The organism is Pantoea sp. S61, assembly GCF_016625145.1.
Taxonomy (GTDB): domain Bacteria; phylum Pseudomonadota; class Gammaproteobacteria; order Enterobacterales; family Enterobacteriaceae; genus Pantoea; species Pantoea rwandensis_B.
Map to the genome: position 1 here is coordinate 964,755 of NZ_JACVUO010000001.1, position 55,910 is coordinate 1,020,664.

Below are 55,910 nucleotides of genomic sequence, written 5' to 3' on the forward strand. Positions count from 1 at the left end.
TCAGACCATTGCGGAAACCGGCAAAGAAGGCATGGTGATGCCCTCTGAAATCGGTGCCAATCTGTCACTTGGCGGCTCATCGCTGGCGGTAGCCTTTAAAACTAAAAACCCGGAACTGCGTCAGACCGCTTTTGCTGCCGCTGCCTCGGCGATTGTGGCCGGAATTTCGGAACCTGCTCTGTATGGTGTTGCGGTGCGGCTTAAACGACCGCTGATTGCCAGCCTGATCAGCGGATTTATCTGTGGCGCGGTAGCCGGTATCGGCGGGCTGGCCAGTCACTCCATGGCCTCACCCGGCTTGTTTACCAGCGTACAGTTTTTTGATCCGGCCAACCCGATGAGCATTGTGTGGGTGGGTGGCGTCATGGTGTTGTCGGTGGTGCTTTCATTTGTTCTGACGCTGATTCTTGGCTTTGAAGATATTCCGGTGAGTGAAACAGCGCAGCCTAAACCGGTTGCGGATCCTGCTAAAGCCGTCAATGTGAATTGATTAACTGAGGTTTTTTATGTCTGAAGTGACATTTCCTGAGGGATTTTTATGGGGCGGCGCGTTAGCCGCCAATCAGTCAGAGGGGAGCTATCTGGCGGGCGGTAAAGGGTTAACCACGGTGGACATGATTCCTCATGGCGAACACCGCATGCCAGTCAAACTGGGGCTGGAACCGCGTTTTACCCTGCGTGACGATGAATACTATCCCAGCCACGATGCCATCGATTTTTATCGTCGCTACAAAGAAGATATCGCCTTAATGGCGGAGATGGGCTTTACCGTGTTTCGTACGTCGATTGCCTGGAGCCGCATCTACCCGAAAGGCGATGAATTAACGCCAAATCCTGAGGGTATCGCTTTTTACCGTAGCCTGTTCGAAGAGTGCCAGAAGTACGGTATCACCCCGCTGGTGACGTTATGCCACTTTGACGTGCCGATGCATTTGGTCACCGAGTACGGTTCATGGCGCAATCGTAAGATGATTGAATTCTTCGCCCGCTATGCGCGTACCTGCTTTGACGCTTTCAACGGACTGGTGAAATACTGGCTGACGTTTAACGAGATCAACATTCTGCTGCATAGCCCGTTCTCTGGCGCGGGTTTGGTATTCGGACCAGAGGATAATCCAGAGCAGGTGAAATATCAGGCGGCGCATCATGAGCTGGTCGCCAGTGCGCTGGTCACGAAAATTGCCCACGAGATTAACCCTGAAAACCAGGTGGGCTGCATGCTGGCAGGCGGCAATTTCTATCCATGGTCATGCAATCCTGAAGATGTCTGGGCGGCGCTGGAGAAAGATCGCGAGAATCTGTTCTTTATCGATGTGCAGGCGCGCGGTGCTTATCCCTCTTATGCCGCTCGCGTATTTCGTGAGAAAGGCATTGAGATCCAGTGGCAGGATGGTGATGCAGAACTCCTGCGACATACGGTAGATTTTGTTTCCTTCAGCTATTACGCCTCACGCTGTGCCTCGGCCGATATGAACGAGAAAAACAGCAGTGCGGCCAATGTGGTGAAATCGCTAACTAACCCGCATATCTCCCGGAGTGCCTGGGGCTGGGGTATCGATCCCTTAGGCCTGCGCATCACCATGAACATGATGTACGACCGCTACCAAAAGCCGCTATTTTTGGTGGAAAACGGCCTGGGTGCGCGCGACGAAATCGATGCCAACGGCGAGATTCATGACGATTACCGCATTAGCTATCTGAAGCAGCATATCCAGGCAATGGGCGAAGCGATTGCTGATGGCATTCCGGTCATGGGCTACACCACCTGGGGATGCATTGATCTGGTCGCGGCCTCAACGGGCGAGATGAGTAAACGCTACGGCTTTGTTTACGTTGATCGTGATGATCAGGGTAAAGGCTCACTGGCGCGCACCCGCAAAAAGTCCTTCTGGTGGTATAAAAAAGTGATTGCCAGCAATGGCCGCGATTTAAGCGAATAATCTTTGCGATTCACTGCCGGGCGATGTCACTTCGCCCGGCATGTTTATTAAAATACCGCACTGAATTTTCTATTAATTATTGGATCTGATTATCCTGCCAGCGTTAAAAGTCCGCGTTTTCCGCCATTGAACACCTGTACTCTTTTATAAATGCCGATGGTACTATTTGCGCGTTGAACCCAGCGGAATGCCGGCATGTTACGTATTGAACCTCGTCTTCACCCTCGTGAACTCTTATTTCTGCTTTTGGCTCAGCTTAAAGCCGCACTGACCTGCATTATCACAATGGCACTGTTGATATTGCCGCTCTCATTTCCCGCAGCGGCGGCACAAAACCCCGCGACCAAAGATGACAAAGCCAATCGTATTGTCAGCGGCATTATCAGCTTCACCCGCTGGCCCGCGCTGCACGATGCTCCACAGTTATGTGTGTTCAGTTCAGCGCGCCACGTCAATTTCCCTGCCAGCACCACGGCGACGTCGCTGCCATTCAGTGTGGTTTATCTCAACAGTGACAGTGAGTTAGCCAGCAATCGCTGTGATGCCCTCTATTTCGGTGAGCAGTCACCGCAGCAGCAGACCGAATTGCTCAGCCTGGAGAAAAGCCACGCTGTTCTCTCTTTGGCTGAAAATAATACCGATTGCGCCATCGGAGCCGCTTTCTGTCTTATTTTTAATACCGATCATCCGATGTTTGCCGTAAACCTGGATTCACTGGCGCGCAGTGGCGTGCGCGTGAGCCCGGATGTGTTATTGCTGTCGCGCAAAGGAAGCCAATAAGATGAAATTTGAAAAAATTAAAAATGAAAAATCATCTATCCGCATCAGGCTGCGCAAGATTAGCATCATTAACTCTGCGGTGATTTTGTTACTGTGCTGGCTACTGCTGACATCCACTTCGTTACTCTTCATCAAACGTTATGAAAAACGAAATCTTGAACTGATTGCCGCGACGTTGAGTAATAGCCTGACCGCCGCCACGGTATTTGAAGACAGCTATGACGCGCATAAAAAAATTGCCATGTTAGGCAATGAAGGCATGTTTGCCTCGGCGAAACTGGTGACGGACGATCAAACCGTGTTGGTTAACTGGCAAGACCAACAGCAGCAGGATGGCTGGTATGAGAACGTCCTGCGCCAATGGATCTATGCCCGACCGCTGAGTGTGAATATCAATCACGCGGAGAATGTCGTCGGGACGTTGACGCTGGCGGGTACGGTCAAAGGAGCGACAGATTTTATTCGCTACTCAGTGATGATCTTATCCAGCGGCATGCTCTGCGTACTGATTGTTGCCTTTATGCTGAGCGCTTTTCTGCATCGGGGGATTTTGCAGACGCTGCGCAATATCACCAGCTCGATTCATTACGTCATCAGCTCGGGTGACTTTTCGCTGCGCATTCCTGAAAGCCCGACCAAAGAGTTTCAGTTGTTTTCGGAAGATCTCAACTCATTGCTCGCAGAGATGCAGTCATTACAGGCTTCACTGCTGCGGGATAACCGTTCGTTAGCGGCGAAAGCGTTGGAAGATCCACTGACCGGGCTGGCTAACCGCGCCGCCTTTGTGACCCAGCTCACCCGATTACTCGACGGCCAATTTGCGCAAGAGCGCTTTGTTCTGCTGTTTCTGGATGGCGATCGCTTTAAGAGCATCAACGATAACTGGGGACATGCGGCAGGCGATGAGGTGCTGAAAGCCATCGGATCACGCCTTGTGGCGCTGGCCTACAAGCAGGATATGGTTGCGCGACTCGGCGGTGATGAGTTTGCGATGTTAATCACCAGCCGCGCGACTGAGAAACAGCTGCTGCAGCTGACAGAGGAGATCAGGGAAGCCATTGCACAGAAGATTATGATCGCGGAAGGCACGCCGATTACCACCTCGGTCACCATTGGCTATGCCTGGTCACAGCATGGCGATACGGTGCAATCGATTCTGGAACGTGCGGATATGCACATGTACAAAAACAAAGGGATAAGTAAGGTACGCATATGAGAATTAAACTTTTTCTGCTGATGTGTATTTTGGTTTGCGCGGGATGTCAATCAAAAGGTCGTTTCACCGCCGCGCAGATTGCCGCCATGCAAAGTGCGGGATTTACCGAAAACATGGAAGGCTGGGGATTGGGTTTATCGGACAAAATCCTGTTTGGCGTGAACGAGTCCGAGCTGACTGCTGCCAGTAAAACCAACATCGCCACTATGGCGAAGAATCTCTCAGTCACCGGGATTCAACATGTCCGCATTGACGGTCATACGGATAATTACGGCAAAGCGGATTATAACCAGCAGTTGTCACTGAAACGTGCTGATGCTGTGGCAACACAATGGGCGTTGGGTGCTGAAGTACCGCGAACCAACATCACTACCCGAGGTCTGGGCATGAGCGCCCCCATTGCCAGCAATAACAGTGCACAAGGCCGCGCCCAGAATCGCCGCGTGGCGATTGTGATTACCTCGCCTTAATCGCCCCCTGGTCGAGCGCATAACGGTACAAGCGCTCGACCGCCAGATTTTTCATTTTGACTTCACACATAATGTCGAAATCCTTAAATGACAGCGCCCAGTCATTTAAATCCTGATTAAAGTAGTAGTCAGAGTGGGCACGCAGTTTGGTTTTCGCCACCGTTAAATCGCGTTGATCCGGAAAGCCCTGTTCTGCGATTAATCCCTCCTGCGCAATCGAATAATGTAATACCGGCCGCACACCGCGCCAGGATTCGATAATCAGCGGAATACGCGCATCATCCGCCTTAATAAATTGATTCTCTTTCACCCAATGATGGTGAATATCTAATACAACCGGACAAAGATCGCGCGCTTGTAATACATCATCCAGCGAACAGGAAATTTCATCATTTTCAACCGTCAGCATATTGCGCGCTTCGGGTGAAAGACGCTGAAAAGCAGCACGGAATCCTTCGATGCCTTTTTTGCCGTTCATATGGATATTGATTTTGAAATCCTGAAACTGGCGCCCATAGCCCATGAATAGCGCACACAGCGCATGATACTCCACATCCTCAATCGCCCGATTCACTACCCCTTCATTATCCGAAGCGAGTACGGAATATTGTCCGGGATGGAATGAGAGACGAATGTTGTGCGCACGCGCCATCTCACCACACTTCACGAACAGCGTTTGTAAGTCGGGCATTAATTCAGTGTAGATAGCCGTGGCTTCAGGCACGGTGTACAACGGCAACAAATCACTGCCAATTCGCATCATGCGCATCGCATCCGGCAGTTTTGCCAACTGCTGCAACGTAAGGATTTGGTTTTCAAGGTTGTTGGTTGCCAATTGCGCCAGTAAACGCGCTTGTTCGGCACGATCAAGACTCAGGAAACGCGTACGCGTGGTGATTTTAAACGGAAACGGCTGCTTAGCCTGTGCATCAAAGTATTTACACGCAAAACCCAATTTCATCTCATTCCCCTTTTAGAGCAGCCTGAAAGTGTAGCCTGCCATGAGGAAAGTGCACGGACAGCGGCACGGCTGCCGCTGTCCGTGGGTTTACACGCTCGGGAAAGTGATGTTGCTGCCGGGTGCTTCACGATGCAGATGGATAAAGTTCAGGTGGCGTTCGTACTGATCGAGAATATCGATAATCACCTGCTCTTTGTTGTAATCCATCAGATCGTTGCCCTGGCTACCTTCCAGCAGGAATGTCTCCAGACGGTAATAGGTCGATTTACCGCTGCGCGCCCGATAGGTAAAGCCTGGAACCGAATACTGCTGCGGCCAGATCTGATACACGAAGTCCTGCTCTTCACCCAGTAGCACGCGCAAATCCAGATAACCTAACGGATGGCCCTCTTCCGGCTCGACGCGGTCCAGTGAAACCCGACCGCCGCGCAACTCCAGTTCTTTCGCCACATCCTGCATTGCCGGGAACAAGACGTTCTCCATCATTTGCTGGGTGTAGCGTGTGCCCGGATAGTTCATCAGACGCGACAGACGTTTCTTCCAGCTCAGGCGATCGTTGCTGGCTGGAATGTACGGTGCCGTTTCACGACTGGCGCTGGCGCGGCGATGGTCTTCCACTTTGAGCGACTTATACAAACCGGCCATCACAAAGAAGATCACAAAGCTGAACGGCAGTCCCATGATTACCGTAGCGTTCTGCAGCGCAGAGATGCCGTTGGTCATCAGCATACCCATGGTCAGAACACCAATCGCCACGGACCAGAAGATACGCAGCCAGTTGGGTGCATCACTGTTGATGTCTTTCAGCTTCGAGGTAAAGTTACCCAGCACCAGTGAACCGGAATCCGCTGAGGTGACGTAGAACAGCATGCCAGTGATGGTGGCAACCGAGGCGCTGAATTTAAAGGCCGGATACTGCGCCAGCAGGCTGTAGAAGCCACGTTCCGCATGCGCCATCACTTCCTGCGCAAAGCCAGCATCACCGTGGATGATTTCATACAGCGCTGCGTTACCAAATACCGACAGCCATAACAGTGTGAAGGTGAAGGGGATAATCAACGTACCGAGCACGAACTCACGGATGGTGCGACCGCGTGAAATACGCGCCAGGAACAAGCCGACAAACGGTGACCAGGCGACCCACCATGCCCAAAAGAAGAGCGTCCAGCTGTTCATCCACTCTCTTGGCTGATCAAACGCAAAGGTGTTCAGCGTCATGCCCATAAAGCGGTTGATGTAATCACCGACATTAAGCACCAGCGCATTCAGCAGGAAGTCGGTTTTGCCCATAAACAGCACAAACAGAATCAGCCCCAATGCCAGCGCAACGTTGAGTTCCGACAGAATACGGATGCCTTTATCCACGCCGGAGGTCACGGAAATGGTGGCGATAATCACCGACAGCACAATCAACGCCGCCTGCGCGGTAAAGCCTTCCGGGATATCGAACAGCACGTTCAGGCCATAATTGAGCTGCACCACGCCAATCCCTAAGGTGGTGGCAATGCCGAAGATGGTTCCTACCACCGCCGCAATATCCACGGTATGGCCGATCGGCCCATTAATACGTTTGCCAAAGATTGGATACAGCGCAGAACGGATGGTGAGCGGCAAATTGTAGCGGTAGCTAAAGTAACCCAGCGCGATCCCCATCAGCGCATACATTGACCAGCCAGTTACGCCGTAGTGGAACAACGTCCACACCATGGCTTGCCGGGCGGCTTCCATGGTTTGTCCGGCACCCTCAGGCGGTTGCATGTACTGCGTGACCGGTTCAGCCACCGAGAAGAACATCAGATCGATACCGATACCGGCGGCAAACAGCATCGCTGACCAGCTTAATAAGCTGAACTCCGGTTTGGATTGTTCCGGCCCGAGCTTGATGGCGCCGTAACGCGAGCAGGCCATGTAGATAACGAACACGATATACAGTGTCGCGGCCAGCATGTAGTACCAGCCAAACGTAGCGGTAACCCAGTTAACTGCTGTCTGAATCAAACTCGCAGCCAGCTCGCTGTAAAAAATGGTGACAAGTGAAAATGTCAGAATCAGTCCGGCTGAGGTGTAAAACACCACAGGATTGATTCTGTCTTTTTCACTGGCAGGTGGATTAATCATCGATGACCTCTGGTTAATTTCCTGTAATGACTCAATGGATTAGCGTGACCTGTCTGCCAGGCCTTGTTGTTATCAGTACCCCTGTTATCCCTCCATGCAGTGCTTTCTTCTGACGATGAGCCGCATAGCCCGGTTCACCGCTGCGCTTTTGTAACAATCGAAGCACAGTATCCTAACAAAATTCTTTTTTATATTGAACGTGCAATCAAAAAAAGTTTAAATAGTCCTCTGACATTGTGGTGGAGCTGGAGTCATGCCAAAGGTGGGAATGCAGCCGATTCGTCGTCGGCAACTGATTGATGCAACCCTCGATACGATTAACGAGGTAGGAATTAACGACGCAACCATTGCGCAGATTGCGCGCCGTGCGGGGGTTTCGACCGGCATCATCAGCCACTACTTCAAAGACAAGAACGGTTTGCTGGAAGCCACCATGCGCGATATCACACGTCAGTTACGTGATGCCGTGGCTGCCCGCCTGAAACCGTTGGCGGGCGCAAAGACCGAAGCACGCTTGCTGGCGATTGTCGAAGGTAACTTCGATGACACGCAGGTGCACAGCGCGGCGATGAAAGCCTGGCTGGATTTCTGGGCCAGCAGCATGCATCAGCCACAGTTAGGTCGTCTGGAACGGGTCAGCAGCCGTCGCCTGTTTTCGACCCTCGCCGCCGAGTTTCACCGTGAATTGCCGCGTGAACAGGCGCGACTGGCGGCTCACGGATTGGCATCGCTGATCGATGGCCTTTGGCTACGAGCTGCGTTAAGCGGCCTGCCCTTCAATATCGATGTCGCGAAAACGCTCACCACCCAATTTATCCGTCAGCAACTTGCTGGCGCACTGAATCACTGAGGAAGGAGAAACCATGTCCCGATTCACCGAACAGCAGCTGTATATCGATGGTCAGTTCGTTGCAGCGAGCGCAGGTCATACATTCCAGACCATCAACCCGGCCAATGGCGAAGTACTGGCCGAGGTACATGAGGCGGAGCAGGCCGATGTTGATCGTGCTGTTGCTGCCGCGCAAAAAGGTCAGAAAGTTTGGGCTGCGATGACCGCCATGGAGCGCTCACGCATTCTGCGTCGTGCCGTCGATATTCTGCGTGAGCGTAACGACGAGTTAGCCGCGCTGGAAACCCTCGATACCGGTAAACCGCTGAGCGAAACCCAATATGTTGACATCGTGACCGGTGCCGACGTGCTGGAGTATTACGCCGGTCTGATCCCGACGCTCGAAGGCCAACAGATCCCGCTGCGCGACACGGCGTTTGTTTATACCCGTCGCGAACCGCTCGGCGTGGTCGCTGGTATTGGTGCGTGGAACTACCCGATTCAGATCGCTTTGTGGAAATCGGCCCCTGCGCTGGCAGCGGGTAACGCGATGATCTTTAAACCGAGTGAAGTGACTCCACTGACTGCACTGAAGCTGGCAGAAATTTACACCGAAGCGGGCGTGCCGGCCGGCGTATTCAATGTGCTAAACGGCCGTGGCGCGGTCACTGGCCAACTGCTGACTGACCATCCGGGCATCGATAAAGTCTCCTTTACCGGCGGCGTGGCCAGCGGCAAAAAAGTGATGGCGAATGCCGCGGGCTCCACCCTGAAAGAAGTCACCATGGAATTGGGCGGCAAGTCACCGCTGATCATTTTTGATGATGCCGATCTCGATCTGGCCGCTGACATCGCCATGATGGCCAACTTCTACAGTTCAGGTCAGGTATGCACCAACGGCACGCGCGTGTTTATCCCGGCTAAACTCCAGACCGCCTTTGAAGCGAAGATTGCTGAACGTGTGGCGCGTATCAAGGCAGGCGATCTGAACGATCCTGCTACCAACTTTGGCCCGCTGGTGAGCTTCCCCCACCGCGATAACGTGATGCGTTTTATCGAAACCGGTATCAAAGAAGGGGCGCGTCTGCTGTGTGGCGGCAAACGCCTGAGAGGCGCCGATTTCGACAATGGAGCCTGGGTTGAACCCACGGTGTTCACCGATTGCCGCGATGAGATGACCATCGTGCGTGAAGAGATCTTCGGGCCGGTAATGTCGATTCTCACCTACGAGAGCGAAGACGAAGTGGTGCGCCGCGCCAATGCCACCGATTTCGGTCTGGCTGCGGGCGTGGTCACGCAAGACCTGAACCGTGCGCACCGTGTGATTCATCAGATCGAAGCGGGTATCTGCTGGATCAACACCTGGGGTGAATCTGCCGCCGAAATGCCGGTGGGCGGCTACAAGCACTCCGGTATTGGCCGTGAGAATGGCCTGATGACCTTGCAAAATTACACCCAGGTGAAGTCGGTGCAGGTCGAGTTATCCCGTTTTCAGTCCGTATTTTAATTCAGCTTTAACCTGAGGAGCGACTAATGGAATTTGATTACATCATTATCGGAGCCGGATCCGCAGGGAACGTTTTGGCAACAAGACTGACCGAAGACAGCAGTGTGAATGTGCTGCTTTTAGAAGCCGGTGGCCCTGACTACCGCTTCGATTTCCGTACACAGATGCCAGCCGCGCTGGCTTATCCGTTGCAGGGCAAACGCTATAACTGGGCGTATGAAACCGAGCCAGAACCGCATATGAATAATCGCCGCATGGAGTGCGGACGCGGTAAAGGACTGGGCGGATCATCACTGATTAATGGTATGTGCTATATCCGTGGTAACGCCATGGACCTCGATAACTGGGCGCAGCAGCCTGGCCTGGAAAGCTGGAGCTATCTGAACTGTCTGCCCTACTATCGCAAATCAGAAACCCGCGATATCGGTGCCAACGATTATCACGGCGGCGAAGGTCCGGTGAGCATCACCACCTGTAAGCCCGGTAATAATCCGCTGTTTGCCGCGATGATTGAAGCCGGTGTTGAAGCAGGCTATCCGCGCACGGAAGATTTGAACGGCTATCAGCAGGAAGGCTTTGGTCCGATGGATCGCTTCGTTACGCCAAAAGGTCGTCGATCCAGCACCGCGCGTGGCTATCTCGATACCGCCAAAGTGCGTCCGAACCTGAAGATCATCACCCATGGCACTACCGATCGCATCTTGTTTGAAGGCAAGCGCGCGGTGGGCGTGCAATACTTGCAAGGCTCAAGCAATACTTCACATCAGGTGCATGCGCGCCGTGAAGTGTTACTGTGCGCCGGTGCCATTGCCTCGCCGCAGATTCTGCAGCGTTCCGGTGTAGGCGCTGCGGCGCTGCTGAATAAATTCGATATTCCAGTGGTGCATGATTTACCCGGCGTCGGCGAAAACCTGCAGGATCACCTCGAAATGTATCTGCAGTATGAGTGTAAAGAACCCGTTTCACTTTACCCCGCACTGAAATGGTGGAACCAGCCGAAAATCGGTGCAGAGTGGCTGTTCAACGGCACTGGCGTCGGTGCCAGCAACCATTTTGAAGGTGGTGGTTTTATCCGCAGCCGCGAGGAGTTTACCTGGCCGAACATTCAGTATCACTTCCTGCCGGTGGCGATTAATTACAACGGCTCCAACGCCGTTGAAGCACACGGTTTCCAGTGTCACGTGGGGTCAATGCGTTCACCGAGCCGTGGGCATGTACAGATTAAATCGCGCGACCCGCGTCGTGATCCGGCTATTTTGTTCAACTACATGGCACATGAGCAGGACTGGCAGGAATTTCGTGATGCGATTCGTATTACGCGCCAGATCATCAATCAGCCCGCGCTGGATAAGTATCGCGGCGCGGAAATCAGTCCGGGCCTCGATTGCCAGACCGATGAACAGCTGGATGAGTTTGTGCGCAACCATGCCGAGACCGCCTATCACCCGTGTGGCACCTGCAAAATGGGCAGTGATGACATGGCGGTGGTTGATGGCGAAGGCCGTGTGCATGGATTGCAGGCGTTACGCGTGGTGGATGCGTCGATTATGCCGCTGATCATCACCGGCAATCTGAATGCCACCACCATTATGATCGGTGAAAAGATCGCGGATAACATTCGTGGTCGCCAGCCGTTGCCGCGTAGCGAAGCAGATTACTTCGTCGCCGGAGATTTGCCGGTGCGTGGTGAACCGAAACGGGCCTAAGCGCCTCTCTCAGGGTGACGATCGCGTCACCCTGCTCTTTTCTCGCTAGTTTTGCAGATAGGCCATGATCAGCCGCTGTAATTCGACCTTGATGTCATCTGCGCCCAGTTGATCACGTCTGGCGGCATCATGCACCACCCCCTCAACCGCAGAAGCCAAAACAATAGCGACCACCGATACGCGATCTGAATCCGTATTCATTGTTTTGACGACGAACTGTCGATAAAACTCCGCGTACTGCTGCTCAAACTCTTCGTGAGCGCTGCGTTCAGAGAGCGGCACTTCATCCAGCAGCACACGATGTAAGCTGGGATTGATTAAGTGCGCCAAAAATATCAGGCTAGAGGGGCGTTGCTCCAATTATGTCGGTATCAAGTCCAGCATTTGGCTGCTAGTTCATCCAGACGATCCCTTTTCATTCCTGTTTAACCGATGACGCTAGAGAGCCAGAATTTAGCGTATGAATGTAAATATAAAAGTATGTTGTAACTAGTAACGTGCTCGTTTTACGCCTTGTGGTAAAACTCATTCCCACTCAATCGCCTGCATAAATCGTTCAAGAATGGCATTCTGGCTGCGCCCTTTGCGCGTCACCACAGCGATCTTACTGGTGAAGTGGAAACGTTCCGGTGCGATGGCGCGCATGATCTTTTTCTCCACCCACTGTGCAGCATAGTGGTCGGGCAGAAAACCGATAAAGCGCCCGGTAAGAATCAAAAAGGCTATGCCTTCGCGGTCGGTTGCTGTGGCATTGCAATTGAGTTTCTGATGCATGGCAATGGCTTCTGCCGTCATGCGAAAAGCAGGCGCAATCGCATCGCACCCTTTTAGTTGCGCATCGTCAGGTTCGTGGGAAAACAACGCATGGGTGTCGCTACAGTAAAGCTGCGATCGCTCATCATACAACGGCATGTAATCCAGGCCGGAAATCGGCGAAGTCACCGGCAGTGCACCGACGTGCAATCGGCCATCCATCAACCCTCTTTCAATTTCTGCAGCCGTCATCATGCTGATATTCAGTCTAATGTCGGGACCTATCTCATGCAGTTTTTCCAGCGCATGGGTGATTTTCATGCGCGGCTGAGTCACCAGATTGTTAATAATCCCGATATTCAAATCCCCGCGCAGCTGCTTGTGCATCTGGTTGACTTGTAAGCGAAACTGCTCGATAGCCGCCATCATGCTGTCGCTATGACGCAGGATCTCACGCCCTTCTTCGGTCAAGGCAAAACCCGCGCGCCCGCGCTGACACAATCTCATGCCAAGCCGCTTTTCCAGGTCGCCCATGTGCAAGCTAATGGCCGATCGCGTCATGCCCAACAAACTTTCTGCTGCAGAGAAGCTGCCGCTCTCATTCACGGTTTTGAACAGGCGCAATAATTTGAGATCAAAGTCGGTAACCTGCGCGAGCGATTTGCTTTTCATTAGGTGAGTAAATCAATAACTGAAGATGAATTAATAGGGATTTAACTTAACTAACCGTTAAATGCAAACTCTTCATACACCTGTCTGGAGAAACATCATGTCTGATGCTGTCAACACTACCGATCTCAATCTGCAAGCGCACTGGATGCCGTTTACTGCCAACCGTAATTTCCAGCGCGATCCTCGTATCATTGTCGGCGCACAGGGCCGCTGGCTGACTGATGATAAAGGACGGCAGATTTTTGATAGCCTTTCCGGTTTATGGACCTGTGGCGCGGGCCACTGCCGCAGTGAAATCCAGCAGGCGGTGGCGAAACAACTGGGCACACTCGATTATTCACCCGGCTTCCAGTACGGTCATCCGCTGTCATTTCAGCTGGCAGACCAGATTGCCCAACATATGCCGGGAGACCTGAACCATGTGTTCTTTACCGGATCGGGGTCGGAATCAGCAGACACGGCGGTGAAGATGGCACGCGCCTACTGGCGCATCAAAGGCCAGCCGGCGAAAACCAAATTTATCGGACGCGCGCGAGGTTACCACGGCGTGAATATCGCCGGAACCAGCCTGGGCGGCATTGGTGGCAACCGCAAGATGTTCGGTCAGTTCATGGATGTTGACCATATTCCGCACACGCTGCAAACCGATCTGCCCTTCACTGCTGGTCAGACCGAAACCGGCGGCGTGGCATTGGCCAATGAGATGTTGAAACTGATTGAGCTGCATGATGCGTCCAACATCGCCGCCTTGATTGTTGAACCTCTTTCTGGCTCTGCGGGCGCCATTATTCCGCCGCTAGGCTATCTGCAACGCCTGCGCGAAATCTGCACGCAGCACGATATCTTGCTGATTTTTGACGAGGTGATCACGGGTTTTGGCCGTATGGGCCGCTGGAGCGGTGCTGAATACTTTGGCGTCACGCCTGATATCCTCAATTTCGCCAAACAAATCACTAATGGTGCGGTTCCGCTGGGTGGTGTGGTCGCCAGCAGCGAAATTTACAGCACCTTTATGGCGCAAAAGTTGCCAGAACACGCGGTGGAATTCGCCCACGGCTACACCTATTCTGCCCATCCGGTGGCTTGCGCAGCGGGCCTGGCGACGCTGGCGTTACTGGAAAATGACGCGCTAATTACGCAATCCGCCGAGCTGGCACCACACTTTGCTCACGCCCTACATGCGCTGCGTGATTGCCCAAACGTCATCGATATCCGCAACTGCGGTCTGGTGGGTGCCATCCAGCTTGCGCCACGCGACGGCGATGCCACACTTCGGCCGTTTGAAGCGGGTATGGCGCTGTGGAAAGCCGGTTTTTATGTGCGCTTCGGTGCCGATACGCTGCAGTTTGGCCCGATGTTCAATACACAGCCTGCCGAGTTAGATCGTTTGTTTGACGCTGTGGGTGAGACGTTGCAGCAGATCGCATAAGGAAAATGAGGTGATTAGTCATACTTAACAACATCTTCTTCATACTCTCTGCCGATTCTTCTGATTCAATACCTTTTTTGTATTCAGTCTGGATCGGCCATGCTTCGTCGCCACTTTCTTACCGGTTTACTGCTCTCCCCGTTTGCTGCGCACAGCGGCTTTAGCCTGGCCGCTTCTGCGCCAAAACCCGCGCAGGTCTTGCCCTTGTGGCCAAAACAACCGCCGGGTGGCGGTGGACCTTTAGGGGCGATGACGTTTAGTGCCAAAGGCGCACAGCGCAATATTGCCATGCCGACGCTCACCGTCTTCAAGCCGGTTCAGCCAAAGGGACGCGCCGTACTGATTGCGGCTGGCGGCGGCTATACGCGTATCGAAATGGGCAAAGAAGCCTGGCCCGCTGCAGCGTGGCTGGCGGATCAAGGCTACACAGCGTATGTGCTGAGTCATCGCCTGCCGCAGGAAGGCTGGAAAGATGGCGCGTTAGTGTCACTTCAGGATGCACAGCGCGCACTGCGTATCGTGCGTCACCGTGAGAATAATGTCAGCGTATTAGGCTTTTCGGCTGGCGGTCACCTGCTGGGAATGGCGGCGAACCGCGCGGGTTTTCACGCTTATCAGGCCAGTGATGCATTGGACAATCTCCCTGCAACGGCCGATCGTGCCGCGCTGATCTATCCCATCATTACGCTTGAGCCACCTTATGCACACACCTCCACGCATAAAGTGTTGGTCGGGAAAGATGCATCACTCAGCGCGGATACCGCCTGGTCGGTGCAATCCTACGTTAATCCGCAATCACCGCCGTTTTTCCTGGTTCAGGCCGAAGACGATCCTGTTTCCGATCCGCACAATACTTTGATCATGGCTGCCGCGTGTAAGCAACAGCACGTGCCGGTTGAGATGCATCGCTATCCCAGCGGGGGTCATGGTTTTGGATTGGGTAAGCCCGGCACACAAACGACTGAGTGGCCGGGACATTATCTGCAATGGTTAAACGCTTAACGCGACGGAAGATTGTGCCAGGCCCGTCAGCAAGGTCTCCGAACTGGCCACCGCGCCAAAAATGCCGCCCTGCATATGAATCATACTTAGTGCCGCTTCGTGATGTTTAAGCTCAGTCGCGGCGCAGCAATCGGACAGCACCAGGCATTCGAAGCCACGATCATTGGCTTCGCGCAGCGTGGTATGCACACAAACATCAGTAGTGATGCCCGAGATAAGCAGATTGCGTATGCCCCGACTACGTAGGATCAATTCAAGGTCGGTGGCATAAAAAGAGCCTTTGCCGGGCTTATCAATGATGGTTTCACCCGCCAGTGGCGCCAGCTCCGGGATAATTTCCCAACCCGGCTCACCGCGCACCAGAATACGGCCACAGGGACCGGGGGCACCGATTTCCGCCTGCATCCGCTTTGAACGCCAGCGTTTATTGGCCGGCAAATCACTCAAGTCGGGACGATGGCCTTCACGCGTATGGATGATCGGGAAGCCCAACTCCCGCATGCGTGCCAGTACGCGCTGCAAAGGCGCTATCGGAGCGCGGGTCAGTGCGATGTCATACCCCATGCTATCGACATAACCGCCCTTGCCACAGAAATCGGTCTGCATATCGATGACGATCAGTGCGGTATCCGCAGGCGTACACCGCCCATCAAAAGGCCAAGGATAAGGTGTTGAATCAATAGTGAACTCAGGCATTTTTCTGCTCCATCAGGCTGGCGGTGTTTTCGCGCTTCAGTTTGACTATCAGGGTGTAACTGGCTGCTGCCGTCACCAGACCAATCACCGCTTCACCAAACTTCGGGAAGGCAATGTGGGCAAGCACCGCACACAAGCTACCAATCGCCCAGGCCGCGAAAGCGCTGCCGCGCAGGCGACGCGTTTTGCGCTGCTCACTGATTTTGGCCATGAAGATTAAATCGACGATCATTACCGCGCCGAAGGGTGGCACCACAATGCCCAGCAAACTCAGCCATTCGAGGAAGTAGGACCACACGCCCGCCAGCGCCAACGCTCCGCCGATGGCGCCGAGGATCAACGTCCAGACTCGCATCTTGCTGCTGAACAGATGGCTAAAGCCAACGGCACCGTTGTACAAACAATGGGTGCAAACAGAGCCGAGATTAATGAAAACAAACAAGAAAGCGATGATGGAGAGTAACGTGCCGTGGTTCATCAGCATTGGCAGGAAATTACCGCCATTATTGACCGGATCAACCGCCGCGCCCACCGCCACAATCACTACACCGAACAGATAAGAGATCACATTAGCCATAGGAAAAGCGGAAAACGCCGCGATAACCGCTGATTTGCCGTCCTTCGACCAGCGGGTGAAATCCGCGGTCATGGTGCCCGAATCGGCGAATCCCGCCACCACCATCGTCACCGCCGTTCCCATACTCATGGCGCCGACTGCGCCAGTACTGCCTTTGAACTGAGTAATGGTGCTGAAATCGTGATCCTGCCCAATCAACCACAGTGCGACCAAACCGAGCACCACAAACAGCGGTGCGGCAATCATTCCCAGAATAGACAACGCACGTACGCCGAGGAAGGTGACGCCGGTATACAGCATCATGGCGATAGCGGTCACCGCGAGTGCGTTCCAGCCAAAGGTTTGGTTAATGACTGTACCGGTTAATCCCGTTTGAAACGCATACCAGCCAATCACGACGGTCGAGAGAAAACCGGACACGAGGATATAGCCTTTGGTGCCGAAGGTACGCTTTGCCTGCAGGGCGAAATTCATCCCGGTGTTACCTGCAAACCAGCTCAGTGCGCCAACATAAGCGAACAGCACCAGATTGCCGAGCAGGATGGCAATCAGTGCGGGCCAGAAACCCAAATGCCAGGTAATAATGCCACCAAACAACGCGTTGGTGAGGATCATCGGGAAACCGAACCAGACAGCTGATACCGATCGCGTCGAGTGACGGTGACTTAAAGGAACCGGCTCGTGTTCAAATTCCTGCTCCAGCGCAGGGGAGGATTTGTTACTCATGGGCAACTCCGATTAAGTCAGGATAAAGGTGATTCCACGGTTGGATGCGCTCGAAAGCGGCACTTGCCGCCAGCACCAGGCCATCGTCCAGATGACGACCCACGATTTGCAGACCAATCGGCAAGCCACTGGCGGTGAAGCCCGCAGGGATTGAGGCCGCCGGTTGGCCTGTGAAATTGAAGGGATAACAGAACGACAACCAGTGATCGCTGCGCACCATGCGCCCATCGATGATTTCTGGTCCCTGCATGTTGAGCGGGAACGGCGGTACTGCCAGCGTTGGCGTCAATAGCAAGTCGTAACGCTGCATAAATCGCCACAGCTGATTGCAGATCTTCTTACGTGCGGTATTGGCGTCGGTAAAGTGTTCAGCGCGCCACTCGCGTTGCAACATGGCGCTCAGATGAGGCGACATGCGTGAACCCAAATCGTTTTGCATCTTTCGCATGCCGGTAAGATCGCTTTCAAAGGCCACCAGCGCAGCAAAAGTGGCACCCTCATCGGCAATGCCGGGATCCACCTCTTCTAGTTCCGCCCCCAGTTCACTCGCAAAATGGCGCGCCGCCTTAGTGACAACGTCACGAACTTCCTTATCGACGGCGATATAGCCAAAATCGGCACTGAAGGCAATGCGCAGTCCGTTTAAGGGTTTATTCAGGGTGAGCATCCAGTCAACGTCACTACAGGGAATGGAGTGACGATCGCGCATATCCGGCCCTGCCATCACTGACATCATGAGTGCGCTGTCACGCACAGTGCGCGTCATCGGTCCAATATGCTCCAGTGATTCCCAACTCGAGACGCCGGGAAAGCGTTCATCCCGGCAACCGGGCCATAACGGCACCCGCCCCATCGAGGCCTTGAATCCATAAACGCCGCAGTGCGCCGCTGGAATACGCACCGATCCGCCGCCGTCACTGCCCAATGCAATCGGGCAAAGGCGAGCGGCGAGCGCCGCGCCGGATCCGGCACTGGAACCGCCGGGCGTTTTGCTCAAATCCCAGGGATTGCGCGGTGAAGGAAACAGCGGATTGTGCCCAACGCCGCTATAACCAAACTCGGGCGCAGTGGTTTTCCCCAGCAGCACCGCATCAGCAGCCAATAGGCGCTCGACGGTGATATCGTCATCTTCAGGAATGAAATCAGCATAGGCTGCTGAACCGGAGGTTGTTTTCACACCCGCCGTGCAAATGAGATCCTTAACCGCCAATGGGACACCCGCAAAAGCACCCAGTGCTTCACCGCGTGCACGCTTCGCATCCACCGCTGATGCCTGCTGTAACGCCAACTCGGGTGACGCCGTACAAAAAGCCTGAATCAATGGCTCGCGTTTTTCCATGCGATCCAACGCGGCTTGCGTCAATTCACGGGCAGACACCTCGCCATTGCGGATCAGCGCTGCCAGGGCAGTAGCATCCTCATCCAGTAAAGCCTCAAACATGATTCATCTCCCGATTTGGTCACTTAACGGGATTAATGCAGTTTGCGTGCCAGAAGATGCCAACAATTGGCGATGAGAAGATAACGCCTGATGGGATACGGACTTGGATACAAGATCGAATACTTATGTTTCGTTGTCATGCATTCGGTTTGACAGGAAGCACAAAAATAGCGCAGCGATGCGCCATTTTGGTAAGCACCGATGCTGGCTATTTTCAGCGTCGTTTAACGTGCCCGGCTGGGTAAAACATCATCGAAAAATGCAGCGCCACGTCATACAGTTGTCACCTGCGTATTATTCGATTTTTAATTCAGTAAACATTTCATAAACGACATCACGAATAGGATAATACTTATCACGACTAAAATGAGAAATGTGTCAGGGTGTGCGAGGTTAAGTCACGACTCAATTTCCACTATTTTATCTGAGGGCGAACGGGTGAATTATTTCGATGTATCCATTCTGGCCGTAATTCAGGGGCTGGCAGAATTACTGCCGGTTTCCAGCTCTGCACACGTCATTATGACGGAGAAACTCCTGGGACTGGACCCTGCGGCCCCCGATATGACACTGCTGCTGGTAATGCTGCATACCGGCACGATGTTCGCGGTGATTGTTTACTTCTGGAATAACTGGCGGGAGACCTATTTCAGTTCAGGCCGTGCATTTAAGAAGAATGTATTTTTAATTATTCTCGCCACCGCAGTGACCGGCGTAGTGGGTTTGGCGCTAATGAAGCTGATTAAATATTTCTTCGCCGCGAATGCCGATACTTTTGAAATTGAATCGTTGTTCAGTAACAGCAAAATAATCGCCAGTGGTCTCGCTGCCGCAGGCTTATTAATTATCCTCTCTTCACGCCTGAAAGAAAAAGATCGCGGCGAACTTTCACCTTTAAGCGCCGCAGGTATTGGTTTCGTTCAGGGGTTGTGTCTGCCCTTTCGTGGTTTTTCTCGTTCTGGCGCCACCATTTCTACCGGTCTTTCCCTGGGCGTGGCCCGGCAACGTGCGGAAGAATTTAGCTTTGCGTTAGCCGTGGTGCTGACACCGGCGGTGATCGTCAAAGAGGGTCTGCGTGCTTTCAGTTCAGGTTCTGCTGGCACGGCCGCCGTGAGCAGTGGCGTGCTTTTGCCCAGCCTGGTGGGCATGCTACTCAGTTTTGTCGCCGGACTTCTGGCGCTACGCTGGCTTTCCCGCTGGCTGGAGCATGATCGCTGGCATCTGTTTGGCGGTTATTGTCTGTGCGCTGCGGCACTGATTGGTTGGTTAGGCTGACTCGCGGATTGAGCTTCTGTGAACTTTAGCAGTGAAATCATTGGCATGCTGCCTGCAAGTTATCTATACAGGCACACAATCTCGAATGACAGACAGAGATAAAGATGAAGCTCAATCCAGAACAACTGCGCGCAAAAGCCAAACGCATATTGCTCAGTTTTGCTTTCGACTGTATTGATGGTGGCGCAGAGGGGAAATTGACCGCACACTGGCCTGGTGACTGCAATACCCTTTCCGACCTGCAGCCAGAGGTGTTGCAGGCTAAATAGACGCCAGATATCCCCCATCGATATACAGAATCTGCCCGGTAATATATCGGGCAGATTCTGAGCTGAGAAAAACCACACTGCCGGCCAGATCGTCGAGTTCGCCAAAACGACCCAGTGGGATTTTTTTCTGCATTGCATCGCGCCATGCGTCATCCTGATAAAAAACCTGCGTCATTTCCGTTGCGAAATAGCCGGGACCGATGCCATTCACGCGAATGTTATGCGCAGCCCATTCTGCGCTCAACGTGCGCGTCATCCCCGCCAGGCCTGACTTTGAACTGGCATACGCTGCGGCGCCGGGTACGCCCACACAGGTGGTCAGCGAGCACACATTAATGATCGCGCCGCCGGATGCAGCGGAAACCATGTTTTTCGCCACTGCCTGACCACAAAAAAATGCGCCCTTGAGATTAGTCCCGACAATGGTATCCCACAACGCTTCATCCACTTCGAGCGAGGGCCGAATCTGTTCGGTGCCGGCATTGTTGATCAGAATGTCCACTCGCCCCGCAGCGGCAACCGCCTGTTGAATGCTCGCAGCCTGCGTGACATCCAGAATCAGGCCATGGGCCTCAACGCCAGCGTCGCGTAACTGCCCCACCGCCGCTTGTAGCGAAACGGCATCTCGCCCGGTGATCGTGACACGTGCACCGGCCTGAGCCAGTGCTTGTGCCAGCGCATAACCAATGCCACGCGTCCCGCCAGTGACCAATGCGTTTTTACCTTGTAAGGAAAATGACGTCATGACACTCATATTTTTATCACCGTTTTCAGGAAGGTTGATTTACCCGCGATCAGTGTCTGATAGGTTTCAGGCACGTCATCCAGCTGCACCGACGGTGCGATGAGCCGGGCCAGGTCATCCGCCAGCAAGGCCATGACCTCCAATGCCGCCTGCTGTTCATGCTGGAAGACGCTGCAACCCACCAGCGTGATCTCCCGTTCCACTAACGCATTGAGGTCGATGCCGTCTGTGTGATGGAAAATCCCGACCATCGCAATACGGCCGCCGGAGTTGATCCCCGCGATCAGCTGTGAGAGTGCGGCCGGAAATCCCGATGCTTCAACACCAAAGGCATATTTTCCCGTTGTGACCAGCGGCACCACAGAAGCCATCAATTGATAGCGCTGGGCATTCGGTTCGATGAGCTGCACCTGACATTTTTTTAAGCGGTGCAGCAATAAGGCGGTCAAACCTCCGATCGTTCCGCCGCCTGTGACACACACAGCATCACCCTCAGCGACATTGAGTTGATTCACCACCCGCAATGCCACGCCTAACGGCTCACTCAACACCGCTATCTCATCGGGAATCGTGTTGGGTACCGCCAGTAAACTGCTTAACGGCAACGCCACTTGTTCAGCGAAACCGCCGTCAAACACTTCCCCGACAAAGCCCAATGACTCACAAAGATTCATCGCTCCCGACGAGCAAAATGCGCAATTGCCGCAGTACACGCGTGAGTCTGCTACCACACGCATCCCCAGCTGGAAGTGCTCGCTCTCTCCGTTGATTTCGCTAATAACGCCGAACAGTTCATGCCCCGGTGTCACAGGAAGATGAGCAATCCACTTTCCGGTTTTGAAATTATGTAAATCAGAGCCGCAAATTCCCGCTGAATGCACGTTAATTCTGGCCCATCCAACGGGCAAATCAGACAGGGGAAGTTCTTCAACACTGACCTGACCAATACTGTTGAGGCGCACCGCTTTCATATCAGTTCTCCGTGATCAGGCTGTCGATCCAGTGGGTGAATTCATCCTCTCCGCCGCACGCCAGCATTACCGCTACCGAGAAACCAATCGCTGAGCTGGTCGGGTTGTGTTGACTGGATGAGCCGGCACGTAGATTCATGACCAGCGTTGGGCAGCAAAACAGCGCCAGCCGCAGGATCTGTTGCCAGTTGCCGGGTAACCAGCCTTTCTTCTGCAGGTCTGCAAGCAAAGGCTTCCAGTACAGATCCCCTTTACTCGTCAGAAAGGCGCGACGTAATGGGCTGAGTTGCCAGTCATGATCAACAATCAGCCTGTCGCCTTCGCACCGCACGTTAACCTGATAGCGGGCAGCGGCATCGTCAGGTTCATACAACCAGCATGGATGTGCATAAATGTTATGGAAAGTGGCTTTGATTTCAGCCAGCAAGGCGGGAATATTGCTACCGGCAAAAGCAGGGTCGAAACTCACTAATTTAGGCTCGGCGTGCTGCGTTTCGTACCACACGTTGGCATTGTGTGCATCACCATGCGCCACCACCACACCGTGTGACGCCAGCGCAGCAGGGTTCAGCACTTGTCCCGCGGCCAGAAACAGTTGATGGAGTGTCTGTGGATAGAATACGCCGTTGACCTGCCAGTGCATCTGACTCAGGGTCTCCCAATCGAGCTGCACCTCGCCCAGCGTAAAGCGTTGCCCAACATAGAACTGCGCCACTCGCCCGCCTAATCCATCCCGATCACCCTCGGAAACCAGTCGATTCCAGAACAATTGATGAATAGATTCGGCGGCCACTTCAGCCGCCGTTGCCATGCGTAACGTGGGCAAGGTGTGAGCGAGAATATCGCTATCGGCGCGACGCTGAGCCTCAATGATCGCTGTTGATTGCGCCCCGTCCACGCTGGATTCCACCTCACGGCACGCATCCGCCAGACGCTGATCGTTGCGTAAGCAATACAGCAGAATCTGGCGCCCTGGCTCACCGCAGGTGTAGACCGGGACATCGACAGCGAAACCGTGCTCCCGCAGCAGTTCAGCGCGATAATACTCATCAATGGTGTGCTCTTCCCCTTCCTCGTGATGGAATTTGAAAAACAGCGTGCGCCCATCCGCGAGCACCACGCGACCATTTAACGAGTTCAGGCTGTATTGATCGCGGTTGATCTGCAGGCTGAGGGCTTCGATCCCCGTGACATCCGCGATCAGCTGCTGAAGTTTCTCGCTGGCCCGTTCCCACTGGTTTTCTTTGGTTAAACGACGCGCTTCCGCCGCAAGTGGAGGACGCAGGCGATCACTCATCGCGATCACCTTTCAGCAAGGTCTGTCGGACGTCTGACACCGCTAAAGCATGGCCAGGGAACCCTTCATATTCCGCAAAACGTTTCGCTTTTGGCGCCAATTCCTGATAGCCCCGGCTAGTGATATACGCGATAGACATCCGTTTCATGTAGTCAAACACCGAGAGCGGCCCTGCGGTTTTTGCCGCCCCATTGGTCGGCAACACCGCATTGGGGCCGAGCACGAAGTTACCCAGTACAATCGGCGAATGCTCTCCCAGCAGAATTTCACCGGCATTGCGGATTTTCATCATCACATCCATCGGTTCATGCGCCAGCACTTCGAGATGTTCCGGGGCGTACGCATTGACGAATTCAATCGCCGTGGCGAAGTCTTTGGTGAGTATCACGCCGCCGTGGTCGCCACAGAGTACGCGCTGGGAAAAATCGGCCCTTTTCTCACCAATTTGCTGCCAGTAGCCCGGCAGCGCGGCGATGGCCTCTTCCGCCACACGACGGCTGGACGTCACCAGATAGGCTGAGCTATCCGGCCCATGTTCGGATTCGATAATCAGATCGAGTGCCGCCAACGCCCCCTTCGCCGAGTCATCCGCTAAGATCAGGCTTTCGCTTGGGCCCGCTGGCACGCCGGGATCGATCAAATGCGCGAGCTGACGTTTGGCGGCCACCACCCAGGGACTGCCGGGACCCACAATCTTTAAACATTTCGGGATGGATTCCGTGCCGTACGCCACGGCAGCCACCCCTTGTGCTCCGCCACATTTGTAGACGTGCTCAATCCCCACCAACCGCGCAGCAACCAATGTTGCGTCATCAACCGTGCCATCCGGGCCTGGCGGCGTAATCACGATTGGCAGGGGCACACCGGCGACAATGGCGGGAATGGTTGTCATCAGCAATACGCTGGGAAATGAGCCCTTACCGCGTGGGACATAACATGCCACGGCATCAATCGGAACATGGCGGTCACCGGCAAAAGCGCCAGGACGCATCTCTTTCCACCACATTTCTTCAGGCTTCTGTGCTTCATGGAAAGCACGAATATTCTCCACCGCGAAACGGATCGAGTCGATCACCTGCGGATCAACGCGTTCGAATGCCGCATCGAACTCCTGTTGGTCAGCCTTAATGGCAAAGGTTTCTGGCTGCACGCCATCAAATTCACGGGCAAAACGAATTAACGCCTGATCCCCTTCAGTTCTGACCGCTTCAATAATCGGTTTCACCTTTTCGGCAAAACTCGACAGATCAGATTCGGTGCGTTTGAACAGCTGCTCAGGTAATACGTCAGACGTTGACAGATCATGAAATGAAACGGCCATAGTGAATCCTCAATATTGTCAGTGCGTGAATTCGTGTTGGTGAATGCGGCTCAGTACCTGATGCTGCAGCTCGATAAATTCCGGTACACGATTGATACCCTCATGACGTGGGCGCGGTAAGTTCACCGCGAAGGTGGTATCGATTTTCCCCGGGCCCATCACGACAATGCGATCTGATAGCCTGACGGCTTCCTCAATATCGTGCGTGACAAACATCACCGTCAGGCGATGCTTTTCCCAGATCTCAATCAGTAACTGCTGCATCTGATGACGTGTCATGGCATCCAGCGCGCCAAAAGGCTCATCCATTAACAGAATTTTGGGGCGGTACGAAAGCGCGCGGGCGATAGCCACACGCTGTTTCATCCCACCTGAGAGCTCGCTGGGCCAGCGATCGGCGGCATCACCGAGTTTCACCAAATCCAGGTGTTGCTGCGCAATTTCCCGGCACTGGCTGCTGGGTGTGCCCGCAGCCTTTAAGGCAAATTCGATATTGCCGCGCGCCGTCAGCCACGGCAGTAGTGTGTAAGATTGAAATACTACGCCGCGATCCAGTCCTGGGCCGGAAATCGGTTGCCCATCCACCAGCACATCGCCACTGTCAAACTCTTCCAGACCGGCCGCAATCGATAGCAGTGTGCTTTTGCCGCAGCCGGAAGCCCCCACAATGGAGACAAACTCGTTGTCATTGAGCGTCAGGTCGATACCGTGCAGCACGCGACGACGAGATTTCCCCTGTGCGAAACTCTTTTCCAGTTGATTCATCGTTAAGCTCGCCATCAGGAACGCCTCCGGTTGTAACGGAACAGTACACGCTCAGCAGCGCGCATGATTTGATCGGTAATCAGGCCCAGCAGCCCCAGCAACAGGATGTAGCCAATGATGGTGTCGGTCTGGAAATAGCGTTGGGAAACCACAATCCGGTAGCCCAAACCCGAGGTTGAAGCCACCAATTCTGCCAGCACTAACCACGTCCATGCCCAACCAAGGCTGATGCGCAATGCATCCCAAATCGCGGGTAAAGCTGAGGGGATGACAATTCGCAGTAATATTTTGCGGTCGGATAAACCAAGGGTGCGACCCAGCCCAACGAAATCAGGTGGAACGCGCTTGATGGCATCGATCATCATCAGTACCTGCTGAAAAAAGGTACCAATCCAGATCACGAGGAATTTTTGAATATCGTCAGTGCCCGTCCATAAAATGGTCAGAGGGACGAACGCCACCACCGGCATATAGCGAATAAAATCGACCAGAGGTTCGACTATGGCCTTGAACAAACCGTAGCAACCCGCCAGAACCCCAATGAAAATCGCCATGATCGAGGAGATAGCAAACGCAATCACCATACGATACAGGCTGCTGGCGATATCACTTTGTAACGTACCGTTCTGTGCCAGCGTCACCATCTGATGCCAGACGCGCTCAATACCCGGTAGAAAAATAGGCTTGATTGCCCCTGAGGAGGTAGCCAGCCACCAGGCCAGAATCAGACACACGAACACCAGAATCGCGATAGTTAAGAACTGGGCTCGCGTTGGCTCTTTACCAATAGTTAAAAGATGACTCCGACGGCGTTTTTTCTGCGCTTGCCGATTAACCCGCTGCAACTCAACTGAACTCATGCCCCCTCCTGATTTCCATGCCTCTTCGCTGGATAATCCAGCAAAGAGGCGGTATCAACGCTTACTGCTGATTGGCAAACTCTGCATCAATAGTTTGAGCAGGCGTCACCGGTTGGGTCACAATCCCGGCATCCGTTGCCGCTTTTAAAATATGTGGGAACGTTTTGCTGGTGAAATCATGTGACAGGAAGGCTTTGTTTTCATCTAAGGTAAAATATTTCACTCCATCAAAGGCGGTATCGAGATCCGCGGGCGTAGCGCCCACCGCTTTAGAAATAATGGCGCGACCTTCAGTCATATTTGCGTTATAAAAATCGAGCGCAGCACCCCAGGTTTTAATTAATGCTTTGATTTCATCCGGGTGGCTTTTAATAAAATCATCACGCACGACCAGCACGTCACTGATTAAACCTGGATCGGAAGATCCGCTATACAGCATTTTAATATTGGGGTCTGATTTCTTTGCCACGCTGAGGTACGGCTCATAAGTCACTGCTACGGGGACTCGTCCAGCAAGGATGGCGCTGCCAGCGGAAGCTGCAGGCATCGGCACAGGTTTAATATCACTAAAGGATAATCCTGCCGAAGCCAGTGCGCTGCGCAACAAAATGTCACTGGTGGTGCCCTCTTCATATGCCACCTGTTTGCCTTTGAGATCCTTGACGCTGCCGATCTCTTTGCTCGCCAGAATGGCGTCTGCCGTGTTGCTCTGATCCAGCACCAGGACGATTTTTACCGGCAGCCCGGCAGAAATCATCCCCATTGCGGTGTGCGTGGCGATGTTAGCGGCATCAATCTGACCACTCGCCAGTGCGGCATTAATATCTTTGTCCTCGGCGAAGTTGATGACTTCAACCTTGTTCAATCCCGATTTGGCAAAAAGGTCTTTTGCCGAGGCGATGTGCCACTGACCGTAACCCAACCAGGGTTCAACCCCCATTTTTACCGGGGCTGCTTCCGCGGCATAAACAGAATGCGCCGCAAGTGTGAATAAACCTAAGCAGCAAACATGAGAAACCGATTTCTTCACAGCATGGAGAGAAAACATAGTTATTTCCTTCTGTTATGATCATTGGGTGTTAGCGATAAGTGATACACTCATGTATATACAAGAATATGCAAGAGTGATGCCAGTTAAATAGCCGCTGGTGTCCGCAGTGGTTAATGTTTTCTGCGCCCTAACGGTGCACGCGAATAGTGCACTGCACTATGGCAAACAATATCCTGCAGATGAAGGACGTCGAATAATTAAAAAGAAAAAAGCTGGGCGGGTCACAACAAATTTAGGTGGGAGTAGAAAAGCCAGGAATGATTTAAATGCTACCCGAAAAGGGAAACAGCAGGTTTTCCTGCTGTTTCCTGAAGAGTAGCGATGGGAATAAAATTAACTTTGTGCACTCATCAAGCGCACAGCAAAACCAAAGAACAGCATGCCCGTCAGCATATTGCCCAGCTTGACCAGACGCGTGCGATTCTTCAGGAAGCGAACCATCACACTGCCTGCCATCAGTAAAATCAGGTAATAGCTCAGGCTGATCACTTGAATCATTGAACCCAGCACCGCAAAGGCGGGCGCAGTATGCGTGACAGCCGGATCAATAAACTGAATGAAAAATGAGACATAGAACAGTATGGCTTTCGGATTCGTCACGCCCAGCAACAGCGCACGCAGGAAATAGTTCTCGACTTTGACGGCATCAGCGGGCTGATGACCTTCACGTTTGCGCAATGCACCCAGAATAATCTTTACACCCAGATAGAGCAGGAACATTGCGCCTAAATACTTCACCACCATAAAAATGTGCGGACTGGTGCGAATCAGCGTGGCGACACCGGCCCAGGCAAGGAAGATCAGAATCAGGTCACCCATCATCACCCCTGCTATCGCCTTAGACGCCGCTTTAGCACCGCGGCTCATCCCGGTACGCAGCACGTATAAACTGTTCGGGCCGGGCAACAGAATAATCACCAGCGCACCCGCCAGAAACGTCCAGACATTAATAATTCCTAAATCGTGCAACATAACAACCACTACTCCACCGCCATGCAGGTTGATTCGCCCGATGACTTTTGTTTTGATTTGACAGGTGAAAATTGACAGCGGATCACGCTGCAATTGGGCCGATATAGTAGCAGATGACGCTGTGCCATGTCCTCCGACGACTGCGTGCCGCATAATCAGTCATAGGCGTCTGCAAATTAGCGCTATATAATCCTGTGCATTACGCTGCAGGAATAACTCATGAACACAACGCTTAACCGCCTGATTCTGGCGGGCTTACTCACCTTTACCTCTTTAAACACCTTCGCCAGTCGGGTGGTGACCGATCAGATTGGCCGCCAGGTGACGATCCCTGATCAGGTTGATCGCGTGGTGGTACTTCAGCACCAAACGCTGAATCTGCTGGTGCAACTCAATGCGACCGATAAGATCGTCGGCATCCTCGCGAACTGGAAGCAACAGTTAGGTGATGGCTACGCGCAACTGGTGCCAGAGCTGACGCAGAAAGCCATGCTGGGCGATCTGACCCACGTCGATTTAGAAAAATTGGTGGCGCTGCATCCGCAGGTGGTGTTTGTCACCAACTACGCGCCAAAAGAGATGATTGACCAGATTTCGGCGCTGGGCATTCCGGTATTGGCGATTTCTTTACGCCATGACGATGCGGGACAACAAGGCAAGATCAACCCCAGCATGCAGAATGAGGATCAGGCCTACGATCTGGGTATCACAGAAGGCATTACCTTGATTGGCGAGGTGGTGAATAAGCAGCAACAGGCAAAAGAGCTGATTGCGGCGGCGTTTGCCGGACGTAAACAGGTGAGCGATCGTCTGCAAGGGTTAACTGAGCAACAGCGTGTTCGCGCTTATATGGCCAATCCGGATCTCACCACTTATGGTTCTGGCAAATATACCGGATTGATGATGTCGCACGCGGGCGCCTACAACGTCGCGGCATCGACCGTGCAAGGTTTCAAGCAAGTGAGTATGGAACAAGTTGTGGCGTGGAACCCTCAGGTGATTTTTGTCCAGGATCGGTATCCGCAGGTGGTGGATGAAATTCAACAGGACCCTCGCTGGCGCACCATTGACGCGGTGAAGCATCATCGGGTTTGGTTGATGCCAGAATATGCCAAAGCCTGGGGCTATCCGATGCCAGAAGCCATCGGCTTAGGCGAATTTTGGATGGCGAAGAAACTCTATCCGGAAAAATTCCGCGATATTGATATGCAACAGCAGGCTGATCGCTGGTATCAGCATTTTTATCGGACCGCCTATCATGACAACGCTACACATTCTGGCAGCCGGTAGCCTGCGCGGTGTCTGGCCGGATCTGATGACAGCCTTTCATCATCAGTCTGGCCTGACGACCGACACCCAATTTGGACCAGCTGGCCTGCTTCGGCAGAGGATTGAGCAAGGTGAACGCTGCGATCTGTTTGCCTCCGCCAATCTTCATCATCCGGCCACGCTTTTACAGCGCGGCCTGGCAACCGACACCGGTAAGTTTACCGCAAACAGCTTATGTTTGACCGCCAGGCGTGACGTTGTCACCAAAAACAGCACCTGGCTGTCACTTTTACAACGTGACGATCTGCGGCTGGCGACATCAACGCCGTTAAGCGACCCTTCCGGTGATTACACCTGGCAGCTATTTGGCAAGATCGAACAGGCTTATCCGGGCTGGGGGGAACGTTTGAAGCAGCGCGCGCGTCAGCTGGTGGGCGGCATCGATAGTCTGGCTGTCCCAACGGGCGAACTGGCAGCACAATGGTTAATCGACCAAAAGCACGCAGATCTCTTCATTGGCTACGCCAGCTATGCCCCACGCTTAATTCATCATTCACATTTGCAGGTATTTCTCATCCCTAAACCGTTCAACATTCAGGCGGAATATGCCTGGGCAATGCTCACACACTCAGCCGCCCCCCTCGCCACCTTTCTCAGTAGCGCAGCGGCCAAAACCATTCTGCGACAACATGGTTTTACCTGAGTTCTACGTTCAAACAGTTAGCGTAACAAACTGCGCACGACCATCCGTGCGCCCAGCATTTCGACTCTCAAACGGTTAAGGATTTTGCGATATCGGCTGGTTTGCTCATTGGCTTCCAGCACCCGGCGCAGCAAAATGCAGTAGTCCATCACCAGTCCTGGCGTCCAGGTCATACCCTCAGCACGACTGCGTACCAGACTCAACAACCAAAAATCGGGATTGAGGAGAACCCAAAGACCTTTTAAACCCTGTTCACCTAACAAGCCTTCAGTGGCTACATCCAGTGCCTGTATTACGCTGGTCGAACAGTTGCGTGATGTGAGGTTATAGCGGGTATCCGTTGCATTCGTGCGCCAGTAATTGCGCAATGCTGCCTGATTGTAGTGCGTGAGAACCAGACGTTTATCCGGACGACACCACCTTTTGATCTCACTGTCCAGTGATGGCAGCAAGCAGCCCTCAACGTCAAACTCCTCTTTTGCGCATAGCGTTTGCAGGAAACCGCGCAAGCTGCGCGAGACGTCATCAACCGGGTAAAGACTGATATAGAGTTCTTCCCCCATCTCTAAAGACGTGTGACCGGTTGACACTTCACCGCGATGGTCAATCGCCGCTACCCAACGGTCAAACCATGGACGACGTCCGGCGACATCGCCCGAACCCAGCGGCGTCCAGATGTAGACATTGAGCGGCACACTGGCATGCCCAGCCTGCAGCGGCGGATGTTCATAATTCAATCCATGCCGCGCACGCAGCCCTTTGCGGGTAAAGAGAGGCAGTGCGGTAACACTGGTGTTGTCTGGCAGCGCATGAATTTGCGCTCCCATAAACAATAGATTGATGCCCCAACCTGCCAGCAAAAGTGCAAAACACAGTGGCACAATCACATGCGGTGCCAGCGGCCAATGGGTGGCAATCAGGACACTGAACAGGATTTCTGCGCATCCCAGGCCGAACTTTCGCGTCCAGCGTCGGCAGCGCATCAGGCTGCATGAGATAACACGAAAACCGCCATCCAAAAGAAAAATCAACGCATAGCCCAGTGATAAACAGAAGCTACTGTCATGCGGTGCAATGAATACCAGGACGCCAAACAGCATCAACCCAGCAGATTTCATCAGGAGTGGCCAGGCAATACCGGCGGGTGAATAGATTGCCCCCATCGCTTCGGCTAACCCTTCTACCGCCAGCAATACCCCTAAAATATGCAAAGGTAACGATAAACTTCCATGTTGCAACAAATCCATAGCGATCCCGGCGCTGGCACTCGTGCACAGCAGGCCAAGCCCGGCGAGATAAGGCCAACCCGCTCTTAATGCCGGTCCACCCATCAACAGAAATAATAGTCGCAGCAAAGCTACTCTCCAGCGGATAACACACAGCTCAGTACGCTCTGTAGACGCGGGCAAATAACAGGAGTTCTGTCGGGCCTCGGCAATTCTGACTTCGTTTACTGATGGTTGTGACTGTGAGGGCACTCTACGTGGTGAAGATTAAAATTGGCTTAATGATAAAGTAAATATTGGCTCATTTTTTGAACAGCACGATGCCGTATTTGTGGCGATTTCAGGCTGAAACCGCCACTGGTTGCTGGAAGTTTAAATTTCTAATTATCTGATTTAATTGTTGATAGTGGCTGGAACGCAGAAGATCATGCGGCTGGCGTCGATTTCACACCGGTGCATGTCGCTGAATGAGCAGTTTTATAAAACTGTTGAGGCAGGGATTGCGGTTATCACTGCTCCAGGCAACGGCGAGATTGACCTGTGGCGCATCCGCCAACGGTTTGAAGACGATGCCATCCATTTTGAGTTGTTGAACAGACGAAGGCACCAATGCCACATAACTGGCGTCATTGACCAGGCTAAGCATGGTGTGTTGCAGACGAACTTGCAGACTGACCATAGGTTCAAAACCATGAGCCCGGCAATAATCCATGATCACTGCGGTTAACCGGCTCCCCGCGCTGGCGGAAGTCATCACAAAAGGATCCTCGCGCAGATCTTCGATCTGCAATTTCCGACTTCTCGCTTTAGGATGTGTGCGCGACATGGCCACACATAAAGGCTCGGTCAACACGGTTAATGTCTGCATGCCCACGCGTGCACTTCCTTCCACCAGTACCGCTAAATCGACTTCACCAGCCAGCACTTTATCCGGCAGGTCTTCAGTGACCGCCTCTTCCAACTCCAGAGCAATATTGGGGAAGTGATGGCGGATCAATCGCACATATTCCGGGATCACGCTGTGTGCAGAGTACATAGTGAAACCCACGCGCAATAAACCCGATTTGCCCGCTGCGGTGTCACGCGCCAGTTGTTGCGCCTGCTGGAGTGATTCGAGGATCTTACGTGCATCCTGGTAGAAGCTCTCACCGGCGGGCGTCAGCATGAGCTGGCGCGTATTGCGTTCCACCAGCTGTGTACCCACCGCTTTTTCCAGTGCAGCGATATGGCGACTTAAGGACGGCTGTGACAGATGCAGACGTTCCGCGGCACGGTGGAAATTTTTCACTTCTGCCAGCGCGATAAAATACCGCAGCGGCTTCACATCAAGCATGATTCATTTTCCGTATCAATCCCGGCCAAATTTGCTATTGGATCTGCATCACTAAAGGCACTAGAGTCCTTCAGCTTACTGGGAGGACACAATGATAGCTACGTTTCTGATTCTTTTGCCGGTTTTCGGCTTGATTGTGGCGGGATACGCTTGCCGCATGCTGGGTGTATTAGGGCCGACCTCGGCGACGGAACTGAATAAATTTGTGGTCTGGCTGGCGCTGCCCGCGCTGCTGTTTGACATCATGGCACACACGCCATGGCATACCATTTATCAACCGGGATTCTTCTGGGCGTTTGCCCTTTCCTGCGCCGCGTCATTTGTTATCGTGTTTGCCTGCCAAAAATTCAAAGGCAAATCCACTGCCGATGCCAGCGTCGATGGCGTTGCCGCCGCCTATCCCAACACCGGCTATCTGGGTTTCCCGTTGTTGTTACTGATTTTTGGTAAAAGCAGCCTGATCCCGACCACCACGGCCACCATTGTGGTGGCGTGTATCCTGTTCGCAATTGCCATCGCGATGATCGAGATTGGTTTGCAGAGTGAACGTGAATTTCATCGCCTGGCGATCAAAGTACTGCGCGCCATTCTGAAAAATCCCCTGATCATCTCGCCGCTGTTGGGCGCAGCGTGTTCCAGCTTGAATTTGACCATGCCAGGCAGCGTTGAAACTTTCTTGAAATTGCTCGGCGGCGCGGCCAGCCCTTGCGCGCTAGTGTGTTTAGGAGTGTTTCTTGCCAGCCGACAAAAAGCCAGGGTGAGCGAATTGCCCACTGCGGCCAAAATGAGCCTCACCACGGTGGGCCTGGTGGTGGTTGCCAAGTTAGTGATGCAGCCACTGCTGACCTGGATCTTAGCCGTTTGGCTGTTCCATCTGCCGCAGGACCTGACCAACATGGCGATACTGCTGGCAGCACTGCCCACCGGCACCGGCCCCTTTATGCTGGCAGAATATTACCGACGCGATGCACAAATCACTTCTGGTGCAATCCTGATCTCCACGGTGCTGTCGATTGTCACATTGGTGGCGATCATGCACTTTATGCAGGTGACGCCGATCGCATAGTGTTTCATTTCGCCGCTGAGCGCTGATCTCCAGCGGCGTAGACTGTGCAAGCCGCCTCTCCTTTCTCACGGTACTGCTCGCAATACGCCAGCGCTTCATGGTTCGCATCCTGCTGGGTGCGAGCCCAGTGGGCGCTTCCCCACACACCTTCACCATTGCTGGCGAACGCTTTTTCATAGCCGCGATCTGACAGGTAATGTTTGAACGCCTGTTGACCTGAAGGGGTCAATCCTGCCGGTGCAGCAAGCACGACTTTGGAAATCGACACCACTTCATGGTTCGGCAAATGTTGCTGGCTCAGAAACGACGAGACGCTGCGCCACCAGAATTCCTCTGGTGCAGAAATCAGTAAATCGTGTCCATCGTCACCGAAGGCCGGCAGAGTGACCAGCTTCCCCTTAGCGTCTGCGTGACGGTAAGCCTTAAACATCTCCTTGCCAAGCTGGGGTGAAAACGACTGATCATTGGCGGAGTAAAGCCAGAGCGTTGGGATGTGTGCGGTTTGACCATAAGATTTTAGCGCCGCCAGCAGTGAGGTTTTATCACAAACCTGGCCCTCACCCATGGCACCGCGCCCCCCTGAAAAGCTGATAATAGCCTGTACGCCGGGCGAATTCAGGGCACTGGCGGCGAGCACGCTAAATCCACCGGATGATTGACCGACAAGCACCGCTTGATGTTGTGCTGCCCATGGCTGTTCACGAATCGCCACCAATGCCGCAAGGAGATCCTCTCGCGCCAATTTCCCTGCTAACGCATGTTGCGGATGGGCGCAGCTGTTGCCTTGATAATCGTTGTGGCCGGTCGATTGACCATAGCCCTGACGCATCACCACCACAGCGGCATAACCGTGTCGGGCAAAGGTGATGGCGGCTGCAGAGAATCGGTTTGGAGTGAGCTGTTGGCGATCGCTTTGCTCGTTACCATCAGTACCGTGAGTGATCAGCGCAATCGGGAACACGCCTGGGGTATCGGGTCTTGTGACATACGCATCCAACGCCGCGTGTTGCCCGTTCGGCAAGGTTACGGTTAATGTGAGCGGCTCACGTATCAATCCCGCGAGTTGCGGAGCGCCGGTTGTCTGTTCAGCGTGACTCAGGCAACTGCTCCCCAATAAACCGATGATGAGAAAACTGCTTATAAAATACCGGCGCACCAGTGAATACTCCCTTATTAACACTCAGTGGTTTTTTTCGGGCGATACTATCACCTAATCTGGAGATAAAAACTGTACAAGGCCTTACTTGAGATCCAACCCCATATCTTATGAAGCCAGCTGTTGCTGCACCGCATCAAGAAACAGCCGCAATGCGGCGGGTTGGCGCTCGCGCGACATATACAACCCATAAATACCCAGGGTTTTCGGCGTATAGTCTGGCAGCACGCACTGCAACTGACCGTTGGCTATTCCGATACGCGCTTCCATTTCTGGCACCATGGCCAGGCCGCATCCGGCGATGGCTGCATCACACAATACTGATGAGATACCGGCGCTGAAGTTGCCGCTCACAGCGGTCGTCAGCGCATCGCCATTGGCATCGTTGAACTGCCAGCTCTGCCCGGCAAAGCGACTGTAGTGCAGGCAGTTATGCTGACCCAAATCCTGCGGCGTTTCAGGGATGCCATGCTTGCGCAAATAATCGGGTGCCGCGCACACCACGGAAACACACTCGCCAAGACGGCGGGCAATCGCGCCCGGTTCCGGGTTGTCCGTAATCCTGACCGCCACATCAATGCGCTCACCCACCAGGCTGACCGGCTGGTTGTTGATTTCTAACTCAATGCGCAACAGTGGATAGCGAGCCAAAAATGCCGGGATCATCGGCCCCAGAATATGGGTCGCGGTGGAATGCGCACAGGCTACGCGCAATGTCCCTTGTGGTTCCCCCGGCTCACCCTGCCCGGTGATCTCATCAGCCAGGCGTGCCAGCATGCGGGTTTTCTCCAGCACTTTTTCCCCAGCTGGGGTGATGGTCAGGCGACGTGATGAACGGTGCAGCAAACGTGCACCCGCCCATTTCTCCATTTCATCCAGATAACGACTCACCATCGGCCGGGAGATAGCCAGCGCTCGCGCCGCAGCACTTAGGCTGCCAAGTTCGCAGATGCGATTAAAGACCGATGCCGCTGTCACTCTGTCCATCTGCTCTCCATCTGATCGTTTTACGAAACTGACCATCTCTATTTGCGGTAATTCTAGCAGACAGCAAAATCCTTACAATGGTGCGCTTACCGGCCATGTTGGCATTGAAAGGAAAATGAGATGAAGATGAAGTCACTGACGTTGGTGCTGACACTGGCAGCCAGCCCAGCATTTGCTACCCCGCTGCAGCTGGCGGTTTACAACCCACAGGAACAAGGGGTGTTTCCGGTATCGTCAACGCTGATTACCGGGCCACACGAAGCGCTGCTGGTCGATGCGCAATTCAGCCCGAAAGATGGCGAAAAACTGGTGGAGATGATCAAAGCGAGCGGTAAAAAACTCACGCAGATCGTGATTACCTCAGGCGACCCTGACTTCTACTTTGGCCTCGAGCCGATTGTGAAGGCCTTCCCACAGGTAAAAATTGTTGCGTCACCAACAGTGGTTGAACACATCGAGGCCACCAAAACGGCGAAATTAGCCTATTGGGGCCCGAAAATGCCGGGCGGCGCGCCAAACCAGCTATATGTCCCGCAGATTACCCATCAGAATTCGTTTAGCGTGGATGGCGAACGTATTGAACTGCGCCATGCGGATGATAAATCCGCCTATCTGTGGATCCCCGCCAACAAAGCCGTGTTGGGCGGAACCGCCATCGCTGGTGGCATTCACGTCTGGACTGCAGATACGCAAACACCCGCCAGCCGTGAGCAATGGCGCAGCGTGCTCAAAGAAATACAGCAACTCAAGCCGAAGGTGGTCATTCCAGGGCATTACATCGGCGCACGTCCGGCGGGTGATAGTGCGGTAACATTTACCCTTAACTATCTGCAAACTTTTGAACAGGCACTTCAGCAACACAAAGGTTCGGCAGAAGTGATTGAGGCGATGAAAAAAGCCTATCCGAATTTGCCCGATGAAAGCTCGCTGGAACTCAGTGCCAAAGTGAATACCGGCGAGATGAAGTGGTAATCACTGTGATGTGATGGGATATCAGGTCGTTGTAAATAGCGACCTGACCTTATCACCACACATGATGTTAATATCTGAATGACTGCAATCCAATCCCATTTTACTTAATAGTCAAATCCAGCCTCAACTGTTAATTTCCCCGAGCCTGCAACATGTTTATTATTCTCACAAAAGGGTTCGCGAAATGAATGCATTACGGCGCTTGAGTCGGATTTTATTTATTACACTAATGGGAACACTTAGTATTATTTCAGCGCAAGCAGAAACGCCACAGAAAGGCGGGATGTTGACACTGATTTTACCCAGTGAGCCTTCAGCTCTGGTGGCGCTGGCAACGGTCGCACAGCCGGTGATTGCCACCAGCGCCAAGGTCAATGAAGGATTATTGACCTACGATTATAATCTTCATCCGCTGCCACAGTTGGCCACCTCGTGGGACATTAGCCCAGACGGCAGGCGCTATACCTTCCACCTGCGCAAAGGGGTGAAATGGCATGATGGTCAGCCATTTACCTCTTCTGATGTCGCCTTTTCACTCGATCTACTGAAGAAAACCCATCCGCGAGCCAAATCCACCTTTGCCAATGTCACCAGCATCGAAACGCCAGACGATCTTACTGCGATACTGGTGCTTAGCCATCCGGCACCTTATCTGATTACCGCTTTTGCCGCCGGAGAAACGCCGATTCTGCCTAAGCACATCTACGAAAACGGAGATGTGCTGAAAAATCCTAACAACAATGCACCGATTGGCACCGGGCCGTATATTTTTGAAAAATGGGAGCGCGGCAGCTACATCCTCTATAAACGCAATCCCCATTATTGGGATGCGCCAAAGCCTTATATCGACCAGTTGGTCGTGAAGTTTTCGACTGATCCCACCGTACGTTCACTGGCATTGCAAACTGGTCAGGCGGATATTGGCTATCGTACACCGGTCGCGCTCAGCGAGCTGAAACGCCTGCAGGAAAACCCTAAATTAGAATTTGAAACTCAAGGCTACAACTACTCCAATAGCGTGGCATCGATTCACTTCAACCTTGATGACAAGCTGTTCAAAGACTTGCGCGTTCGCCAGGCTATCGCGCACAGCATTAACCGCAAGGCGCTGTTGAATGTGGTTTATTTTGGTTACGCTACCCCTACTGAAACCCCGGTTGGCCCAAATCTGAAAGCGTTCCACAGTACTAAGCCTTCCCCTTATCAATACGATTTGGCGGCGGCAAACAAGCTGCTGGATGAGGCGGGCTACAAAAAAGGTGATGACGGTGTGCGCCTGCGCGTCACCCTGGATTACAGCACCTTCGATGACACCTTCCGACGCAACGCTGAATTTGTTCGATCCGCACTCGCTCGCGTGGGTATCGCGGTAACGTTGCGTTCGCAGGATCTGTCAACGTATGCCACTCGCGTGTTTACTCAACGCGATTTTTCCTTCTCCATCGATCAATATGCCAACCTGTACGATCCCACAGTAGGTGTGCAGCGCCTGTATTGGTCAAAGAACTATCGTCCGGGTGTGCCATTCACCAATATCTCCCATTACCAGAATCCTCAGGTTGATCAATTGCTGGAAGCGGCCCAAACCGAGAACGATGCGGCCAAACGCGTTGCGGAATTCCAGCAATTTCAGGACATCGTGCAGCAGGAACTGCCGGATATAAATCTGGCCTCTCCGCAATTTATCACCATCCGCAATAAACATGTTCATGATGACTCTCCTACTGCCGATGGTCTGGAAGGAAATTTATCCAGCGTGTGGCTCGATAAGGCAGCCAAATAAATTCTCACTCGCGATAATAAACAAACCGGTTAATCAAGGCTGCCGGTTTTCTTTATCAGAAAAGCGCAAAACTTTTGCGCTTTTAATTCATTCTTCCTGCCAGCCCCCTTTGTTAACGTCAATCCTCATTATGCCTTTCGGTATTTTCAGGGATCCCAATCATGACGCAATCCATACATCAACCGGCCACCCTTGGTATTCTGATGGTCAAAACCGCATTTCGTCGCTACCAGGGCGACATTGGTAATCCGCAAACCTGGCCCTTCCCGGTGCGCTATCAGGTGGTGGACGAGGCCATCCCTCAGCGCATGGGCCATTTGGGTGAACACGCACTACTTGAGCCGTTTAAACGTGCCGCACAGATCTTGATTGATCACGGCGTAGATGGGCTCACCACCAGTTGCGGCTATCTTTCGTGGTATCAACAGGAACTGGCGGCCTGGTCACCGGTACCCATCGTTACCAGCAGCCTGTTGCAGTATGTCAGCCTTCGCCAGATCCTGCCGGCTAACCGCCCTCCACTGATTCTGACGTTTGATGAGAGCACCTTAAAGGCGGAATATCTCACTCGTGTGGGTATTCCCGCAGAGGCGCAGGTGGCCGGTATGCCAGCTGATTCTGAGTTTGTGCGCTCAATCCGGGAGGGCGACAGCAGCGTTAACTGGGCAACGCTGGCCGTTGAAGTCCTTAGTGCGGCGACTAGCGCTTTACAACGCTTCCCCAACAGCGGGGCACTGCTCTTGGAATGCACCAACCTTGCGCCGTTTAGCGCGCTATTGCAGGCGCGCTTTGGCTTACCGGTTTATGACACGCTGACGCTGGTAAATAGCTTTCAGGCGGCTTTGCGCCCTTCGCATTGGGATCGGGGGGCACAATGGACCCTTTGATGTCGCGCAGCCACGCGTCCGACCGCCAACCCGTAGGTCCGCTATCACGCACCACACTGCGTGTACTATTTGCATTGCGGAATGCCCTGATCCAGGCCGTTCCCGCTGCGTTGGGGATCGTGCTGGTGGTATTTATTTTGTTGCAACTGGTGCCCGGCGATGTGGTGGATGTGATGGCCAGCCAGTCTGGCAGCGCCTCCGCCGAAACCATGGCGTGGCTGCGGGCCGAATACGGTCTCGATCAGCCGGTTTTGACGCAGTTCTGGAACTATCTGTGGCACCTTGCGCATTTCAGCCTTGGTTATTCTCCGCGCTTTGGCACCGATGTTACCGGGCTGATAATCGGCCGTTTACCCGATACGTTATTGCTGATGCTGCTGGCACAAGCCTTGGCATTGTTGGTCGGGATTGGCTTCGGCGTCGTTATGGCCGTCTGGGCCAATAAATGGCCGGATCGTCTGCTGACGCTGGTCAACCTGCTGCTGTATTCCCTGCCCGGCTTTTGGATTGGATTGTTGGTGTTACTGCTGTTTTCGGTGCAACTCAACTGGCTACCCAGCGGCGGCAACCAAACGATTGGCGCTAATCTCTCGGCAGGTGGCACGTTGCTGGATAAACTGCAACACGCGCTGTTGCCGGTGCTGGCGCTTAGCAGTTATTTCATCGCGATTTATGCCCGCCTTACCCGCAGCGCATTGCTGGACGTCGCCGATCAGGATTTCATTCGCACCGCACACGCCAAAGGTCTGGCGCCATGGCGCATCGTGCTGCGTCATATGCTGCGCTGCGCGCTGACGCCGGTGACCACCGTTGCAGGGTTATATTTTGGCAATCTGTTGGGAGGGGCTGCCGTCATTGAAACCGTGTTCAGTTGGCCAGGATTAGGCAGCCTGGCGATGGAAGCCATCGTGGCGCGTGATTTCAATGTGGTGCTGGGCATACTGCTGCTGTCGGCCTTTATGGTGGTCATTGTGAATGTGCTGGTCGATGTGCTGCAAAGCCTGATAGACCCGCGTATGGAGGGCCGCGCATGAAGCTGCTCACACTCTCTCTCACGCCATTAATCGCCTGGCGTCGTTGGTTTCGATCACTCGAAGTGATGCTGGGCAGTTTGCTGCTGGCCAGCGTGTTGCTGATGGCATTACTGGCCGACGGGTTGTATCCCGGTGACCCGCTGGAAATGGTGGCTCAACCGTTTCTCTGGCCGGGTGATGATGCGCAGTTTCCCCTTGGTACTGATTCGCTCGGGCGCAATGTGGCCGCTGGAATTTTTCATGGCGCGCGAGTTTCACTGCAAATCGGCACTATCGCGGTAGTGGTGAGCGTGGTAATTGGCCTGATTGCAGGGGCCAGCGCTGGGTATTTCGGTGGTAAAACTGACCGCATCGTCACGCGTATCAGCGAGCTGTTCCAGACCTTCCCGGCTTTTTTACTGGTGGTGATATTGGTCGCGATTGGACATCCCACGGTGAATTACATTGCTGGCGCGATTGGTGTAGCGAGCTGGCCGATGATTGCACGGCTGGTGCGGGCAGAGTGCCGTCTGCTGCGTCATCAGGAATTTGTGCTCGCGGCACAGACGTTGGGTTACAGCCCGCTGCGTATTTTAGTCAGTGAGGTGCTGCCCAATCTGCTGCCCACCTTGGTCGTCACGCTATCAGTGATGATGGCCAATGCCATTTTGACAGAATCCTCGTTGGGTTTTCTCGGCTTTAGCGATCCCAACCGCATCAGTTGGGGTGGCATGATTGGCGATGGGCGTCAGTCGTTGCAAAACGCCTGGTATCTGGCCGTGCTGCCCGGCAGTGCGCTGGCCGCGACCATACTGGCGCTGAATTTATTGGGCGATGCCATCAATGACTGGCTCAATCCGCGTCGTAAAGGAGTATCCCAATGAGCGCAATACTGGAATTTCGTCATTTCTCTGCCCATTTTGGTGGGCGTTATGCGGTACAGGATCTCAATCTCAGCGTGCAACCCGGCGAGATGCTGGCATTGGTTGGCGAATCGGGCAGTGGCAAATCAATCAGTGCCCTGGCTGCTTTGCGTTTAACGCCGCCAGCCGCCACGCTGGAAGGTGAGATTCATTACCAGGGGTTAAACCTACTGGCGCAGCCGGAGGCCACATTACGCCGTCTGCGTGGCAAATCCCTCGCCATGATCTTTCAGGATCCAATGACCTCGCTGAATCCGGTGCTGACCGTTGGGCAACAGTTAGCAGAAAGCGTGCAGTTACATCTGGGTTTGAACCGACATGAGGCGCGTCAGCGTGCCATTACCCTATTAGAGCAGGTGAACATTGCTCACGCGCAGCAACGTGTCGATGATTACCCACATCATTTCTCTGGCGGCCAGCGCCAGCGCATCATGATTGCCATGGCAATTGCCTGCGAACCCAAACTGTTGATTGCCGATGAACCCACTACCGCGTTGGATGCCACCGTACAGCGCCAGATTCTGGAACTGCTGGATCGTCTGCGCCATGAACTTGGCATGAGCGTGCTGTTTATCACTCACGATCTCGGATTAGTCGAGCAATATGCCGACCGCGTGGCTGTACTCTATCGCGGCGTAAAAGTCGAAGAGAGCTCTAAAGCTGCGCTATTCCATCAGCCGCAACACCCTTATAGCCGTGGATTGCTGGCGGCTTCGCTGCATGCGGGGGAAACACCTCATTATCGGCAGCGCCGCCTGACAGAGATTGTGCATCAAGCAGACGGACCACCGCGACTTGTGACGCCCGAAGCCCTCCCATTATCGGCGATTGATGCGCAGGCAGCGCCGCTACTGGCGATTGATGACTTGCAGTTTCGTTATCCTTCCATGCCAGCGGGCAGCGCTTCAGTGCGTAATGTTTCATTGCATATCCAACCCGGAGAGACGCTTGGGCTGGTGGGCGAATCTGGCTGTGGTAAATCAACGCTGTCGCGCCTGCTGTTAGGATTGTTAAAACCGGATAACGGCCAGATTCACTTCACGGGTGAGCGGATAGATCATCTTAACAACCGGCAGCGTGCGGGCTGGCGCCCGCGCATCCAGATGATCTTTCAGGATCCGTTCTCTTCACTCAATCCTCGCCATACGGTGGAAGAGATTCTGCGGACGCCTTTGCGTGTACACGGTCGAGGCTCGCGCAATGAGCAACAGCGCAAGGTGTTAGAGATACTTGATCAAGTCGGTTTGCCGTCTAACGCATTGAAACGTCATCCGCATGAGTTTTCAGGTGGGCAGCGTCAGCGCATTGGCATTGCTCGCGCGTTGATACTCAGCCCGGATTTGCTGATTTGCGACGAACCGGTTTCAGCGCTGGATGTATCGGTTCAGGCGCAGATTTTAAACCTGCTGGTAAGCCTGAAACAGCAACGTAACCTGTCACTGCTGTTTATCTCCCACGATCTGGCGGTGGTACGATACATCGCGGATCGGGTAATGGTGATGTATCAAGGCGAAATAGTCGAGCAAGGCGACCATCAGCAGATCTGGCAGCGACCGGTACATGCGTATACGCAGCAGTTGCTGACGTCGGTGCGCTCTGCCACTGCACCGCCATTGCTGACGGCGACAGGGTGACAGACCGAATTGAGATAATGGAAAACATAATCTTCCATATCTGCGCGGTATTGACCCCACTGACCTGTCGTCCGAAGGAAGGTTAGGAAACGCCCATTGGTATTTGAATACACTCTCCTCTCTCCTTTAATGAACCACCTGGTTTTGTTAATATTCATCGCCGACAAAGGAGAGAGTGATGCGCACGCTAACCGAACAAAAAAGAACTGACATTATCAACGCCGCTTCAGCCGTGTTTCTCGAACAAGGATATGAGCGAGCCTCAATGGATAGCGTTGCAAAGCAGGCTGGTTGTTCCAAGGCGACCCTGTATAACTACTTCTCCTCCAAAGAGAGCCTTTTTGAAGCTGTTGTCAGATGTTTTAGTACTCATTTTCTGATGCATGCGGCTGAAGAACTTAACGACCCGGAAACTCAAACCTTGTTGTTAAGTGAGAAGTTACAGCGTTTTGGCGAGGGCATGCTGGGGGCGCTGACGTCAGACTGGAAGGCCTTACAGTTGTACAGAATGGTGGTTGGAGAAGCAGGTCATTCCGACATCGGCGCGCTTTTTCATGAGTCCGGCGTGCGTGAGAGCATGGACGCTCTGACGGCGGTGATGGAGCATCACATCGCCAACGGGGAATTGATCGGCGGCAACCCAGCCTTACGCGCCAAACAATTTTCATCATTGGTAAAAGCTGAAGTCGATGAATTATTCCTTCAGCGGACCTTGCCGAGCTATACGATAAGTGAGGTGACGGCCATGGTGCAAAACGCCGTTTCGTTGTTCCTCAAAGGTGCTGGTCAAAACAACTGAATCCTGACTGACAAATTGAAAATGAGCGTCAGCACGACAATGGTGTCGATCATCAGGAGTATTATCAAGGGTTTGAGGCGCGCTCCCCAAACCCTGACCGCATAAAAACCGCCTCGTTTTATGCCTAATTTCCAGAGATAAAATATCTCCCCCAGATTGCGGATGGCGCGAAAGAGCAATAACAAAATTGCCGCTAATCCGACCATCATCCTACATAGTTTCCGTTAAGCCTTTCACTCGACACAAACAAACGTTTTGCATTCACCTCTCTGCCCCCGCATCACGATGTCACACTCTGAAACCCCTTCTTGACAGATTGATGCTAACTGATATTAACTAAACCGTACAGTTCATTTATCAATGCTATCGGAGAATTTCAAGATGAGTCGTTTGTTCAGCCCGTTGTGTCGTAGCCTTGTATTCGCGGCTGCTTTTACCGCTGTCGGTTGTTCGTCTACCGGCCCGGTGAAATATGCTGGTATCGCCTCTGCATCACGTATGTCGCCTAATACTTCGGATGACAGCGATCGCATTCCATTCCGTTATGCCGCTCCCGTGGAGTGGAGTAAATACCATAGCATCAGCATTGAACCGGTCGAGATTTACAGCGGGAGTGATGCGCAATTTAATGAATTGTCTGTGGATGATCGTCGTCAACTGGCTGATTATATGCATAAAAAGTTTGAGGAAGTGCTGGCGGAGAAATTTAACACCCATCCCCCAGCCGGGACGGCTCCAGCGCTCAAATTGAAACTGACGCTGACCGGCGCCGATACCACGCCGCAAGTGATTGGCACATTCACAAAATTTGATTTAGCCGGGGGGCCGTACAATATCGTTCAGTCGGTACGTGGAGGACGTGGCTTGATGAGTGGATACGTTAATTTCGCCGTAGAGGTGAAAGATGCGGGAACAAATGAACTCTTACTGGCGTACGTCGCGGAACAATACCCCAACGCCATGAACGTGGGTGCGACCTTCGGTTCGCTCAGTGCGGCTGAAACCGGGATTGATAAAGGCGCGGAACAGTTGTTAGAAAAATTACGCCAGTAAATCCCTTGCAGTAGAGGCTGCCAGCCCCTATTTGGCAAGCTGGCAGCATCGGAAATCAGTGAGGCTTATTTCTTTTTATTTAACATCGACTTTAAATCCGCGAAGGGATTGTAGGTTGCTGCTTCCACATCGTTCTGCGCATCTTCACCGGCGACCACTCTGGTGCCGTACATGTCAGCTTCAGTGTACTTTGAGTGCTCATGGTCGTGACAAAAGAGACACAATAACTCCCAGTTACTGCCATCTTCCGGGTTGTTGGTATGATCGTGATCGATATGATGCACGGTGAGTTCGCGCAAATTGGAGTAAACAAATTCCCGTGAGCAGCGTCCACAAACCCATGGATAGATTTTTAATGCTTTCTCACGGTAGCCGCTTTCCAGCCGTGCATAGTTTTTAGGGATCAGAGCCATTGCCAATGTTACCTGTTTCGCAAAGATATTCGGGTGTTAGTACTGCCAATATAACGCAAAACCGAAGTGAAGAAGAGTATGCTGACAGAAGCTCATTTGTTTTTAAGAATCTCAGTTGAAATTAAGGACTCACGTGTTAGCCAATATCCTTGTTGCTCTCGTCGCCGTCATTCACATCTACATTCTGGTGCTGGAGATGTTTCTTTGGGAAACGAAAACGGGCCGTAAAGCCTTTAAACTCAGCGTCGACTTTGCGCGTGAAACCCGTGTGCTCGCGGCTAATCAAGGGCTCTACAACGGCTTTCTGGCTGCGGGTTTATTCTGGGGCTTATGGTTGGGCGAAAATGGCGTATCTGTCACTCTCTTCTTCCTCATCTGCGTGCTCATTGCCGGGATTTTCGGAGCATTGACCGCCAGCCGAAAAATTCTTTATGTGCAGGCCCTTCCAGCTCTGATTGCATTGCTCGCTGTACTCCTGCGCTGATACGGCAATTCATCAGAATCTCAAACCTCGCCGTGATCAGCCTTCGCATTACAGGTATAATCCGGCTAGGTTTTAACGAATTTTAGAGACGAAGATGACAAAACTCACCTTACAAGAGCAGATGCTCAAAGCTGGACTCGTCTCCAGCAAAAAAATGGCCAAAGTACAGCGCACTGCCAAGAAGTCTCGCGTACAGGCACGTGAAGCCCGTGAAGCGGTGGAAGAGAATAAAAAAGCGCAAATTGAGCGTGATAAGCAGCTAAGCGATCAGCAGAAACAAGCCACTTTATCCAAAGAGTACAAGGCACAGGTTAAACAGCTGATTGAAATGAACGCCATCACCGTGGCTAAAGGGACAATTGACTTTAACTTCACCGACAACAATTTAATCAAAAAGATCAGCGTGGATAAGACCACGCAAACGCAGTTGATCAATGGTCGTCTGGCAATCGCACGCCTGGCGGCGGATAGCAGTGGCGAAAGCAAATACGCGATTATTCCCGCCAGCGTAGCCGATAAAATTGCGCAGCGTGATGCAGACAGCATTGTGTTGAATAGTGCATTGAGTCAGGAAGAGCAGGATGAGGACGATCCGTACGCAGATTTCAAAGTGCCTGATGATTTGATGTGGTAATAAATGCAGCCCGTGTCAAAACGGGCTGACATGACGCGCAGTGATGTTCTCCCCGCTAATGGGATGGACAAAATGTAGTTCACTGGCGTGCAGCATCAGCCGGGGTGTCTTTTCCGTACCCGGCTGCAGCAATCCTCCATACAGGTCACATCCAAGAATTGGGTGGCCCAATTGCCGACAGTGAATACGTAATTGATGGGTGCGCCCCGTCTCTGGCATCAACTGCACCCGCGTAACAGGTATCAGCATGCCGTCATCCCCTTCGCGCATTAAGCGCTCTGTCACCTGATAGCGTGAACGTGCAGGTTTACCCGTCTCGGCACAAATCGACATCAATGGAAACAGCGCCGGATCTTTTGCTATCGCGGCGTCAATCGTGCCCTGGTCGCGGTTCAGATGTCCGCACAATAGCGCCGTATAAATTTTCGTCACGCTTCGCTGGCTAAACTGCTGGCACAACATAGCGTTGATGGCTTTATTGCGTGCCACCACCATCAATCCGGATGTCCCGAAATCGAGGCGATGTACCAAAGTACAGCCGGGGAACAACTTCACAAGTCGGTGATGAACGGAATCCAGATTTTGTGGATTTTTTCCTGAAAGGCTGAGCAAACCGGCGGGTTTATCGATCAATACCAAATGCTCATCCTGATAGAGAATCGCGATCTCTGCCGAACACGGCGGAGCTATAAAGGTATCGATAATCGTAGACATCAGACTGCCAGACTGTGAAGTGGGTGCGGATAATAACCAATTTTCAGCGGGCTGACGAATTTTGCCCTCTTTACCCGGGCTCCCGCTCGCACAGCAGAAATTTATCGTCCAGACTTACAGCAAAGGCGTAGTCTGCGCAGGCAATGTGCTTTACACTGCGCGCTGCAAAAAACTGATTAGATTAACGATTGAGTAGGCGGTAATGGCGATGAACGGAACGATCACAACCTGGTTTCAGGACAAAGGTTTTGGATTTATCAAAGATGAAAACGGAGACAACCGTTATTTCCATGTGATTAAGGTCGCCAACCCTGATCTGATTAAAAAAGATGCGGCAGTGACGTTCGAACCCACAACCAATAACAAAGGTTTGTCCGCTTTCGCGGTGAAAGTGATACCAGACAGCAAATATATCTTTATCGCCGGTGAGCGCCTGAAACTGACGTCTATTAAATCTTTCGTGGTTTACAGTGAAGAAGAGCCGGTTGATACCCGTATTGATAAAGAAAACACCGTACTGTCGGTGGGCATTCTGATGAACAACATCAAACCTAAGACCGACGTAAAACCTGATGAAATGCGTTCAGTGAAAAAACTGGCGGTAACCACTTTCCAGGGTACGACGCTGATCTTTACCGAAGATGAGATCGACATTGATGCCGCAGTGAAAATGCTCAAAATTTAACGGGGAGCCGATAATGAATAACAACATTCCACTGAAATATTATGACATTGCTGAAGAGTACGCTGCGGAATCCGAACACGATGTGAGTGAAGCAGAACTTGATGCACTGGCGCACTACTTCCAGTTGTTGCTGACTCGTCTGAATAATAATGAAGAGATCAGCGAAGAGGCGCAGCAAGAGATGGCGCGTGAAGCGGGTATTAAAGCGGTGCGTATCGATGAGATTGCCAACTTTTTAAATGAGTGGGGCAACGACTAAACAGAGTCTCCGGTCACCTTCTGCTGGTGGCCGGATATATAGCTAGCGTTTTGCTTCCGAAATGGCCCGGTGGCAACGAATAGGCCTGCTTCGCTCATCAGTCATTGGACAAAAGCCCCACGATTCGAGTCAGCTCATTTTTCCGCTAACGTCAACCCCACTATCGTTCCCTCTGACGTATTTACACTGCGCTTCAGGCGGCATAGTTTTATGCTGGTTTTAACCAGAACTTAACAGGTAAGCTTGCACCCGCATTTTAGGTGAACATTGTGTAGAAGAGGTAGCGGGTGATGCCCCAAAACAAAGCGACGCTCATCGGTTTAGTTGCCATCCTGTTATGGAGCGCGATTGTTGGATTAATCAAAAGTGTCAGCGAAGGCTTTGGTCCGATCGCTGGAGCGGCGTTGATCTACAGCTGCAGTGCGATATTGCTGCTGTTCAGCGTGGGATTTCCCAATCTGAAAAAATTTCCCCGCCTTTATGTGATTATCGGTAGCGTGCTGTTTGTCTGCTATGAACTCTGCCTTTCGCTCTCACTCGGGTTTACCCATAGCGGACGGCAGGCTATTGAAGTGGGCATGGTGAATTATCTATGGCCAAGTATGACGATTGTGCTGGCGGTAATTGTCAATCGGCAAAAAGTTAGCCCGCTGATTATCCCTGGCGTGATTTTAGCGGTAGCAGGAATTTGCCGCGTGCTGGGCGGCGACCAAGGGTTTTCAATCAGCGAGATGACTCACAATATAATGGAAAACCCATTAAGTTATGGTCTGGCATTCAGCGGCGCCATCATTTGGGCTATTTATTGTGTGGTAACGAAAAAAATCGCCAACGGTAATAACGGCATTACGCTCTTCTTTGTTTTAACGGCATTAACACTATGGGTTAAATATTTCATTTCGCCCCAACCCGCGTTTGACGCCCATTTCCAGACGTGGGTCTCACTGGCACTGGCAGCGATGGCGATGGGGTTCGGTTACGCAGCCTGGAACGTTGGCATTTTGCATGGCAATGTGACGGTTCTGGCCGCCGCCTCATACTTCATTCCGATTATTTCATCGATATTAGCCGCTTTTATTCTCAGTTCGCATCTGACGCTCTCCTTCTGGCAAGGCACGGCGATGGTGAGTCTCGGGTCATTAGTCTGCTGGTGGTCAACACGTACCGCAGTCACCAAAAGTGTCAGCAGTAAAATTTCTGAATAAAACGTTGGGAGGCGCTAGCGCATAAACATCTTGCGATACATCGAAGGCGTCATGCCTGTCACCTTGACAAAAGCCCGCCTTAAAACATCGTTGCTGCGATAACCACAGGCGGCCGGAATGGCTTTCAGCGGCATTGAACCTGCTTCCAGTAGCTTTCGCGCTTGATCAATTCGCGCATTCTCCAGCCAATTGCCCGCCTGTAAGTCCATATGTTGACGGAAAAGCCTCGCTAAGTGCCGTGTGCTAATTTGCATATGTGCGGCGAGATCGTCGAGTGAACTCACCTGCGCCAGATTCGCCAAAGCCCATCGCTGCATCTCCTGAAACGCACTGCGCCCACCCAGCGAAAGTGGCTGCTTGCGAACAAAATGCCCTTGATTCACTGGCCGTTGAAAGAACATCACCAAATTGGCAGCGATATCCTGTGCCAATTCGCGTCCCAAATCTTCTTCCACCAACCTCAGGGCCAGATCGAGCCCCGACGTGACGCCAGCGGCGGTACGTAATCGCCCATCGGCGATGTAAAGCGCATCGGCCTCCACCTGCGCATCCGGTACCTGTTCCATCAGTGCTTCTGCGCATGCCCAATGAGTTGTCACTTTTTTACCACTCAGCAAGCCGGTTTGTGCCAGCAGCAGCGCTCCGGTGCAAATCGAACCAAAGCGCTGACTTTCATGGCATAGCTCCATCAGACGTGCGGTTTGCTGCGCAGTTAACTGCATATCCCGTGCCTCGGGTGCCCCCGCAATCAGAAACGTGTCAGTTTGCTGGATATCTTGCAGTGTGACATCCGCCATCAAACGCACACCTGATGAACAACGAATGTTTTCCCCTTCCAGTGACATGACTTGCAGCTGGTAAACGGTACGATTGAGCAGTAGATTAGCTTCGGCAAACACATCCAATGGCCCAGAGACATCGAGCAATTGCGCTCCCGGCACCGCTAAAATCGCAAGATGGTGATTCATGCGCTATTCCCGTCTGTAAAAGTCTTAATGTCTTAAAAAGTCGTTAAAAGATTATTTAAGACATTCTGCCTCGGTATTAAGCTGGTTGCAACTTAACCGAGCGGAGAACCTCCCATGAAAATTTCCATTAACGGCATCACTATTCCCGATACTGCCATGACCCGTGACGCGACGACTTTTGTCCGTGATACCGAATCCGATTTGCTGTTTCACCATTCCAGCCGCGTCTATTACTGGGCCGCACTCGCAGGACGCCGCTTAGATCTTAAGGTGGATGCTGAGCTGCTTTATGTCGGCTGTATGTTCCATGATGTTGGACTGACGCACGAACACTGCAGCTGCGACAAACGCTTTGAGGTGGATGGCGCCAATGCGGCGCGCGATTTCTTGCAACAGTATGGTGTAAAGCAGGCCGATATCGATAAAGTCTGGACCGCAATTGCGCTGCATACCACTCCGGGCATTCCGCAATTTATGGCCCCGGAAATTGCGTTAGTCACCGCTGGCGTGGAAATGGATGTCCTGGGCATCAACTATGATCACTTCAGCGATGCGGAGCGTGAAGCCGTGGTAAAGCAGCATCCACGTCCTGCCCAATTCAAGGAAGAGATTATTCAGGCGTTCTACGATGGCATTAAAAACAAGCCTGACACCACCTTTGGCAATGTCAAAGCCGATGTCATTGCCGACAAGCAGCCTGGTTTTTCACCAATGAACTTTTGTAGCGTCATCCGTCAGTCACGCTGGGTGGGATGAGTGGCGTGGCGCAGCGAACTCGCGCTGCGCCATACTTCGTTGTTCGCCGAAGCATCCTTATCTCCACTCGCTACACTGCTGCCATCACTGACTGATGGAGCAAAACCATGATTGCTGTCCTGTTTGAAGCACGCACCCAAACTGAGCACCAAGCCCGCTATCTTGAACTCGCCGCACAGCTGAAATCTCAACTTGCCAGTTTGCCTGGATTTATTTCAGTAGAGCGATTTTCAAGCCTCAACGATCCTGGCAAGATCCTGTCTCTCTCTTACTGGGAAAACGAAGAGGCAGTGGTGGCATGGAAGAAAAATATGTCGCACCAACAGGCTCAACAGGAAGGTCGAAACAGCTTGTTTTCTTTCTACCACATCCGTATCGCCGCTGTACTGCGGGAATATGCGCACGAGGCAAGCCAACATGTTTGATATTCACGTGATACTCAATAATGTTCCAGGCGAGCTGGCCGCATTAGGTTTGACTCTCGGCCAGCATGGAGTAGGACTTGAAGGAGGCGGCGTGTTCACCGTGGGTGAACAGAGTCACGCGCATTTTTTAGTTGTGCAAGGGGAGCAAGCCAGACAAGTGCTGATGGCGGCCGGTTTTCAGGTGGTTTCAGTACAGCAGCCGCTGATCCGCAAGCTGAAACAGGATCGACCAGGACAGCTTGGCGAAATTGCTGACGTGCTAGCACGCAATGGCGTTAACATTCAGCTTCAATACAGTGACCACAACAACCAGTTGATCCTGATTACCGATAATCCTGAGCGTGCAGCAGAGGTGACCACCGCATGGCAACCCGTAGCAGCCCCATAATCACCGATGAAACGGCGGAACAAGGCTTGCAGCAGGCGATGTCTGCTGTGGCTGCCGCCCTGGCCGATCCTTCGCGTGTCAGCATTTTGTGCGCGCTGATGGATGGCCGAGCCTGGACAGCCACAGAATTAAGCGGCGTCGCCGATATCGCCGCCTCTACCACCAGCGGACATCTGGGCAAACTATTGGATGCCCGTCTTGTCACGTATTTATCCCAGGGCCGCCACCGCTATTTCCGTTTGGCGGGCAGCGATATTGCGCACCTGCTGGAAACCCTGATGGGGGTATCGATGCAGCCACAGCGAGCGTTGGTTTCCGCTACTCCCAGCCATCTGCGCCATGCCCGCACCTGCTACGATCATCTGGCAGGTGAACTGGCGGTAGAAATATACAACTTTATGCAAGAAAAAGAATGGGTTGTAGCTGACGGTAGTGCACTTACCGGCTTAGGCCAGCAGCAGTTAGAAAACCTCGGCATGCAACAAGATCTTCGTAGTAAACGTAAACCTTGTTGTGCCTGTCTCGACTGGAGTGAACGCCGCATGCATCTCGGTGGAGCAGCGGGAGCCGCACTTCTTAGTCTGCTAATTGATAAACAATGGCTAAGCCGCACGGCAGGCTATCGAGAGATAAAGGTCACAGCTGCCGGGAAAAAGGCGCTTCAGTGTCTGTTTAACGTGCAGTTGTAAACATCAAAATAACACTCTCGTCACAAATATAACCTTTATCAAATCAGCAAAATTTAATCATCGATCATTTTCCGTACTGGTTGCTTATCGTTGCTAATATAGTGACGCAACACACAGCAATGCGTTGCCTACGAGAATTTTTTCCTTGGTTTAATTACCCCGCCCGCTTAGCGGGCATTTTTTTGTCCGTGGGCTGTTGATAAAGGCAACCATAGCGAGAAACGGGTGCCCTGAAGCTCACCAGGACCGCAGCTCACCTCTCCACCGTGCGCCAAAACAATTGCTCTCACCACTGCCAACCCCAATCCGCTGCCACCACTATGACGCGAGCGAGAGTCATCACCGCGGACAAAAGCTTCCCAGATAGACTCGGCAACCTCTTTACTGATACCAGGACCTTCATCCTCAACGCTGATCATCACGCCTTCATCGTGCTCACGACAGCTGATCATCACCACTCCACTCACTGCATAGCGCCGGGCATTTTCCAACAGCGCAAGTAAAGCCTGGCGCAGACGCGCAGCATCACAGGGAACCCTCGCTTCATTCAGCCGCAGGACCAACGAATGCTGGCTGAATTTGAAATCGGCTTCCACCACAGCTGCAATTGCCTCGATCTCTTGGGGTACATTTATGAGCCCGTACTGCAATCGCAGGTGGCCGCTCTGTGCCAGGCTCAGGGTGCGAAGATCATCAATCAGATGTGACAAACCATCAGTCTGCTTGACCAGATTAATAAACAGCTGTTGTTCTGGCAGAAAGATTCCATCAGCTAGTCCCTGCAAACGCCCCCGCAGAATGGTCACCGGGGTACGTAATTCATGCGCGATTGCGGCATTCCAGGTACGGATGTCACGCGAACTGTTATCCAACTTTTCGGCCATCCGATTAAAGTCATCCACCAACTCACTCATCTCCGTGAGCGGCTGTTCACCGCGTTCAGCACGTGCATTAAGGTCGCCTCCCGCAACGCGACGCGCGCTTTCTGTCAGTGATTGAAGCGGAAATAGCACGCGGCGGGCAAAGCCTGCAGCAGTCACCACAGAGACCACGACGGTCAGCAAGGTAGACACCACGAGTTGCATCCAGTCGGCAGGACCAAAATCGAGATATTCGCTGTAATCTTTGCCGCTCTTTGCGACCAACACGACATAGATAAAGTAGGTGCCAAACGAAATAAGGAATGAATACAGCGTGATTTTAAGGATCAGCCAGTTAAGCTGCTGCTTGATGGTGCGCGTTTTCATTGCGCCCTCCCAAGGCGATAACCAAAGCCACGCACATTTTGCAGTAAGCCCTCAACCCCCGCTTCCTCCAGTTTGCGGCGCAATTTACTGATGTGACTGTCCACCGTTCGAGGCAACGTTTCGCCTTCTGGCATGCAAGACTCCAGCAGCTCATCGCGAGTAAAGACCCGGTCTGGTGCGCGTACCAGATGCGTCAGCAAACGAAACTCTGTCATGGTGAGTCGCGGAGCGATATTCACATTGCCTGGCCGTACTATGACCCGGTGATGCGTCAGGCTAATGTCGATAAACTCGCTGTAAATCAAATCCTCGGACGGCATCAGCGGTTGGGCACGACGCAATACTGCCTGCACCCTTGCCACCACTTCGGCTGGGTTAAAAGGCTTCACCACATAATCATCTGCGCCAAAACGCAGCGCGGCGAGCTTATCGATATCATCATCGTTGGCTGTCAGCATGATGACGGGCGTGCTGCCACTGCGTCGCAATTCAGCAAGTACCTGCCAGCCATCCTTTTCCGGCATACGAATGTCCAGGATCACCAACTGAGGACGCTCTACCGCATGCAGTGCCAACGCGACGACGCCATTTTCAGCATGCCGGGTACGAAACCCCTCTTTCTCTAAATAGGCCGTGAGAATGACGGCTATTTCTGCGTCATCCTCAACAATCAAAATCAGTTGTTTACTCATCGTGCGCATCCACGCTTGTTTTATGGTTTGAAACCGCCACCCAACGCCTTGTAGAGCGTGATGGTGTTATCAATCTCTCCCTGGCGCAACGTTAACAACGCTTGCCGAGCGCTGTAATATTGACGCTGGGCGTCCAGTAACTCCAATCGGTTATCCAATCCGGCTTGATAGCGTTGGTTTGAAAGCTTCATTCTACGCTGGGCGCTGTTCACCACCCGCTGCTGTGCGGCCATTTGTTGTCGATAGGTAACATTTCCCGCCACGCCGTCCGATACTTCACGGAACGCCACCTGAATGCTTTTCTCGTATTCCGCTAAGGCACTGGACTCTCTGAGTTTCGCCACAGCCAGTTCCGCCTGCAAACGCCCACCCTGAAAAATCGGTAGTGTGATTTGCGGCATAAATTGCCATGTCTGGTTAGCGCCGTCGAACAGCTGAGAGAGTTGTGGGCTAGCCTGTCCCAAAGATGCCGTTAGTGTGATACGTGGGAAAAATGCCGCCCGCGCAGCACCAATATCCGCATTCGCCGCGATAAGCGTCTGTTCGGCTTGCATGATATCCGGCCGGCGCGTCAGCAGGTCCGAAGGCAATCCTGCGGGCAGTTGCGTCACAACTGGAGCCTGCTCCAAGGTGGATTGCGCCTCTGGCAACGGCGCAACCGTGCCCACCAGCAGGCGTAACGCATTACCTGTACGCAGAAGCGTGCGCTGATTCGCCTGAACATCCGCTTCGGCACTCGCCACTTGACCTTCAGCCTGTGCCACATCTAATCCGCTGTTCTGGTTAGCCGTTTGTAACTGTCTGGCTAGCAGTAACGAATGCTGCCAGTCAGCTAACGTTTGCTGTGAGAGTCGCAATTGCTCCGTCGCCAACTGCCTGCTGTACCACGCATTGGCGACGGCCGCTACCAAGGTGATTTGTGCGGCTCGCGCTCCAGCCGCACTGGCAAGGTACCGCGCATAGGCGGCTTCAGACAAAGATTTGACTCGGCCAAACAGGTCAATCTCATAAGCACTGAGATTAATACTGGCGGCACCTTGCTGCTGGATACCGCTGGCGGCTGCACTATCCGCTAATTGCTGGCGCGTCCAATTTGCTGAGCCCTCAATGGCAGGAAAAGCACTGGCATGCTGAATACGGTACTGCGCACGGACGGTCTCCACATTGAGAAGAGCCACACGCAAGTCACGGTTATGCA

At 53.0% G+C, this 55,910-nt stretch carries 58 protein-coding genes (2 of these 58 cut by a window edge); 32 read left to right on the forward strand and 26 right to left on the reverse strand.

The window, feature by feature from the left end; translation table 11 throughout:
* The 5 genes from ascF to IAE30_RS04775 form a co-directional block, all read left to right on the forward strand.
* Nucleotides 1–490 carry the final stretch of a PTS cellobiose/arbutin/salicin transporter subunit IIBC gene (ascF, locus tag IAE30_RS04755; protein WP_200677807.1) on the forward strand. 950 nt of this gene lie to the left of the window's left edge, so the window shows 490 of its 1,440 coding nt (coding positions 951–1,440); its start codon lies beyond the left edge, outside the window; it ends in the stop codon at nucleotides 488–490.
* 16 nt (nucleotides 491–506) lie between these two features.
* Complete coding sequence (locus IAE30_RS04760) at nucleotides 507–1,940, forward strand: 6-phospho-beta-glucosidase (RefSeq protein WP_200677806.1); 1,434 nt, start codon at nucleotides 507–509, stop codon at nucleotides 1,938–1,940.
* A 285-nt stretch (nucleotides 1,941–2,225) separates the two neighbouring features.
* Complete coding sequence (locus IAE30_RS04765; RefSeq protein WP_200538515.1) at nucleotides 2,226–2,720, forward strand: YfiR family protein; 495 nt, start codon at nucleotides 2,226–2,228, stop codon at nucleotides 2,718–2,720.
* 1 nt (nucleotide 2,721) lies between these two features.
* Complete coding sequence (locus IAE30_RS04770; RefSeq protein ID WP_200677804.1) at nucleotides 2,722–3,936, forward strand: diguanylate cyclase domain-containing protein; 1,215 nt, start codon at nucleotides 2,722–2,724, stop codon at nucleotides 3,934–3,936.
* The gene (locus IAE30_RS04775) at nucleotides 3,933–4,406 is read left to right on the forward strand and encodes an OmpA family protein (protein WP_200677802.1); all 474 of its coding nucleotides are present in this window, start codon (nucleotides 3,933–3,935) and stop codon (nucleotides 4,404–4,406) included. The genes IAE30_RS04770 and IAE30_RS04775 overlap by 4 nt, the downstream gene beginning before the upstream one ends.
* Here the strand turns inward: IAE30_RS04775 and uvsE are convergent.
* The gene (gene uvsE / locus IAE30_RS04780) at nucleotides 4,393–5,367 is read right to left on the reverse strand and encodes a UV DNA damage repair endonuclease UvsE (RefSeq protein ID WP_200677800.1); all 975 of its coding nucleotides are present in this window, start codon (nucleotides 5,365–5,367) and stop codon (nucleotides 4,393–4,395) included. The two genes, IAE30_RS04775 and uvsE, sit on opposite strands and share 14 nt — an antisense overlap.
* Before the next feature lie 87 nt (nucleotides 5,368–5,454).
* A complete protein-coding gene (locus IAE30_RS04785; protein ID WP_045815600.1) occupies nucleotides 5,455–7,485 on the reverse strand; it encodes a choline transporter in 2,031 nt (676 codons plus the stop codon).
* A gap of 253 nt (nucleotides 7,486–7,738) precedes the next feature.
* Between IAE30_RS04785 and betI the strand changes: the two genes are divergently transcribed.
* From betI to betA, 3 genes are read left to right on the forward strand one after another with little or no spacing between them, the layout of a single operon-like run.
* The gene (gene betI / locus IAE30_RS04790) at nucleotides 7,739–8,335 is read left to right on the forward strand and encodes a transcriptional regulator BetI (RefSeq protein WP_034824050.1); all 597 of its coding nucleotides are present in this window, start codon (nucleotides 7,739–7,741) and stop codon (nucleotides 8,333–8,335) included.
* Nucleotides 8,336–8,348: 13 nt separating this feature from the next.
* A complete protein-coding gene (gene betB / locus IAE30_RS04795) occupies nucleotides 8,349–9,821 on the forward strand; it encodes a betaine-aldehyde dehydrogenase (protein WP_200677798.1) in 1,473 nt (490 codons plus the stop codon).
* A 26-nt stretch (nucleotides 9,822–9,847) separates the two neighbouring features.
* Entirely contained in the window at nucleotides 9,848–11,527 is a 1,680-nt protein-coding gene (gene betA / locus IAE30_RS04800) for a choline dehydrogenase (RefSeq protein ID WP_200677796.1), read from the forward strand.
* 45 nt (nucleotides 11,528–11,572) lie between these two features.
* Here betA and IAE30_RS04805 read toward each other — a convergent pair whose 3' ends face one another.
* Entirely contained in the window at nucleotides 11,573–11,857 is a 285-nt protein-coding gene (locus IAE30_RS04805) for a hypothetical protein (protein ID WP_200677788.1), read from the reverse strand.
* Between the two features lie 195 nt (nucleotides 11,858–12,052).
* A complete protein-coding gene (locus tag IAE30_RS04810) occupies nucleotides 12,053–12,952 on the reverse strand; it encodes a LysR family transcriptional regulator (protein ID WP_200677786.1) in 900 nt (299 codons plus the stop codon).
* Nucleotides 12,953–13,049: 97 nt separating this feature from the next.
* Here IAE30_RS04810 and IAE30_RS04815 point away from each other — a divergent pair, with 97 nt between their 5' ends.
* Entirely contained in the window at nucleotides 13,050–14,381 is a 1,332-nt protein-coding gene (locus tag IAE30_RS04815) for an aspartate aminotransferase family protein (protein WP_200677784.1), read from the forward strand.
* A gap of 99 nt (nucleotides 14,382–14,480) precedes the next feature.
* Nucleotides 14,481–15,383 (forward strand): alpha/beta hydrolase, encoded by a 903-nt coding sequence (locus IAE30_RS04820; protein WP_200677782.1) that lies wholly within the window; start codon nucleotides 14,481–14,483, stop codon nucleotides 15,381–15,383.
* Here IAE30_RS04820 and IAE30_RS04825 read toward each other — a convergent pair.
* The 3 genes from IAE30_RS04825 to IAE30_RS04835 are packed head-to-tail and all read right to left on the reverse strand — an operon-like array spanning nucleotide 15,372 to nucleotide 18,823.
* Nucleotides 15,372–16,079: a cysteine hydrolase family protein gene (locus IAE30_RS04825; protein ID WP_200677780.1), complete on the reverse strand. Its 708-nt coding sequence runs from the start codon at nucleotides 16,077–16,079 to the stop codon at nucleotides 15,372–15,374. The two genes, IAE30_RS04820 and IAE30_RS04825, sit on opposite strands and share 12 nt — an antisense overlap.
* The gene (locus tag IAE30_RS04830; RefSeq protein WP_200677778.1) at nucleotides 16,072–17,382 is read right to left on the reverse strand and encodes a cytosine permease; all 1,311 of its coding nucleotides are present in this window, start codon (nucleotides 17,380–17,382) and stop codon (nucleotides 16,072–16,074) included. Before IAE30_RS04830 ends, IAE30_RS04825 begins: the two co-directional genes overlap by 8 nt.
* Complete coding sequence (locus tag IAE30_RS04835; RefSeq protein ID WP_200677769.1) at nucleotides 17,375–18,823, reverse strand: amidase; 1,449 nt, start codon at nucleotides 18,821–18,823, stop codon at nucleotides 17,375–17,377. The genes IAE30_RS04830 and IAE30_RS04835 overlap by 8 nt, the downstream gene beginning before the upstream one ends.
* A 438-nt stretch (nucleotides 18,824–19,261) precedes the next feature.
* On the opposite strand from IAE30_RS04835, the gene IAE30_RS04840 reads away from it, so the two are divergent.
* Nucleotides 19,262–20,098, forward strand: a complete 837-nt coding sequence (locus IAE30_RS04840) for an undecaprenyl-diphosphate phosphatase (RefSeq protein ID WP_200538453.1) — start codon at nucleotides 19,262–19,264, stop codon at nucleotides 20,096–20,098.
* A gap of 104 nt (nucleotides 20,099–20,202) precedes the next feature.
* A complete protein-coding gene (locus IAE30_RS04845) occupies nucleotides 20,203–20,367 on the forward strand; it encodes a hypothetical protein (RefSeq protein WP_200538452.1) in 165 nt (54 codons plus the stop codon).
* Here IAE30_RS04845 and IAE30_RS04850 read toward each other — a convergent pair.
* The 8 genes from IAE30_RS04850 to leuE form a co-directional block, all read right to left on the reverse strand.
* On the reverse strand, nucleotides 20,360–21,112 hold the full coding sequence (locus IAE30_RS04850; protein ID WP_234472645.1) for an SDR family NAD(P)-dependent oxidoreductase: 753 nt from the start codon (nucleotides 21,110–21,112) through the stop codon (nucleotides 20,360–20,362). The genes IAE30_RS04845 and IAE30_RS04850 overlap by 8 nt on opposite strands.
* 5 nt (nucleotides 21,113–21,117) lie before the next feature.
* Nucleotides 21,118–22,083, reverse strand: coding sequence for a zinc-binding dehydrogenase (locus IAE30_RS04855; protein ID WP_200677765.1), 966 nt, complete (start codon nucleotides 22,081–22,083; stop codon nucleotides 21,118–21,120).
* 1 nt (nucleotide 22,084) lies between these two features.
* Entirely contained in the window at nucleotides 22,085–23,380 is a 1,296-nt protein-coding gene (locus tag IAE30_RS04860; RefSeq protein WP_200677754.1) for a hypothetical protein, read from the reverse strand.
* A complete protein-coding gene (gene hisD / locus IAE30_RS04865; RefSeq protein WP_200677744.1) occupies nucleotides 23,373–24,701 on the reverse strand; it encodes a histidinol dehydrogenase in 1,329 nt (442 codons plus the stop codon). The genes IAE30_RS04860 and hisD overlap by 8 nt, the downstream gene beginning before the upstream one ends.
* A gap of 18 nt (nucleotides 24,702–24,719) precedes the next feature.
* Complete coding sequence (locus IAE30_RS04870) at nucleotides 24,720–25,481, reverse strand: ABC transporter ATP-binding protein (protein ID WP_200677742.1); 762 nt, start codon at nucleotides 25,479–25,481, stop codon at nucleotides 24,720–24,722.
* On the reverse strand, nucleotides 25,481–26,326 hold the full coding sequence (locus tag IAE30_RS04875) for an ABC transporter permease (RefSeq protein ID WP_200677740.1): 846 nt from the start codon (nucleotides 26,324–26,326) through the stop codon (nucleotides 25,481–25,483). The genes IAE30_RS04870 and IAE30_RS04875 overlap by 1 nt, the downstream gene beginning before the upstream one ends.
* 61 nt (nucleotides 26,327–26,387) lie before the next feature.
* Nucleotides 26,388–27,374: an ABC transporter substrate-binding protein gene (locus IAE30_RS04880; protein ID WP_200677738.1), complete on the reverse strand. Its 987-nt coding sequence runs from the start codon at nucleotides 27,372–27,374 to the stop codon at nucleotides 26,388–26,390.
* A gap of 336 nt (nucleotides 27,375–27,710) precedes the next feature.
* On the reverse strand, nucleotides 27,711–28,349 hold the full coding sequence (gene leuE, locus IAE30_RS04885; RefSeq protein WP_200677736.1) for a leucine efflux protein LeuE: 639 nt from the start codon (nucleotides 28,347–28,349) through the stop codon (nucleotides 27,711–27,713).
* A 219-nt stretch (nucleotides 28,350–28,568) separates the two neighbouring features.
* Between leuE and IAE30_RS04890 the strand changes: the two genes are divergently transcribed.
* Together IAE30_RS04890 and modA are read left to right on the forward strand one after the other, a co-directional pair.
* Complete coding sequence (locus tag IAE30_RS04890) at nucleotides 28,569–29,639, forward strand: ABC transporter substrate-binding protein (protein ID WP_200677734.1); 1,071 nt, start codon at nucleotides 28,569–28,571, stop codon at nucleotides 29,637–29,639.
* Nucleotides 29,608–30,321: a molybdate ABC transporter substrate-binding protein gene (gene modA, locus IAE30_RS04895; RefSeq protein WP_200677732.1), complete on the forward strand. Its 714-nt coding sequence runs from the start codon at nucleotides 29,608–29,610 to the stop codon at nucleotides 30,319–30,321. The genes IAE30_RS04890 and modA overlap by 32 nt, the downstream gene beginning before the upstream one ends.
* A 17-nt stretch (nucleotides 30,322–30,338) precedes the next feature.
* Here the strand turns inward: modA and IAE30_RS04900 are convergent, their stop codons facing one another.
* Nucleotides 30,339–31,676, reverse strand: coding sequence for a DUF4105 domain-containing protein (locus IAE30_RS04900; RefSeq protein WP_200677730.1), 1,338 nt, complete (start codon nucleotides 31,674–31,676; stop codon nucleotides 30,339–30,341).
* A 316-nt stretch (nucleotides 31,677–31,992) separates the two neighbouring features.
* Complete coding sequence (locus tag IAE30_RS04905) at nucleotides 31,993–32,880, reverse strand: LysR substrate-binding domain-containing protein (RefSeq protein WP_200677728.1); 888 nt, start codon at nucleotides 32,878–32,880, stop codon at nucleotides 31,993–31,995.
* Between the two features lie 91 nt (nucleotides 32,881–32,971).
* Between IAE30_RS04905 and IAE30_RS04910 the strand changes: the two genes are divergently transcribed.
* Nucleotides 32,972–33,946 carry an AEC family transporter gene (locus IAE30_RS04910; RefSeq protein ID WP_045815615.1) on the forward strand — a complete coding sequence of 325 codons (975 nt, stop codon included), beginning with the start codon at nucleotides 32,972–32,974 and terminating at the stop codon, nucleotides 33,944–33,946.
* Nucleotides 33,947–33,950: 4 nt separating this feature from the next.
* Here IAE30_RS04910 and IAE30_RS04915 read toward each other — a convergent pair whose 3' ends face one another.
* Together IAE30_RS04915 and IAE30_RS04920 are read right to left on the reverse strand one after the other, a co-directional pair.
* Complete coding sequence (locus IAE30_RS04915; RefSeq protein ID WP_370585426.1) at nucleotides 33,951–35,102, reverse strand: dienelactone hydrolase family protein; 1,152 nt, start codon at nucleotides 35,100–35,102, stop codon at nucleotides 33,951–33,953.
* Between the two features lie 108 nt (nucleotides 35,103–35,210).
* Complete coding sequence (locus IAE30_RS04920) at nucleotides 35,211–36,089, reverse strand: LysR family transcriptional regulator (protein ID WP_200538439.1); 879 nt, start codon at nucleotides 36,087–36,089, stop codon at nucleotides 35,211–35,213.
* Between the two features lie 120 nt (nucleotides 36,090–36,209).
* On the opposite strand from IAE30_RS04920, the gene IAE30_RS04925 reads away from it, so the two are divergent.
* The 7 genes from IAE30_RS04925 (at nucleotide 36,210) to IAE30_RS04955 (ending at nucleotide 44,100) form a co-directional block, all read left to right on the forward strand.
* Nucleotides 36,210–37,061 carry a Vmh family MBL fold metallo-hydrolase gene (locus IAE30_RS04925; protein ID WP_200677726.1) on the forward strand — a complete coding sequence of 284 codons (852 nt, stop codon included), beginning with the start codon at nucleotides 36,210–36,212 and terminating at the stop codon, nucleotides 37,059–37,061.
* A 184-nt stretch (nucleotides 37,062–37,245) separates the two neighbouring features.
* Nucleotides 37,246–38,844: an ABC transporter substrate-binding protein gene (locus IAE30_RS04930; protein WP_200677724.1), complete on the forward strand. Its 1,599-nt coding sequence runs from the start codon at nucleotides 37,246–37,248 to the stop codon at nucleotides 38,842–38,844.
* A gap of 161 nt (nucleotides 38,845–39,005) precedes the next feature.
* Nucleotides 39,006–39,731, forward strand: coding sequence for an aspartate/glutamate racemase family protein (locus IAE30_RS04935; RefSeq protein ID WP_200677722.1), 726 nt, complete (start codon nucleotides 39,006–39,008; stop codon nucleotides 39,729–39,731).
* Complete coding sequence (locus IAE30_RS04940) at nucleotides 39,731–40,765, forward strand: ABC transporter permease (RefSeq protein WP_234472643.1); 1,035 nt, start codon at nucleotides 39,731–39,733, stop codon at nucleotides 40,763–40,765. Before IAE30_RS04935 ends, IAE30_RS04940 begins: the two co-directional genes overlap by 1 nt.
* Nucleotides 40,762–41,628 (forward strand): ABC transporter permease, encoded by an 867-nt coding sequence (locus IAE30_RS04945; protein WP_200677720.1) that lies wholly within the window; start codon nucleotides 40,762–40,764, stop codon nucleotides 41,626–41,628. Before IAE30_RS04940 ends, IAE30_RS04945 begins: the two co-directional genes overlap by 4 nt.
* Nucleotides 41,625–43,301 carry an ABC transporter ATP-binding protein gene (locus IAE30_RS04950; protein ID WP_200677718.1) on the forward strand — a complete coding sequence of 559 codons (1,677 nt, stop codon included), beginning with the start codon at nucleotides 41,625–41,627 and terminating at the stop codon, nucleotides 43,299–43,301. The genes IAE30_RS04945 and IAE30_RS04950 overlap by 4 nt, the downstream gene beginning before the upstream one ends.
* 178 nt (nucleotides 43,302–43,479) lie before the next feature.
* Complete coding sequence (locus IAE30_RS04955) at nucleotides 43,480–44,100, forward strand: TetR/AcrR family transcriptional regulator (protein WP_200677716.1); 621 nt, start codon at nucleotides 43,480–43,482, stop codon at nucleotides 44,098–44,100.
* Here the strand turns inward: IAE30_RS04955 and IAE30_RS04960 are convergent.
* Nucleotides 44,088–44,309 carry a hypothetical protein gene (locus tag IAE30_RS04960; protein WP_200677714.1) on the reverse strand — a complete coding sequence of 74 codons (222 nt, stop codon included), beginning with the start codon at nucleotides 44,307–44,309 and terminating at the stop codon, nucleotides 44,088–44,090. The two genes, IAE30_RS04955 and IAE30_RS04960, sit on opposite strands and share 13 nt — an antisense overlap.
* A 172-nt stretch (nucleotides 44,310–44,481) precedes the next feature.
* Between IAE30_RS04960 and IAE30_RS04965 the strand changes: the two genes are divergently transcribed.
* The gene (locus IAE30_RS04965) at nucleotides 44,482–45,153 is read left to right on the forward strand and encodes a DUF3313 domain-containing protein (protein ID WP_200677712.1); all 672 of its coding nucleotides are present in this window, start codon (nucleotides 44,482–44,484) and stop codon (nucleotides 45,151–45,153) included.
* A gap of 65 nt (nucleotides 45,154–45,218) precedes the next feature.
* On the opposite strand, the gene yajD is transcribed toward IAE30_RS04965, so the two are convergent.
* Entirely contained in the window at nucleotides 45,219–45,566 is a 348-nt protein-coding gene (yajD, locus tag IAE30_RS04970) for an HNH nuclease YajD (protein ID WP_034824111.1), read from the reverse strand.
* 133 nt (nucleotides 45,567–45,699) lie between these two features.
* Here yajD and IAE30_RS04975 point away from each other — a divergent pair, with 133 nt between their 5' ends.
* Nucleotides 45,700–46,050: a DUF1304 domain-containing protein gene (locus IAE30_RS04975; protein ID WP_200677710.1), complete on the forward strand. Its 351-nt coding sequence runs from the start codon at nucleotides 45,700–45,702 to the stop codon at nucleotides 46,048–46,050.
* 94 nt (nucleotides 46,051–46,144) lie between these two features.
* A complete protein-coding gene (locus IAE30_RS04980; protein ID WP_200677708.1) occupies nucleotides 46,145–46,684 on the forward strand; it encodes a DUF2058 domain-containing protein in 540 nt (179 codons plus the stop codon).
* A gap of 15 nt (nucleotides 46,685–46,699) precedes the next feature.
* Here the strand turns inward: IAE30_RS04980 and IAE30_RS04985 are convergent, their stop codons facing one another.
* Complete coding sequence (locus tag IAE30_RS04985) at nucleotides 46,700–47,398, reverse strand: RluA family pseudouridine synthase (protein WP_200677706.1); 699 nt, start codon at nucleotides 47,396–47,398, stop codon at nucleotides 46,700–46,702.
* 202 nt (nucleotides 47,399–47,600) lie between these two features.
* On the opposite strand from IAE30_RS04985, the gene IAE30_RS04990 reads away from it, so the two are divergent.
* The 3 genes from IAE30_RS04990 (at nucleotide 47,601) to yddG (ending at nucleotide 49,547) form a co-directional block, all read left to right on the forward strand.
* Nucleotides 47,601–48,083 carry a cold-shock protein gene (locus IAE30_RS04990; RefSeq protein WP_045832459.1) on the forward strand — a complete coding sequence of 161 codons (483 nt, stop codon included), beginning with the start codon at nucleotides 47,601–47,603 and terminating at the stop codon, nucleotides 48,081–48,083.
* A gap of 13 nt (nucleotides 48,084–48,096) precedes the next feature.
* Nucleotides 48,097–48,342, forward strand: coding sequence for a DUF2543 family protein (locus tag IAE30_RS04995; protein WP_200538428.1), 246 nt, complete (start codon nucleotides 48,097–48,099; stop codon nucleotides 48,340–48,342).
* 290 nt (nucleotides 48,343–48,632) lie between these two features.
* Complete coding sequence (gene yddG, locus IAE30_RS05000; protein ID WP_200677704.1) at nucleotides 48,633–49,547, forward strand: aromatic amino acid DMT transporter YddG; 915 nt, start codon at nucleotides 48,633–48,635, stop codon at nucleotides 49,545–49,547.
* 14 nt (nucleotides 49,548–49,561) lie between these two features.
* Here yddG and IAE30_RS05005 read toward each other — a convergent pair whose 3' ends face one another.
* A complete protein-coding gene (locus IAE30_RS05005) occupies nucleotides 49,562–50,515 on the reverse strand; it encodes a GlxA family transcriptional regulator (protein ID WP_200677699.1) in 954 nt (317 codons plus the stop codon).
* Nucleotides 50,516–50,629: 114 nt separating this feature from the next.
* Here IAE30_RS05005 and IAE30_RS05010 point away from each other — a divergent pair, with 114 nt between their 5' ends.
* The 4 genes from IAE30_RS05010 to IAE30_RS05025 all read left to right on the forward strand — a co-directional run bounded on the left by IAE30_RS05010 (nucleotide 50,630) and on the right by IAE30_RS05025 (nucleotide 52,773).
* Nucleotides 50,630–51,271: an HD domain-containing protein gene (locus tag IAE30_RS05010; protein ID WP_200677698.1), complete on the forward strand. Its 642-nt coding sequence runs from the start codon at nucleotides 50,630–50,632 to the stop codon at nucleotides 51,269–51,271.
* A 107-nt stretch (nucleotides 51,272–51,378) separates the two neighbouring features.
* Nucleotides 51,379–51,696: an antibiotic biosynthesis monooxygenase gene (locus IAE30_RS05015; protein ID WP_200538424.1), complete on the forward strand. Its 318-nt coding sequence runs from the start codon at nucleotides 51,379–51,381 to the stop codon at nucleotides 51,694–51,696.
* Nucleotides 51,689–52,084 carry an amino acid-binding protein gene (locus tag IAE30_RS05020; RefSeq protein ID WP_200677697.1) on the forward strand — a complete coding sequence of 132 codons (396 nt, stop codon included), beginning with the start codon at nucleotides 51,689–51,691 and terminating at the stop codon, nucleotides 52,082–52,084. Before IAE30_RS05015 ends, IAE30_RS05020 begins: the two co-directional genes overlap by 8 nt.
* Nucleotides 52,060–52,773, forward strand: coding sequence for a helix-turn-helix transcriptional regulator (locus IAE30_RS05025; protein WP_234465471.1), 714 nt, complete (start codon nucleotides 52,060–52,062; stop codon nucleotides 52,771–52,773). The genes IAE30_RS05020 and IAE30_RS05025 overlap by 25 nt, the downstream gene beginning before the upstream one ends.
* A gap of 167 nt (nucleotides 52,774–52,940) precedes the next feature.
* Here IAE30_RS05025 and IAE30_RS05030 read toward each other — a convergent pair whose 3' ends face one another.
* The 3 genes in view from IAE30_RS05030 to IAE30_RS05040 are tightly spaced (at most 20 nt apart) and all read right to left on the reverse strand, a layout consistent with a single transcriptional unit that may run on beyond the window.
* Complete coding sequence (locus IAE30_RS05030) at nucleotides 52,941–54,020, reverse strand: ATP-binding protein (protein ID WP_200538422.1); 1,080 nt, start codon at nucleotides 54,018–54,020, stop codon at nucleotides 52,941–52,943.
* A complete protein-coding gene (locus tag IAE30_RS05035) occupies nucleotides 54,017–54,712 on the reverse strand; it encodes a response regulator (RefSeq protein ID WP_200677695.1) in 696 nt (231 codons plus the stop codon). Before IAE30_RS05035 ends, IAE30_RS05030 begins: the two co-directional genes overlap by 4 nt.
* 20 nt (nucleotides 54,713–54,732) lie before the next feature.
* A protein-coding gene (locus tag IAE30_RS05040; RefSeq protein WP_200538420.1) for an efflux transporter outer membrane subunit crosses the window boundary here: on the reverse strand, nucleotides 54,733–55,910 show its 3' portion. Its footprint extends 187 nt past the window's final position; only the last 1,178 of its 1,365 coding nucleotides appear in the window; the start codon falls outside the window, past its right edge — the gene reads right to left on this strand; the stop codon is at nucleotides 54,733–54,735.

What these genes read in the sequence shown, in the direction of transcription:
- IAE30_RS04760 (WP_200677806.1), top strand. Translation starts at nt 507, where the DNA reads ATGTCTGAAGTGACATTTCCTGAGGGATTTTTATGGGGCGGCGCGTTA.
- IAE30_RS04765 (WP_200538515.1), top strand. Translation starts at nt 2,226, where the DNA reads ATGGCACTGTTGATATTGCCGCTCTCATTTCCCGCAGCGGCGGCACAA.
- IAE30_RS04770 (WP_200677804.1), top strand. Translation starts at nt 2,722, where the DNA reads ATGAAATTTGAAAAAATTAAAAATGAAAAATCATCTATCCGCATCAGG.
- IAE30_RS04775 (WP_200677802.1), top strand. Translation starts at nt 3,933, where the DNA reads ATGAGAATTAAACTTTTTCTGCTGATGTGTATTTTGGTTTGCGCGGGA.
- uvsE (WP_200677800.1), bottom strand. Translation starts at nt 5,367, where the DNA reads ATGAAATTGGGTTTTGCGTGTAAATACTTTGATGCACAGGCTAAGCAG.
- IAE30_RS04785 (WP_045815600.1), bottom strand. Translation starts at nt 7,485, where the DNA reads ATGATTAATCCACCTGCCAGTGAAAAAGACAGAATCAATCCTGTGGTG.
- betI (WP_034824050.1), top strand. Translation starts at nt 7,739, where the DNA reads ATGCCAAAGGTGGGAATGCAGCCGATTCGTCGTCGGCAACTGATTGAT.
- betB (WP_200677798.1), top strand. Translation starts at nt 8,349, where the DNA reads ATGTCCCGATTCACCGAACAGCAGCTGTATATCGATGGTCAGTTCGTT.
- betA (WP_200677796.1), top strand. Translation starts at nt 9,848, where the DNA reads ATGGAATTTGATTACATCATTATCGGAGCCGGATCCGCAGGGAACGTT.
- IAE30_RS04810 (WP_200677786.1), bottom strand. Translation starts at nt 12,952, where the DNA reads ATGAAAAGCAAATCGCTCGCGCAGGTTACCGACTTTGATCTCAAATTA.
- IAE30_RS04815 (WP_200677784.1), top strand. Translation starts at nt 13,050, where the DNA reads ATGTCTGATGCTGTCAACACTACCGATCTCAATCTGCAAGCGCACTGG.
- IAE30_RS04820 (WP_200677782.1), top strand. Translation starts at nt 14,481, where the DNA reads ATGCTTCGTCGCCACTTTCTTACCGGTTTACTGCTCTCCCCGTTTGCT.
- IAE30_RS04825 (WP_200677780.1), bottom strand. Translation starts at nt 16,079, where the DNA reads ATGCCTGAGTTCACTATTGATTCAACACCTTATCCTTGGCCTTTTGAT.
- IAE30_RS04830 (WP_200677778.1), bottom strand. Translation starts at nt 17,382, where the DNA reads ATGAGTAACAAATCCTCCCCTGCGCTGGAGCAGGAATTTGAACACGAG.
- IAE30_RS04835 (WP_200677769.1), bottom strand. Translation starts at nt 18,823, where the DNA reads ATGTTTGAGGCTTTACTGGATGAGGATGCTACTGCCCTGGCAGCGCTG.
- IAE30_RS04845 (WP_200538452.1), top strand. Translation starts at nt 20,203, where the DNA reads ATGAAGCTCAATCCAGAACAACTGCGCGCAAAAGCCAAACGCATATTG.
- IAE30_RS04850 (WP_234472645.1), bottom strand. Translation starts at nt 21,112, where the DNA reads ATGACGTCATTTTCCTTACAAGGTAAAAACGCATTGGTCACTGGCGGG.
- IAE30_RS04855 (WP_200677765.1), bottom strand. Translation starts at nt 22,083, where the DNA reads ATGAAAGCGGTGCGCCTCAACAGTATTGGTCAGGTCAGTGTTGAAGAA.
- IAE30_RS04860 (WP_200677754.1), bottom strand. Translation starts at nt 23,380, where the DNA reads ATGAGTGATCGCCTGCGTCCTCCACTTGCGGCGGAAGCGCGTCGTTTA.
- hisD (WP_200677744.1), bottom strand. Translation starts at nt 24,701, where the DNA reads ATGGCCGTTTCATTTCATGATCTGTCAACGTCTGACGTATTACCTGAG.
- IAE30_RS04870 (WP_200677742.1), bottom strand. Translation starts at nt 25,481, where the DNA reads ATGGCGAGCTTAACGATGAATCAACTGGAAAAGAGTTTCGCACAGGGG.
- IAE30_RS04875 (WP_200677740.1), bottom strand. Translation starts at nt 26,326, where the DNA reads ATGAGTTCAGTTGAGTTGCAGCGGGTTAATCGGCAAGCGCAGAAAAAA.
- IAE30_RS04880 (WP_200677738.1), bottom strand. Translation starts at nt 27,374, where the DNA reads ATGTTTTCTCTCCATGCTGTGAAGAAATCGGTTTCTCATGTTTGCTGC.
- leuE (WP_200677736.1), bottom strand. Translation starts at nt 28,349, where the DNA reads ATGTTGCACGATTTAGGAATTATTAATGTCTGGACGTTTCTGGCGGGT.
- IAE30_RS04890 (WP_200677734.1), top strand. Translation starts at nt 28,569, where the DNA reads ATGAACACAACGCTTAACCGCCTGATTCTGGCGGGCTTACTCACCTTT.
- modA (WP_200677732.1), top strand. Translation starts at nt 29,608, where the DNA reads ATGACAACGCTACACATTCTGGCAGCCGGTAGCCTGCGCGGTGTCTGG.
- IAE30_RS04905 (WP_200677728.1), bottom strand. Translation starts at nt 32,880, where the DNA reads ATGCTTGATGTGAAGCCGCTGCGGTATTTTATCGCGCTGGCAGAAGTG.
- IAE30_RS04910 (WP_045815615.1), top strand. Translation starts at nt 32,972, where the DNA reads ATGATAGCTACGTTTCTGATTCTTTTGCCGGTTTTCGGCTTGATTGTG.
- IAE30_RS04920 (WP_200538439.1), bottom strand. Translation starts at nt 36,089, where the DNA reads ATGGACAGAGTGACAGCGGCATCGGTCTTTAATCGCATCTGCGAACTT.
- IAE30_RS04925 (WP_200677726.1), top strand. Translation starts at nt 36,210, where the DNA reads ATGAAGATGAAGTCACTGACGTTGGTGCTGACACTGGCAGCCAGCCCA.
- IAE30_RS04930 (WP_200677724.1), top strand. Translation starts at nt 37,246, where the DNA reads ATGAATGCATTACGGCGCTTGAGTCGGATTTTATTTATTACACTAATG.
- IAE30_RS04935 (WP_200677722.1), top strand. Translation starts at nt 39,006, where the DNA reads ATGACGCAATCCATACATCAACCGGCCACCCTTGGTATTCTGATGGTC.
- IAE30_RS04940 (WP_234472643.1), top strand. Translation starts at nt 39,731, where the DNA reads ATGTCGCGCAGCCACGCGTCCGACCGCCAACCCGTAGGTCCGCTATCA.
- IAE30_RS04945 (WP_200677720.1), top strand. Translation starts at nt 40,762, where the DNA reads ATGAAGCTGCTCACACTCTCTCTCACGCCATTAATCGCCTGGCGTCGT.
- IAE30_RS04950 (WP_200677718.1), top strand. Translation starts at nt 41,625, where the DNA reads ATGAGCGCAATACTGGAATTTCGTCATTTCTCTGCCCATTTTGGTGGG.
- IAE30_RS04955 (WP_200677716.1), top strand. Translation starts at nt 43,480, where the DNA reads ATGCGCACGCTAACCGAACAAAAAAGAACTGACATTATCAACGCCGCT.
- IAE30_RS04960 (WP_200677714.1), bottom strand. Translation starts at nt 44,309, where the DNA reads ATGATGGTCGGATTAGCGGCAATTTTGTTATTGCTCTTTCGCGCCATC.
- IAE30_RS04965 (WP_200677712.1), top strand. Translation starts at nt 44,482, where the DNA reads ATGAGTCGTTTGTTCAGCCCGTTGTGTCGTAGCCTTGTATTCGCGGCT.
- yajD (WP_034824111.1), bottom strand. Translation starts at nt 45,566, where the DNA reads ATGGCTCTGATCCCTAAAAACTATGCACGGCTGGAAAGCGGCTACCGT.
- IAE30_RS04980 (WP_200677708.1), top strand. Translation starts at nt 46,145, where the DNA reads ATGACAAAACTCACCTTACAAGAGCAGATGCTCAAAGCTGGACTCGTC.
- IAE30_RS04985 (WP_200677706.1), bottom strand. Translation starts at nt 47,398, where the DNA reads ATGTCTACGATTATCGATACCTTTATAGCTCCGCCGTGTTCGGCAGAG.
- IAE30_RS04990 (WP_045832459.1), top strand. Translation starts at nt 47,601, where the DNA reads ATGGCGATGAACGGAACGATCACAACCTGGTTTCAGGACAAAGGTTTT.
- IAE30_RS04995 (WP_200538428.1), top strand. Translation starts at nt 48,097, where the DNA reads ATGAATAACAACATTCCACTGAAATATTATGACATTGCTGAAGAGTAC.
- yddG (WP_200677704.1), top strand. Translation starts at nt 48,633, where the DNA reads ATGCCCCAAAACAAAGCGACGCTCATCGGTTTAGTTGCCATCCTGTTA.
- IAE30_RS05005 (WP_200677699.1), bottom strand. Translation starts at nt 50,515, where the DNA reads ATGAATCACCATCTTGCGATTTTAGCGGTGCCGGGAGCGCAATTGCTC.
- IAE30_RS05010 (WP_200677698.1), top strand. Translation starts at nt 50,630, where the DNA reads ATGAAAATTTCCATTAACGGCATCACTATTCCCGATACTGCCATGACC.
- IAE30_RS05015 (WP_200538424.1), top strand. Translation starts at nt 51,379, where the DNA reads ATGATTGCTGTCCTGTTTGAAGCACGCACCCAAACTGAGCACCAAGCC.
- IAE30_RS05020 (WP_200677697.1), top strand. Translation starts at nt 51,689, where the DNA reads ATGTTTGATATTCACGTGATACTCAATAATGTTCCAGGCGAGCTGGCC.
- IAE30_RS05025 (WP_234465471.1), top strand. Translation starts at nt 52,060, where the DNA reads ATGGCAACCCGTAGCAGCCCCATAATCACCGATGAAACGGCGGAACAA.
- IAE30_RS05030 (WP_200538422.1), bottom strand. Translation starts at nt 54,020, where the DNA reads ATGAAAACGCGCACCATCAAGCAGCAGCTTAACTGGCTGATCCTTAAA.
- IAE30_RS05035 (WP_200677695.1), bottom strand. Translation starts at nt 54,712, where the DNA reads ATGAGTAAACAACTGATTTTGATTGTTGAGGATGACGCAGAAATAGCC.